The following is a 55,078-nucleotide window of genomic DNA, read 5'->3' as shown; positions in this document are numbered from 1 at the left end:
TGGTGCCGGCTTCCGGGCTCGTCAGCAGGCGCTCTTCGCCGAGCAGATGGTTGATCAGCGTCGACTTGCCGGCATTGGGACGGCCGACGATGGCCACCCGGATCGGGCGCGTTGCAGCCTCTTCCTCGGAGATCGGCTCGTCGTCCTCGGCCTCATCCTCCTCGACAGGCTCCGGCATCAGCTTGGCGAGCGCGTCGTAGAGCTCGCCCATGCCTTCGCCATGCTCGGCGGAAATCTGGATGGGATCGCCGAGGCCAAGCGCGAAGGATTCCATCGCGCCGGCATCGCCATGCTTGCCTTCGCTCTTGTTGGCGACCAGCAGCACCGGCTTGTTGGCCTTGCGGGCGAAATCGGCGAAGGCGCGGTCCGTCGGCGTGAGGCCGATGCGGGCATCGATCACGAAGAACAGGGCATCGGCCTGCGCGATCGCGGCCTCGGTCTGCTCCTGCATGCGCGCAGTCAGCGAGCCCTTGGCGCCCTCGTCGAGACCGGCGGTATCGATGATGGTGAATTCGAGATCGCCGAGCCTGGCCTCACCCTCGCGTCGGTCGCGGGTGACGCCCGGCAGGTCATCGACCAGCGCGAGCTTCTGCCCGACCAGGCGGTTGAACAGCGTCGACTTGCCGACATTGGGCCGGCCGATAATGGCGATCGTAAAGGACATTGGTCATTCGTGCGCCGCGGAGGCTGCGCCTGTCAATTCGGTGAAAAATATCAGCGCGAGAAACTGCCGCTGGGCATCGGCGCCGGGAAGGCTCCCTGCGTCTGCTGTTGCTGGGTGGTCTGCTGCGCCGGTTGCGCCGGCTGCTGAGTGGATTGCTGGTCCGGCGGCGGCGCGGTGGTGCGTTTGCGAACGATCTTGTGCTTGGGCGGCGGAGCGGCCGGTGCCGGTGCCGCCTCGGGCTGAGCCTCGCCGTCGACCTCGCCGGCCGGCGCTTCGGCCGGTGCAGCAGCGGTGGGGGCCGGTTGCCTCGTCTTCTTGCCCCTGGCCGATTTTGACGATTTGGCGGGCTCGGCGGGCGGCGGCTCAGCCGGCAGCGCCGCGACGGCCGGCGCGTCCTGCTGTTGCTGCGCGCCCTTGTACATCTCCTTCGGCACGCCCTGCTCGAGGCCCGGCACGCCCTCGGGGAAAACAGGCTTGCGCTCGCCCGGCAGCTTCTTCTTGGTGTCGAGGAAGTCCATCAGGTCGCTCGGATCGAATCCGCCGCTGGAGCAGCCGCCCAGGACGCCCGTGAAGGCGATCAGGACGGCGGCTGCAATCAAACGTGGCGTGCGGCGCATATCGATATCTCGTCTCAGCTCTCGGGACCGTCAGCTTTTGGCGACGGGCGGCAGCAGGGCCTGGAGCGCCTCGGCGCGCGAGCGCAGGCTAGGAGGCGTTTCGCCGTCCTCGGCGATCGCGTCGACCCATTTGCGGGCGGCGGTCATATCGTTGTTGCGCCAGGCCGACAGCGCCAGCAACTCGCGGGCGCTGTGGCGGAAGGTCGACTTGGGCTCGGCGGACGTTTCCAGCCTCTGCTGGATGTCGGCGTAGCTCGCGCTGTCCACCAGCAGGCTCGCCGCGCGGATCTTCGCCAAATCCTGCCACTCGCCGCCGACGCTGCGGTCGGCGACGATGTCGTCAAACATCTTTGCCGCGGCCTTGGGATCGCGAGCCGACACCTCTGCTGCGGCACGCAGCCGCGACAGGATGCGATAGCCGGACGGGGCCTTGGCAGCGAGATCGGCGAAAGCGGTTTCAGCCTCCGCGTGCTTGCCCTGCTCCGACAGCTCGACGGCCTTTTCGAAGGTGGCGCCCGCCTCGGCGGCCTTCTTGGCCTCCAGGTACTGGTAGCCGCGCCAGCCGCCCACGGCCGCCACGATCAGCACCATCAGGGCGATGAAGTAGAGCGAATATTTGTCCCACAGCTTTTTGAGCTGTTCGCGACGTACTTCCTCGTCGACTTCATCAAATAATTCAGACACTTAAGGTAATCCCATGCCCGGCCGGGAGCGCACGCCAGATCGCGTGCATCGAAAGCCCGTCCCCACTTGGCGGCGGCGATACCCTAACGATATGGCGGTGGCAAGGCAAAGCAAGGCCGATCAAGGCGTTAACGCGCGATCCGGGATAGTCCGGAGCCGTAGGAGATCCTTACCAGAGCTCCCGCAACTGTCGCTTCAGGACCTTGCCGTTGGCGTTGCGCGGCAGGGGATCGGCGGTGATCACCATTGTCTCCGGCACCTTGTAATCGGACAGCCGCTCGGCGCACCAGGCCCGCAAGTCGTCGCTGCCGACCTGCGTCCGCGTGACCACGACCGCGTGGACCCGCTCGCCCAGCACCGGGCATGGCTTTGCGATGATCGCACTCTCGACCACGGCGGGATGACCGGCCAGCACCGATTCGACCTCGGCCGAATAGATCTTGAGGCCACCGCGATTGATCATGTCCTTCTGGCGGTCGAACACGCGGACGAACCCATCGAGATCGACCGAGCCGAGATCGCCGGAATGCCAAAAGCCGCCGGTAAAGCTCTCGGCCGTCGCTTTCGGGTTGTTCCAGTAGCCCTTGATGACGGAGGCGCTCTGAATCCAGAGTTCGCCGATCTCGCCGGGTGGAAGTTCGCGGCCATCCGTCCCCATAGCAATGATCCGCGCCCCCGGACACGGCAGGCCGACGCTGTCGATATGGCTTGCCGTCAGCTCGCCCGGCATGATGGTGGACGGCGACGTCGTCTCGGTCGCGCCGTAGCAATTTGCGAGCTTCAGGCCGGGAATCGTCGCCTTCAGCTTCTCGATCGTCGCGACCGGCATCGGCGCGCCCCCGAAGCCGCCGATGCGCCAGCTCGAGAGATCGTAGCTATCGAAATCGGGCCGCAGCAGGCAGAGATTGTACATCGCCGGCACCATCACCGTATAGGTGACGCGCTCGCGCGCCGCGAGCTTGAGGTAATCGGCCGCTTTGAATTCCGGCATGATGATCAGCGCGCCGCCGCAGCAGATCATCGTGGTGATGTTGGCGACGACGCCGGTGACGTGACCAAGTGGGACGGCTGCTATCGAGCGGTCGGACGCCGTCAATTCCAGGCAGGACACGAACACCATCGAGGAATGCACGATATTGCAATGGGCCAGCATCGCGCCCTTCGGCTTGCCCGTCGTGCCCGAGGTGTAGAGGATCATCGCGGTGTCCTCCTCGTTCGTCTCGATCGGCGTTGGCGCCGGCGCGTTGTCCGCCAGCACCGAGAAGCGCGAAAGCTTCGCGTCGTCATCGACGGCAATACGGTGCATCACGTCAGGAACATCGCGCGCATCCGGCAGCCGTTCAGCGAGTGCCGCCTCGTGGATCAGGATCTTGGCGCCGCAATCGGCGAGCACATAAGCGATCTCTGGTTTCTGCTGGCGCGTGCTGAGCAACACCGTAACCAGCCCCTCATGCGCGGCGGCGAACAGCAGCAACGGAAATTCGATGCGGTTGCCGAGCAGGATCGCAACCCGGTCACCGCGCTGCAGGCCGAGCTTGCGAAAGCCCGATGCAATCCGCGCGGCTTGCTCCACCGTCTGCCGCCAGCTCAGCCGGACATTGCCGCAGACCAGCGCCTCGCCGTCGCCATTGCGCGCCGAGGTCTGCGCTATCATTGCCCACAAGCTCGAAGGCCGATCGACGAAGGCCGGCACGACCCGATCACCAAAGCGCGCCTCGGACCGCATCGGCGGAATCTGAGATCGTGACCAGTCCATCGGAGAGCCCTCGTCTTGTTGCTTTTGTCACACTCCGCGCATCAGCACGGAGGTGATATGTTGCGCTGATCGGTTAACCGCCCATCACGGGAACGCCGATCACGACAGGATGGAATGCAAACGCCAGCGCCAGATAGGCGACGATGCCGACTGCGATCGCAATCAGATCGTTGGTGACGCCGCCCACCGGGATCGGCGGGCCACCGCTGTCGGTGCGATGTTTCAGCGAAATGCGGTCATACACGCCCCAGCCGAGAAACGAGCCGAACAGGATGATGGAGCCGAGATCGCCGTTGGCGAGCAGATGCGCAAACGCCCAAAGCTTCACGCCGGCGAGCATCGGATGCTTCAGCGTCGCATAGATGCGCCCGCGCAGGTAGGAGGCGACCACGAGGATGACGGCAGGCAGCATCAGCGCGACCGTGATGTGCTTCATCGCCTTTGGCGGATACCAGACGTCGATCCAGCCGGTCGCGCGATAGTGGGCAAAGCCCCAGACGATCAGCGCCAGCCCTGCAAGCGAGACGACCGAATAGAGGATCTTGTAGGTCCCCTCACCCAGGCGCGCGATCGCCTGTGCGCGTGCGTCCCGCTTCGTTGTGAAAATATGGGCGGCGAAAAACAGCACCAGCCCCAGGATCATGACCAACAGACCCACGACATCCTCCCCTTGAACCAGCGCCCCGCCTCTGAGGTATCATCGATTGGCCGCCGGTCGCAACTGATGCGCTACTTTCCGGGCTCGCGATTGTCGACATAGCGGATCGCAATTGGTCGTCCGGCCAGAGCACCGCCGAGGCCGCTGGTGAACTTCAGCGGCAGACAGGCGTTCAGAGACGAATTGATCGCGTTGAGGTAAGTGGTTCTGATATCGGCGGGGACGCCCGCAGTCGCAAAGGTCAGCCGCGGCGGGCCGACCAGGCCGCCGGCTTTATTGAAGCTGAAGCGAACAGCCATCTGCATGCCTGCGCGCACATTGTCGGACGGCGGCGACCAGCACGTGCGCAGTTCGGCAAAGAGGTCGCCGATCGTATCGAGATCGTGATCCGGCTTTTGATACTTGGCCCGATCAGCCTCCGCCGGCACGCTCTCGATCGTGAGCTGAAGGTTCTCGCCGTAGGGATAGTCGATCTCGGGAATGCAGGGGCCGGGCTCGAGCGGACTGCAATAGGACGGCGTGCAAGGCCGACCATCGAGCACACTGCACGGCTCATGCGCAAACGGGATTGGATTGATCTGGCGACGCTGCGCGTTGGAGGCAACGGTCGAGATCGCCAACAACGTGAAAACGAGAATGCCGCGCCACATGCTTTGAGCCCGCGATGTCACGCGAACAAACGTGGCATCCTCAATGAACGCGTCAACCCTGCGGGCGTTCACATGCTCGCGTTCAGGTACGCTGTCGTCGCCCGGCTTGCCAAGCCGGGGCATGACAGCGGAGGGTGTGGCCGCAGAGCCTAAGGGCGGTAGGCAGCACGAGCCCCTAGCCCTTCTTCTTGACGTCCTTGACGTTGGTGAACTCGATGCCTTCGGCGCGCTCTTTGGTGTAGCCGAGATAGAACTCGTTCCGGGCCAGGTACACGGGATCGCCGTCGACGTCATCGGCGATGCTGGAGGTGTTGGCGGCAACGAAGGTATCGAGCTTCTTGCGATCCTCCGAGGAGATCCAGCGCGCGAGCTGGAACTCGCTCACTTCGAACTCGACCGGCAGCGAATATTCTGCTTCGAGCCGTGCCTTGAGCACGTCGAGCTGCAGTGCGCCGACCACGCCGACCAGCGCCGGGGCCCCGTCGCGCGGACGGAACACCTGCACGACGCCCTCTTCCGACATCTGCTGAAGGGCTTCCTTCAGCTTCTTCGCCTTCATCGCGTCGGTCAGACGGACGCGGCGGACGATTTCCGGCGCGAAGCTCGGCACGCCGACGAAATTGAAGTCCTCGCCTTCGGTCAGCGTGTCGCCGATGCGCAGCGTGCCGTGATTGGGAATGCCGACGACGTCGCCGGCAAAGGCCTCGTCCGCCACCGAACGGTCCTGTGCGAAGAAGAATTGAGGGCTCGACAGCGGCATGCTCTTGCCGGTGCGTACCAGCTTCGCCTTCATGCCGCGGCTGAGCTTGCCGGAGCAAAGGCGCGCGAACGCGATGCGGTCGCGGTGGTTCGGATCCATGTTCGCCTGGATCTTGAACACGAACGCGCTCATGCGCGGATCGGTGGCTTCGACCTTGCGTTGGTCGCTGTCCTGAGCGCGCGGCTCGGGAGCGAACTTGCCAAGACCTTCGAGCAGGTCGCCGACGCCGAAATTGCGCAGCGCGCTACCGAAATAGACCGGCGTCAGATGGCCCTCGCGGAATGCCTCGAGCTCGAACGGTTTTGAGGCCTCGGTGACGAGCTCGAGTTCGTCTTTCACCGCGGAGGCATCGAGATTGGCGTTGAGCTTGGCAAGCTCGGCGATCTCGATCTGCTGCGCTGCACCGGTCTTGGCGCCGCCGCCTTCGAGCAGACGCACGCCGCCGTTGATGACGTCATAGGTGCCGAGGAAGTCGCGGCCACGGCCGACCGGCCAGGTCATCGGCGTGGTGTCGAGCGCCAGCGTCTTCTCGATCTCGTCGAGCAGCTCGAACACGTCGCGGCTCTCGCGGTCCATCTTGTTGATGAAGGTGATGATCGGGATATCGCGCAGACGACACACCTCGAACAGTTTTCGCGTGCGCGCCTCGATGCCCTTGGCGGCGTCGATCACCATGACGGCGGAATCGACCGCCGTCAGCGTGCGGTAGGTGTCTTCCGAAAAGTCCTCGTGGCCCGGCGTATCCAGCAGGTTGAACACGAGGCCCTCGAACTCGAAGGTCATGACCGAGGTCACGACCGAGATGCCGCGCTCGCGCTCGATCTTCATCCAATCCGAACGGGTGTTGCGCCGCTCGCCCTTGGCCTTGACCTGACCGGCGAGATTGATGGCGCCGCCGAACAGCAGCAGCTTTTCGGTCAGCGTGGTCTTGCCGGCGTCCGGGTGCGAGATGATCGCAAAGGTGCGCCGCCGCGACACTTCTGCGGCAAGCGGGGAACGGGCCGGCGATTCGGCTGTGGTGGCTGCAATGTCGGACATGGCGGGAGCGTTTGGCAGGGAAAATGGGAGCGATCAAGCCTCATTTGGTGATTGCACAGCCCTTCGGCCAGCCCCATATCGGCTTCCGGGGAGGACGACCTCCCCGTTCACCAGCATATTAGCCTAGCGGGGACGGCCCTGCCTTGAATGGAGGGTCGTCATGGCCTGGAGCGTCCTGTTCGTCGCCGGCCTGCTCGAGATCACCTGGGCGATTGGCCTGAAATATACCGAGGGCTTTTCCAGGCTGGTTCCCTCCGTCATCACGCTCGCGGCCATGGCCGGCAGCGTGATCCTGCTCGGCATTGCTCTGAAGTCCCTGCCCGTCGGAACTGCCTATGCGGTCTGGACCGGCATCGGCGCGGTCGGCACGGCCACGCTCGGCATCTTCCTGTTCGGCGAGCCGGCCACAGCGCTTCGCCTCGCCAGCATCGGGCTGATCGTGGCAGGCATCGTCGGGCTGAAGCTCGTTACTTGAAGATCTGGACCGCCCACCAGCTCAGCGCCGCGACGATTGCCGAGGCGGGCATCGTGATGACCCAGGCATAGACGATCGAGCTCGCAACATTCCAGCGCACCGCCGAGAGCCGACGGGCAGCCCCGACGCCGACGATGGCGCCGGTGATGGTGTGGGTGGTCGAGACGGGAACCCCGAGGAAGGTTGCCATGAACAGGGTCGCCGCGCCGCCAGTCTCGGCGCAAAAGCCCTGCATCGGCGTCAGTTTTGTAATCCGCAGTCCCATCGTACGCACGATGCGCCAGCCGCCCATCAGCGTCCCCATCGCCATGGCCGCCTGGCACGACAGTACCACCCAGAACGGCACGAAGAATTCGCTCCCGAGCTGGCCCTGCGAATAGAGCAGCACGGCGATGATGCCCATGGTCTTTTGCGCATCGTTGCCGCCATGGCCGAGCGAATAGAGCGAGGCGGAGGCGAATTGCAGGATGCGGAAGGCGCGGTCGACCGCGAATGGCGTCGAGCGCACCGAAAGCCACGACACGATCGCGACCAGCATCATCGCAAGTAGGAAGCCGACGAGCGGAGACAGCACGATCGCGATCACCGTTTTGGACAATCCGCTCCAGACCGCCGCCGAGAGCCCGGCCTTTGCCACGCCAGCACCGAATAAGCCGCCAATCAAGGCGTGAGACGAGGACGATGGGATGCCGAGCGCCCAGGTCACGAGATTCCAGACGATGGCGCCGACCAGCGCCGCGAAGATCACCTGGGCGTCGACAATGGCGGGATCGATGATGCCGGTGCCGATGGTCTGGGCGACGTGCAGGCCGAATACCATGAAGGCGACGAAATTGAAGAACGCCGCCCAGAACACCGCGAATTGCGGCCGCAGCACGCGAGTCGAGACGATGGTCGCGATCGAATTGGCGGCGTCGTGCAGGCCGTTCAGGAAATCGAACAGCAGCGCGACGGCAACCAAGCCGACCAGAACGGGAAGACCCAACGCAGCATCCACGGCGTGGCCCCTACTCTAAGCCTTGCGGATGATCTCCGCGCAAACGCGTTCCGCGTTTGTCGCGAAGGAAAATCGCTGCACACTTTTCCGGATCATGCGCTACACTTGCTCGATGACGATGCTGTTGATCTCGTTCGCGACGTCGTCGAAGCGATCGGCCACCTTTTCAAGGTGATCGTAGATCTCGACGCCGACGATGAAGTCCATCGCGCTGCCGTTGCGGTGCTTGAGGAACAGCTCCTTCAGGCCGATGTCGTGGAGATCGTCGACGCGGCCCTCGAGCTTGGTCAGCTCCTCCGTGATCGCGGTCAGCATCGCCACGTTCTTGCCGATCTCCTGCATTAGCGGCAGCGCACGGCCGACCAGATTGGCGCACTCGATCAGCAGCGCACCGATCTCGCGCATCGGCGGCTCGAAGGTGCGAACCTCGAACAGCATCACGGCCTTGGCCGTCTGTTGCATCTGGTCGATGGCATCGTCCAGCGAGGTGATGAGGTTCTTGATGTCGCCCCGGTCGAACGGCGTGATGAACGTGCGGCGCACCGCTGTCAGCACCTCGCGGGTGATGTTGTCGGCGTCGTTCTCGAACTGGCTGACGCGCTGGCAATAGACCGGCGTCTCCTCGCCGCCGTTCAGCACGCCCTGGAGCGCGATTGCGCCCTGGATCACGGTCTGGGCATGACGGTCGAACAGGTCGAAAAACCGTTCTTCCTTGGGCAGGAAAGCGCGAAACCAACGCATCATGGGGATAGTCTACCTGATGGAAATGGGCAGGCCCGAACGAGCCGTCACAAAACCGTCATAGACCATTTTCGCGTCGCGCGCGTGTCATCTGGCGCTTGCGGAGCCGGATCATCCACCGAATTCGCGCGCCAACGAAACTTGTGTCACATCAATGAATTACAGCGATCGTCGGAAGTAATGCGCGATTTCACCGATGACGCCGCGGCGGAAGGTGAGCACGCAGATCACGAAGATCGAGCCCTGGATCACCGTCACCCACTGGCCGAAGCCGGCCAGATATTGCTGCATGGCGATGATCACGAAGGCGCCGACCACGGGACCAAAGATGGTGCCGAGACCGCCGACCAGCGTCATCAGCACGACTTCGCCAGACATCGACCAGTGCACGTCAGTGAGCGAGGCGTTCTGCGCCACGAACACTTTCAGTGCGCCGGCGAAACCTGCCAGCGTCCCCGACAGGACGAACGCCAGGAACTTGTACTGGTCGGTCCGGTAGCCCAGCGAGATCGCACGCGGCTCGTTCTCGCGGATCGACTTCAGGACCTCGCCGAAGGGCGAGTTGATGATGCGGTAGATCAGCAGGAAGCCGGCGAGGAAGCCGACGAGCACGACATAATAGAGCACGGTCGGCTTGGACAAATCGAGCACACCGAACATGTGCCCCTGCGGAATGCCCTGGATGCCGTCCTCGCCATGGGTGAAAGGCGCCTGCAGGTAGATGAAATACAGGAGCTGCGACAGCGCCAGCGTGATCATCGAGAAATAGATGCCCTGGCGGCGGATCGAGATATAGCCTGTGATGATCGACAGCACGAACGCCGCGGCGATGCCGACGAGGACGCCGAGCTCCGGGGGCAGCGCCCACACCTTCAGCGCATGCGCACTGCAATAGCCTGCCGTGCCCATGAACATCGCATGGCCGAACGACAGCAAGCCGCCATAGCCGATCAGAAGGTTGAAGGCGCAGGCAAGCAGCGCGAAGCACAGCGCCTGCATCACGAAGAAGGGGTAGATGCCGCTGAATGGCACGGCCGCGAGCAGCACCGCCATCACCACGAACAAGATCATCTCGTCACGCATCGCGCGCGGGGTGACCGGCAGCGTATCGTCCGTCAAGGCTGTCATATCAGGCTGCCCTTCCCGTCAATCCCGTTGGCTTCACCAGGAGCACAAGCACCATCAGCACGAACACGACGGTGTTGGAGGCCTCGGGGTAGAAATATTTGGTCAGGCCCTCGATCACACCGAGCGCAAAGCCGGTGATGATGGAGCCCATGATCGATCCCATGCCGCCGATCACCACCACCGCGAACACCACGATGATGAGGTCGGCGCCCATCAGCGGCCGCACCTGGTTGATCGGCGCCGACAGCACGCCCGCGAGCGCGGCAAGACCGACGCCGAGGCCGTAGGTGAGCGTGATCATGCGCGGCACGTTGATGCCGAAGGCGCGCACCAGCGTCGGATTTTCAGTGGCGGCGCGCAGGTAGGCGCCAAGCCGCGTCTTCTCGATCAGGAACCAGGTGGCCAGACACACCACCAGCGAGAAGATGACGACCCAGCCGCGATAGATCGGCAGGAACATGAAGCCCAGATTCACGCCGCCCTTGAGCTGGTCCGGAATGGAATAAGGCAAGCCGGACGAGCCGAAATAGTTCTGGAACACGCCCTGCACGATCAGCGCGATGCCGAAGGTGAGCAGCAGGCCGTAGAGGTGATCGAGCCCGGTCAACCATTGCAGCATGGTCCGTTCCAGGATCATGCCGAAGATGCCGACGATGACAGGCGCCAGCAGCAGCGCCCACCAGTAACTGATGCCGCCGATGTTCAGGAGGAAATAGGCTACGAAGGCGCCCATCATGTAGAGCGCGCCATGGGCGAAATTGATGATGTTGAGCATGCCGAAGATCACGGCGAGCCCGAGACTGAGCAGCGCGTAGAACGAGCCGTTGATCAGTCCCACCAGTAGCTGTGCGTAGAGAGCCTGCATCGATCCAGCACCCAGTCCCTTCGGCGTTTCCCAAAGTAGCGCCCGTCGGCACGCAGCCGGCGGGCTGTTGGTCTTATTTCTTGAGCAGCGCGCACTTGCTCTCGGAGAGCGGCGTGAACGCCTGATCGCCCGGCACGGTGCCGACGAGCTTGTAGAAGTCCCACGGTCCCTTGGACTCGGAGGGCTTCTTCACCTCGAACAGATAGGCGTTGTGGATGGTGCGGCCGTTCGGCTGGATCTCGCCCTTGCCGAACAGATCGTCTTCGGTCGGCATCGACTTCATCTTGTCGACGACCTTGACGCCGTCATGCGGATTGCCGCCGAGCGCTTCCAGCGCCTTCAGATAGTGGCGCACGCCTGCATAGACACCCGCCTGCACCATGGTCGGCATCGCGCCGTTCTTCATCTTCTCCGAGAACCGCTTGGAGAAGGCCCGGGTCTGGTCGTTCATGTCCCAGTAGAACGTCTCGGTGAAGTTGAGGCCCTGCGCGGTCTCCAATCCGATCGCCTTGACGTCGGTGAGGAACAGCAGCAGCGCGGCGAGCTTCTGGCCCCCCTTGCCGATACCGAACTCGGCAGCCTGCTTGATCGTGTTGGTGGTGTCACCACCGGCATTGGCAAGGCCGATGATCTTGGCCTTGGAGGCCTGCGCCTGGAGCAGGAACGAGGAGAAGTCCGGCGTGTTGAGCGGATGCTTGACCCCGCCGACCACCTTGCCGCCATTGGCGGTGACGACCGCAGTGGTATCGCGCTCCAGCGCCGCACCGAAGGCGTAGTCTGCTGTCAGGAAGAACCAGGTGTCGCCGCCGGCCTTCACCAGCGCCTGACCCGTGGTGTGAGCCAGCATGTAGGTGTCGTAGGTCCAGTGCACGGTGTTCGGCGAGCACTGCGCGTTGGTGAGGTCCGAGGTCGCCGCACCGGAATTGATGTAGACGCCGTTCTTTTCCTTGACGACATTGTTGACCGCGAGTGCCACGCCGGAGTTCGGCACGTCCACGATGATGTCGACCTTGTCGACGTCGAACCATTGCCGCGCGATCGCGGTGCCGATGTCAGGCTTGTTCTGGTGGTCACCCGAGATGATGTCGATCTTCCAACCCTTCGCGGCGAGGCCCGAATCTTCAACCGCCATCTGCGCCGCAAGCGTCGAGCCGGGCCCACCGAGGTCGGCATAGAGACCGGACTGATCGGACAATGCGCCGATCTTGACGGCTTTGTCCTGTGCGAAGGCGGCGCCAGCTGTGGTCACGGCCAATGCCGTGCCGAGCAACAACGATGCAATCGACTTTGTCATGCTACTTCCCTCGTAAATCCTCTCGTGACCGTTCGACCGTTGGCCGTACTAGACGCCGAGATAGGTGTGGAGCTTGTCCATGTTGGCGGCAAGCTCCGCATTGGAAAATCCGTCAATGATCTTGCCGTGCTCGACCACGTAATAGCGATCGGCGACGGTGGAGGCGAAGCGGAAGTTCTGCTCGACCAGAAGGATCGTGAAGCCCTCCTTCTTGAGCCGCGCAATGGTGTGACCGATCTGCTGGATGATGACGGGTGCCAGACCTTCGGTCGGCTCGTCCAGCATCAGAAAGCTTGCGCCGGTGCGCAGGATGCGCGCGATCGCGAGCATCTGCTGCTCGCCGCCGGACAGCTTGGTGCCCTGGCTGCTCAGCCGTTCCTTCAGGTTCGGAAACAGGTCGAAGATCTGCTCGAGCGGCAATCCGCCTGCGCGCACCACCGGTGGCAGCAGCAGGTTCTCCTTCACGTCGAGGCTGGAGAAAATTCCCCGCTCCTCCGGACAGAACGCGATACCCATGCGCGCGATCTTGTCGGAGGTCGTGCGGATGATCTCCTGGTTGTTGAACTTGACCGAACCGGTACGCTTGCCGATGATTCCCATGATCGACTTCAACGTGGTCGTCTTGCCGGCGCCGTTGCGCCCCAACAGCGTAACGACCTCGCCCGCATTCACGTCGAAATTGATCCCGTGCAGGATGTGGGACTCGCCGTACCAGGCCTCCAAGTTGCGAACCTGGAGGATATTGCCGCCGGATGCAGCCGTCACCGGGGCCTCAGCCATTGCAGTCTCAGGCATGACCGGCTCCCAGATAAGCTTCCTTGACGCGCTCGTCCTTGGTGAGCTCGGAATAATGCCCCTGCGCGAGCACCTGCCCGCGCGTCAGCACGGTGATGATGTCGGAGAGATTGGCGACGACGCTCAAATTATGCTCGACCATCAGGATGGTGTATTTCGCCGAGATCCGCTTGATCAGCGCCGCGATCTTGTCGATGTCCTCGTGACCCATGCCGGCCATCGGTTCGTCCAGAAGCATCATTTCCGGATCGAGCGCGAGCGTGGTTGCGATCTCGAGCGCGCGCTTGCGCCCATAGGCCATCTCGACCGCTGGCGTGTTGGCGAACTCGCTGAGACCCACATCGTTCAATAGCTCGCGCGCCCGGTCGTTGAACTGATTCAGCACCGACTTGGAGCGCCAGAAATCAAAGGAGCTGCCGTGCTGGCGCTGGAGCGCGACACGGACATTCTCCAGCGCTGTCATATGCGGAAATACCGCCGAGATCTGGAACGAACGCACCAGCCCCAGGCGTGCCACGTCTGCGGGCGCCATCGCGGTGATGTCCTGTCCCTTGTACAGGATTTTTCCGGCAGACGGTTTGAGGAACTTGGTCAGAAGATTGAAGCACGTCGTCTTGCCGGCACCGTTCGGGCCGATCAACGCGTGGATACTCCCACGGCGAACCTTGAGCGCAACGTCGCGGACGGCGAAGAAGCCCGCGAACTCCTTGGTCAAGCCTTCCGTTTCGAGAATGAACTCATCGGCCAAACAGATTTCCCCCTGCCCGCGCAATACGCGTGGCTATCCTTGTTAATTCGGCTTTCCGGAGGCCTTGGAGCCTGTTCCGGAACACCGCCTCCGGGCGCGGAATATGCCGGAGGTGACGGGGGTTAGGCAAGGCGGAAAGCTGAGCAGGTCAGGCCTTTGGCGGGGAGCCTCATGCTCCCTTAGTCGGAGGCCTCGTGATGTCGCCTGCCGGCTTCCCGGCTCACAAGACACCGGTCATCAAGTCGTCGTTAACGGTCTTTGCTTCCGTGCGCCAGCCTTCATCAAAAATTTTCCCGCGAGCGAGATTATCAGCGGGTTTCACTCGCCGGGACTATTGTTTTGGATTTTGCCAGCGCTGCTCCTTCCGTCGTCAAATCGATCAAGCAACGTGACCTGCTGAACACGTGGCTGCGACTTTACGCGCGTCATCAGGTTGCACCTGCGATCTGGGAATATCAGCCCGCGCGGCTCGAGGAAGAGCTGTCCGATCTCATCTACTACACAGTGGACAATTCGACGCCGACGCCGCGCCTGACCATCCAGAGCGAAGGCACGCGGATCTCCCGCGCCTACGGCCATACCGGCAAGGGAATCCTGCTGGAGGACTATGTCGGGCCGCGAATGGCGCCTTTCGTGATGCCGATCTATCACGAATGCATCGCGCGTGGACTTCCGGTCTATAGCGTCGCCGATGTCGACGACATCTACGGCCGTGTCGTCGCTTATGAACGGCTGTTGCTGCCTTTCCTGACCGACGACAAGGTCAGCCACATCATCGCGTCGGTGAAGACCTTCTGCGAGGACGGCGGCTTCGAGATCAAGGATCTGCTGCGCGGAAATGACGCGCCGCCGCGGCCGAAACTGCGCACGGTGATCGACCGCGATCTGTTTCACCGCGCCCCCGGCCGCATCGCGGCCGCCGACGTCGTGGAATTCGCCGATCAGTCCGGTCCCGCCGTCAGCGCCGAGATCATCGAGCTGAATTAGCTCTTGCGTGCCTTTGCGCCGACTTCCTTGTCGTAGATATCAGGCTTGAACCCGACCAGGAGCTTGCCGCCGATCTCGAGCACAGGCCGCTTGATCATCGATGGTTGCGCTAGCATCAGCGCCAGCGCCTTCTTTTCCGTCAGGCCCTCCTTGTCGGCGTCGGGTAACTTCTTGAAGGTCGTACCGGCACGATTGAGCAGCGTTTCCCAGCCGAGCTTGTCGCTCCATTGCTTGAGCTTGTCCTTTTCGACGCCGGCCGCCTTATAATCGTGGAATTCGTAAGCGACGCCATGAGTGTCGAGCCAAGTGCGCGCCTTCTTCATGGTGTCGCAGTTCTTGATACCGTAGATGATGTTGGGCAAGACGGTCCTCGCGCATGCGTCGTGAGTGATCTCTAGGGCGTTTCACGTCCCGTGGCGTTGTACGCAACTCCTGATCACGCGACAATATTGCGAACGACGCCTTCGACCTCTTCCGAACGGACATACCAATGCACGTCACCCACGATCCCGCCGCATCCGCCTCGCCGACCATCGACTTCAATACGTTCCTCGCAGTCGATATCCGCGTCGGCACCATCGTCGACGCAAAGCCGTTTCCTGAAGCGCGCAAGCCGGCCTGGCGGCTGTGGATCGACTTCGGCCCGGCCATCGGCGTGCGCAAGAGCTCGGCACAGATCACCGAAAACCATCCGCTCGAGACACTGGTCGGACAGCAGGTCGCCGCCGTCGTCAATTTCCCGCCGCGCCAGATCGGACCTGTCGTCTCGGAGGTGCTGACGCTCGGCTTCCCCGATGCCGACGGCAAGGTCGTGCTGATGCAGCCGAGCAAGCCGGTGCCGAACGGCGGACGGCTGTTCTAGGCGGCAGCGCCTTCGCAGCCACCCATACTTCATCCTCCCTTCCAAGGCCCAGCCGTCCAGGCTTGACCAAGGTCCTTTCCGCGAATATTAATGACTGACTGATCGTTTTTTATATGGATCGGCTATAGCTGAGCTGGTCTTGGCATTTTTCTAAAACGATCGATCTGTCAGTTATTTATGGACCGGATGGATGCCCAAGATCAGCGACAAGAAGCGGGAAGACCGGCGTCAGCAGATCCTCGAAGCGGCGCTGGCCTGCTTCTCCGAAGACGGATTTCACCAGACCGGCATGGCCGCCATCGTCAAGCGGTCGGGCCTGAGCCACGGCGCGGTCTATCTCTACTTCCAGAGCAAGGACGATCTGATCGAGGCGCTCGCCGACGATCGGCATCGCCGCGAGGCTATCCTCAACTCGGTCGCACAAGGCTCCGGCGATCCGATCGAGGGACTGCACGCGCTGGCGCGCGTCTATGCGCAGTGGCTGACCGACCCGATGGGCGAAGCACGGCGCCGTGTCGGCATCCACGGCTGGGCCGAGGCGCTGCGCAACCGCCGCGTTCGTATCAGCGTCGTCGAGGGCATCGACATGCCGCGCGCGCTGATCGTGGCGCTGGTCGAGCGCGGGCAACACGACGGCCTGATCAGGCGCGACATCGGCGCCGATGCGATCGCGCGCATGCTGATCGCGATTTTCCAGGGCTTTGTGCTGCAAAAATGCTGGGGCGAAGATTTTGACGTCGCAGCCTGCATGGCGACGGTCACCACCGTGATTGACGGCTTTCGCCCGACCACGGCCGATATGAAGCGGCGAACCAGGACGTAAGCGATGTCCTGGATTCACGAGCTTCTCGCCGGCGGCGGTGTCGGCCTCGTCGCGGGGCTGGCATCGGGCTTCAGCGGCACCAGTCCGGGTGGCGGCCTCGTCATCTTCAGCGTGCTGCTGCTCGGCGCCGAACAGCACGTCGCCCAGGGCACGTCGCTGATCACGCAGATACCGCCGACGGGCCTCGCGGGCGCGCGCCGTTACTGGCAGAGCGGCAATCGCAGCCCGTTGCCATGGATCGTCTGGATCGGCATCGGATTTCTGATCGGCGGTATGGGCGGCGGCTATGCCGCAGCCGCCGTCTCCGACGCGGTGCTGCAATGGACCTATGTCGCCTATCTCGTCGCGCTGATCGCGCTGCTGATCCTGCGGAGCGACCGCAAGGACGGGGACGGCGCCGGTGATCGCGACAAATTGCCCTGGCCTCCCCTGCTCCTCATCGGTGGGCTTGCCGGTTTCTCCTCCGGTTTCATGGGCATCGGTGGCGGCCTCGCGATCACAGTCGGCCTCGCCGCGGGCTTGCGCGTGCCACAGCATCAGGCGCAACTCGTCAGCCTGATCTTCTCGGTGATCCCGACCAACATTCCGGCAGCGTGGATCTATTGGAGCAAGGGGCTGATGGTCGGCTGGCCCGCCATCATCGGAATTGTTGCCGGCCTCTGGGTCGGGACCGATCTCGGCGCCCGCGCGGCCAACGGCGTCAGCAAGACGGTGCTGCGCCGGAGCATGATCGCCCTCGTCGCTCTGATGGCGCTCTACATGACCTACAAGGCGCTGAGCTAGATTCAAGGTCGCTTCGGAATGTTCAAGCCGCGCTGCACGGCCGGGCGCGCCAGCCCACGCTCGAGCCAGGCACCGACCGATTTGAACTGGTTGAATGCGACCAGATCGCCAGCGCCGTAGAAGCCGATGAGGTTGCGAACCCAGCCGAGCATGGAAATGTCGGCGATGGTGTACTCGTCATCCATGAACCACTGCCGCCCGGACAGATGCGTCTCCATCACGCCGAGCAGGCGCTTGGACTCACCGACGTAACGCTCCAGCGGCCGCTTGTCCTCAAAGTCCTTGCCGGCGAATTTGTGGAAGAAGCCGACCTGGCCGAACATCGGCCCGATGCCGCCCATCTGGAAATGCAGCCACTGGAGGGTCTGATAGCGCCGCCCGGCATCCTGCGGCAGCAGCTTGCCGGTCTTCTCCGCGAGATATTGCAGGATCGCACCGGACTCGAACAGTGGCAACGGCTTGCCGCCTGGACCGTTGGGATCGAGGATCGCCGGGATCTTGCCGTTCGGATTGAGGGAGAGGAACTCCGGCGTTTTCTGATCGTCCTTGCCGAAATCGACGAGATGGACCTCGTACGGCAGCCCGATCTCCTCCAACATGATCGAGACCTTCACGCCGTTCGGCGTCGGCAGCGAATAAAGCTGAAGCAATTCGGGATTCTTCGCCGGCCAACGCGTGGTGATCGGAAAGACGGATAAATCAGGCATGGGGACCCCGGCTGCTTGCGTGAGATTCTGACTAATCTAGGCGAGCCGGGACATGGCGCAAGGCCGGGCCGTCGTTACACCGATCTCTGTCGAAGAATCTCGATCACAACGGCCGCAGCAGGTGCGTAGTGGCGTAGACCGCGTCGCGTTGGGCGCGCTGCTCGATGAAGAGCTGCCCGGTGACGAGCAATGCTCCGACGAAAACGAGCGCGAGCATGGCGGTCGCGAACTGACTGGCATCATTCATCGCACGAGCTTCTCTCAAACAGGTTCGCACGGGGAACGCAGACCGGTCATCGCCAGTTCCTGCGGGGTTCAAATAATTTGCCTGTTTTTCCCGAATGTATGACCCGCCGGCCGCATCAGTAATTGATCTCCATCCGCAAACCGCGCGGATCGATTTCATCGCCGCCGACGCGCTCCGTGCTGTCGCGTGCAGCGACCGCGCAGGCACAGGCATCGATGAGATCGTCGCGGCCGATGCCGGTGCCGTGGCGGTGCGTCAGCCATTTCGGCAAACGCGTGAAGCCGCGCTGCATCAGCAGTGCAATGCGCTGCTCGCGACCATCCGCCGATGTCTTCGTCGCAAGCCGGACGCACCCCGCAAGATTCCAGAAGATCAATTCCGGATGTGCCTCGCCGATCGTCGCTTGCCGCGCCGGCGTCATGATCTCGTCGACGTCCCTGATCTTGTCCCTGATATTCCAGAGCTGCGCGGAGATGCCCCTGCCCTTGCCTTCGCGCTCCCAGTAATGCCCGTTCGCCGCGGCCATGTCCGGAAATCTCCAGAGGTCGCGGCGAGCCCCGAGAAACACGGCGGGGCCGATGAGTTCGCGCGCATGCAAATCGCACGTACGATAGCCGCTCGGCTTCAGCCCGATCGGCATGTCGATCATCGCACGCGCATGCGGCATCGCAAGCAGACGCGTCAGGCCAGGTGCATAATCGAATCCATGTTGGCCGCGCTCGTCGATCCAGGCAGCAACCCAGCCGAACCGAAATCCATCGAGACCGAGATAGTTTGGCACGTCGCGCTTTCCCGTCTCGCGAGTTTCACATTCGCGTCGCTTGACATCCGCAAGTTGCGGGCGTATGTCCCGCGCCCTCACGAACACTTCCGTTCGTAAACGCATGAACCCAGTGATGAAGCACAGCTACGAAAGATTTGCGCGACTGTCGAATGGCCTCCGGCCAATCGATTGCGCATGCCTGGCTCATGGGAGCGATCTTGCCTGACCGCAAGATCGACAGTCCGCTTCTCACGGACCCTCCCGAGCCTGCCGCTCCGGAGGGTTTTTTGTTGCCCGCCGCGCGGCTCGTTCGAACATCCCGGCCATGGCCGGAACGAGAGACCCGGATCTCGGGGCTCGCGCAAACGATGCGCGTGCCCAAGCGCGCGGGGCCTGCCGGAGGGAACGAGGCGAAGAGCCGGAAACCGATGGCAGAGCGAACCCTGAGGGTTCGCAATTGGCGGCGCGTCGACAGCGCCGCGATAGAAATTTCGTAGTTCGGTTTGTCGCGACGATCGCGGCTCAACCGACGCTGGTGGTGAAGATGTCGGATACTTCCTCCGCGGTAAAGCGGGCTCGAACCCCGCCTTTGACACACGCACCGGGATGCGGCCTCGGAAAAGGTTCGCACGCGGCCCGGCGCAGGATCCGTCCGCAAGGACGGCGCCTGTGTTGTCGTCACTGAGAGCCGATATCGCCCGTTCCCCAGCGTACCCCTCAACAGCCGATGCGAAAGCATCGGTCTGGCGGTGGTGAAGATGTCTGTTACTTCGTGGTGAAGGCGCGAGAGCGCCGAGCAGGTTCGAACCCTGCGCGCCGAAAGGCGGATCGCCCGCAAGGGCAGCAACAGCGTCGCCCGTTCCCCGCCAACCCCATCACCGTCCGTGGTGAAGATCGCTGTTACTTCGACTGATAATCGAGAGGTCGCGGGTTCGAATCCCGCCCGGTGTACTGTGCACCGGTAGCTCAGAGGATAGAGCGCTACCCGGCACGCAGGGTAAGCTGCAAGCTGGGGTCTCAGCATCGCCCGTTCCCGGATCGTGTCTTTCTCATCCCCACCGCCGGTGGTGAAGAGCGCTGTTACTTCGTGATCGCAGCGGCAGTGCCTCGATCTTCTTCGGACATCGAGCCCGCTCTGCGAAGCTCCGAGAGGAGCAGTACAGCCTCGTTTGTTCCCCGGCACCGCTTTCATTCCCCATCAACCCAGAGGAGGCCGTCATGGTCAAGCTCAACAAGATCGTTCGCGCCTTCACGCGTGAGGGTGCGCGCGCCGTGCGCTTCACGCCCGAGATGGAGCTGAAGCGGGCGCTGATGAACTGCCTCCTGTGGGAGGACCAGTTCTACGAGGACGGCGTCTCCATCGCCGACCGCATCAAGGCCCTCGTGCCCAAGGTCGCTCCTGCCCGCGTGGCGCAGCTCGCGATCGAGGCGCGCGAGGTGATGAAGCTGCGGCACGCGCCTCTGCTCGTCATCCGCGAGATGGCGCGCAGCGAAAAGCATCGCGCGCTCGTCGCCGACACGCTTGCCCAGGTGATCCAGCGCCCCGACGAGATGACGGAGCTGCTCGCGATCTACTGGGCGGATGCGCTTGGGCCGATGCAGCAGCGCAAGCGTCAGCCGGTCTCCGCGCAGGTCAAGAAAGGCCTTGCCCGCGCGTTGACCAAGTTCGACGCCTACCAGCTCGCGAAGTACGACCGCGACGGCGCGGTGCGCATCCGGGACGTGCTGTTCCTGGTGCACGCCAAGCCGAAGGACGCCGAGCAGGAAAAGGTGTGGAAGCAGCTCGTCGATGGCGAGCTTGCCTCCCCCGACACCTGGGAGGTCTCGCTCTCGGCCGGCAAGAGCAAGCGCGAGACCTTCGAGCGGCTGATCGCCGAGAAGAAGCTCGGCGGACTGGCGCTGCTGCGTAACCTGCGGCTGATGCAGAATGCGGAGGTCCCGCGCGAGACCATCGCAGGCGCGATCGAGGCGATGCGGACGGATCGTATCCTTCCCTATCGCTTCATCACAGCGGCGCGCTACGCGCCGGACTTCGAGCCTGAGCTCGAGACTGCGATGCTCAAGTCGGTCAAGGATCATGTGCGGCTTCCCGGCCGCACCCGGCTCCTGATCGACGTATCCGGCTCGATGTTCACGCCGCTCTCCGCACAGTCGGAAATGACGCGGGCGGAGGCGGCGTGCGGTCTTGCCATCCTGGCGCGCGAGATCTGCGACGAGGTCGAGATCTTCACCTTCTCCGACAAGGTGGTGAAGGTCCCTCCCCGCCGCGGCTTCGCGCTTCGGGACGCGATCATCAACTCGCAGGCCCATAGCGGGACCTGGCTTGGCAAGGCAGTGGCGGAGATCGACCGCAAGGGCGATCGACTGATCGTCTTCACCGACGAGCAGAGCCACGACCGCGTGAGCGAGCCAAAGGCGCACGGCACCATGGTGAAGGTGGCCTCGTATCAGCACGGCGTCGGCCACGGCGCCTGGACCCGCGTCAACGGCTTCTCCGAGGCCGTGGTCGCGTGGATCGCGGCGTCGGAGATGGCATTGAATTGATCCCTCCACAACAACCGCCCCGGACGCAAGACATCGCGCCCGGGGCCACTGAAACCTCTGAAATGATCCGCCCGTCCCGGCTATGGTGCGGGCGGAATGCAAAGCAGGACACACGATCATGCGACGACCTGATCCCTACATGGAACGCGCCCGAGAGCTCTGCCTCGCTGCCGGCGTCGATCCGGACTCGCGCGTTGGCGAGGGACGCGGCCGGCCGGCCTGGTGTTTATACAAGGACGCGGCGCGCAAGGAGCATCTGGCCCGCGAGGCCGATGCGACCGCGGGCGCCATCGCCGCACTGCGCCCGCAGGATGCCCGCTTCCAGAATGCGCCGCTGAAGATTTTCGGCCCGCATGAAGATGCGACCATCGCCCAGATGCGCAATTGCATGGCGGTCGGCAACGTCGTGTCCGGCGTGATCTGCGCCGACGGCCATCTCGGTTACGCCCAGCCGGTCGGCGGGGTCATCGCCTACGAGAAGCAGATCAGCATCTCCGGCGTCGGCTTCGACATCGGTTGCGGCAATATGGCGGCCCGGCTCGACACGCGCTTCGACGACATCGCGGCGGTCGCTCCGACGATCATCCGCGACGTCGCCAAGGTGATCTCGTTCGGTGTCGGCCGCGCCAACGCAGAGCGGGCCGAGCACGCGTTATTCGACGACGGCGATGCCTGGCGCGAAAGCGACATGGAGGCCTACCGCCAGAAGGCGGTGGGCCAGCTCGGCACGGTCGGATCGGGCAACCACTATGTCGACCTCATGCGCGACGAAGAGGGCTTCGTCTGGATCGGTGTCCACTTCGGAAGCCGCGGCCTCGGGCATACGTCCGCGACGCGCTACCTCAAGGCCGCCGGCGGCAAGGACGGCATGAACGTCCCGCCCGCCGTGGTCGACGAGGATTCCGAGCTCGGCCGTCGCTACATTGCGGCGATGCAGCTCGCCGGGCGTTATGCCTATGCGGGCCGCGAGTGGGTCGTCGAACGCGTCCGCCAGATCATCGGCGGCAGCGTGACCGAGAGCGTGCACAACCACCATAACTATGCCTGGCGTGAGATCCACGACGGCAAGGATCTGTGGGTGGTGCGCAAGGGGGCGACACCGGCGTTTCCCGGCCAGAAGGGATTTGTCGGCGGCTCGATGGGCGACGACGCCGTCATCCTCGAAGGCGTCGACAGTCCGGAAGCCAAGGCTTCGCTCTACTCGACCGTGCACGGCGCCGGCCGCATGTTCGGGCGAAAGGAAGCGAAGCGCCGCTTCTCGCGCGCCGAGATGGACCGCTGGCTCAACGAACGCGGCGTCACCTTGATCGGTGCCGACCTCGACGAGAGCCCGATGGCCTATCGTCGCCTGCCCGACGTGCTCGCGCAGCACGCCGGCACCGTGCGGGTGCTGCACACGCTGCGGCCGTTCGCCGTCGCCATGGCCGGCGAAGGCGAATTTGATCCGTGGAAGGACTAACGCAAATCGTGGGTGGGAGGCATGGCCTCCCACCCACAACATCTAGTTTTCTCCCTCGCCGCGATGTCCGTCAAACAGCCGCTGCGCCAGCAGCGCATGGCCAAGCGTGCCGCCGGCGCGCACAGCGGCTGCGATCAACGCGGCCTCCGCGACTTCTTCGCGCGTGGCGCCTGCCTTCGCCGCCTGCGCCGCATGCACGTCGAGACAATAGGCGCATTGCGTCGTCAGCGCGACCGCGAGCGAGATCAGCTCGCGATATTTGGGCGGGATCAATCCGTCCTTGCGCTCGACCGCATGGTTGAACGCGAGGAACGCGTTGGCCTCGACCGGCGCCAGCGCGACGAAAGCGGGAATCGATTTCAAGTCGTCAGAACTCTGATAGTCGGTCATGACTTATCTCGTCAGGTATTCGCGCATCAAGGCACGGGCGCGATGCAGCCGAGCTTTCACGGTCTGCCGCGTCGCACCGAGGGCTTCGGCGATTTCATCGATGGTCATTTCCCTGACGTCGCGCATCAGCGCGACATCGCGGTAATGCGGCGGCAGCGCTTCTAACGCCGCGGCAACATCGAGCCGCAGTTCAGCCTCGGGCCGCGCGAGCAATGCGACCTCCGTCTCGCTGTCACCGACAGGCACGGCCAAGCCCGCTTTGCGTGCGAGCCGCAGGCATTCGCGGCGAACGACGCTGAACAACCAGGCAGACAACGCGAGCAGCGAGCGGATCGTGCCGACATGCCGGAACAGGATCCACAGCGTCTCCTGCGAGGCATCTTCGGCATCCGCCGAACTGCGGCACGTCGCTCGTGCGTAGCGGCGGATGTCAGGCTGCGCCGTCTCGAGCAGGCGGGCAATCGCCTTGATGTCGCCGAGCCGCGCGGCCTCGAACAGGTTTTGCGAGATCGCCGCCGCACTCACGAGACGCCTCCCCGGTCGATACCCGCCATCGCGCACATCGGGCAATAGCCGACGAGGCCGGTCAGCGCGAAGCCAGCGCCGCCGAGCGCGACCAGCCAGGCCAACGCGCCGGTGAAATAGACAAAGGCGGCGACCGCGACCGCGATCCCGGCGGCAACCCGCACCGCCTGGTGCAGGCCGCCGATATTCTTCCTGTAGAACCCCATCGCATCCTCCCAAATGAGTTGAGGCGGATTGCCTCGACCACTAGGAGGGCGCGACGGCCGAAAAGGATTCGCGGGGATGCGCAATTTTTTGCGGTCAGGCTCCGACGGCCTGGTAGGCCAGGCGCTTGAACTCGAAGAAGAACGGATTCCAGAAACCGAGATGGCGCTGCGCCATCAGCACGCCAGCGGTATTGGCCTCAGGGCAGATCCACCAATGGGTGCCGGCGAGCCCGCCCCACTGGAATTCGCCGGTGGAATTCGGCGGATCGAACGGCGTCGGCGCGAAGGTCAATGCGCCGCCGAGGCCAAAGCCCTTGCCAGGCATCGGCCCGAGATTGGCAAAGCGGATGGTCTGACCTGCCGGCAGCTGATTGGTCATCATCTGCTGCAGCGTCTCCGGCTTCAGCAGCGCATCCGGCCCGGGGAGCAGCGCCTTCACCAGGGCCAGCATATCAGGCAGGGTCGAGACCAGTCCGCCGCCACCCGACAGGCGCGGGAACGGGTGTCGATAGGCCTGCGGAAAAGGCAGATTGTCGGCGCGCGTGAGACCGGGCTTCATCGGATCGAGCACGTCGGCACCGGTGTAATGTGCGACCAACCTGCCCTGCTTCGCTTCGGGCACGAAGAAACCCGTATCGGTCATGCCGAGCGGATCGAAGATGCGCGCCTTGAAGACGACATCCAGCGGCTTGCCCGCGACGACTTCGACCACGCGGCCGAGCACGTCGGTCGCCACTGAGTATTCCCAGCTCGTACCGGGATGATAGGACAGCGGCAGATCGGCGAGCTTGTCGATCATGTCGGTCAGTGGCGTCAGCGGATTGAGCACGCGCGCGTCGTTGTAGCCTTTGAACAGCACCGTGCCGGGATCGAAGATGCCGTAGCTGAGGCCGGACGTATGGGTCAGCAGATGCCGGATCGTGATCGAGCTTTTTGCCGGCTCGACATCGGCAAGGCTCGAGGCGCCCTGCTTGAGCACTTTGCGATTGCCGAGCTGCGGCAGGAATTTCTCGATGGGGTCATTGAGTCCGATGCGGCCTTCCTCGACCAGCAGCATGATCGCGGAGGTGACGAATATCTTGGTGTTGGAGAATGCGCGGAAAATATGGTCGGGCCGGAGCACGGTCTTCGCCTCGCGATCGGCGAAGCCGACGCATTGCTGATCGACCACCTCGCGCCCGCGCAGCACCGCCCAGGACACGCCAGGAATGATCTCCTGATCGACGTAGCGCTGCATCGCCGTCCGCGCGGCGGAAAAATCTGGCGTCCTGGCGTCCATAAATCGGTTCCTCCCCGAGATGATTGCGATGGATATAGCAACAAATCAGCCGCGGGGAAGCCCGTTCGCGGAGCAGATTGAGCAGCCGAACTCGCTGCTCGTCGACGACGCGAGCCGATGCGCCCGCTCCGGCGTACGTGCCGGGCTCTCACCCCTGCTTCATGAATGCCGTCACGTGCAGCCGGCGACGGATGCGCATGCCCTGTCGCTCGTACAACGCGATGGCGGATGCGTTGTTCGAAAACACGTGCAGGAACGGAATTTCGCCGCGCGCCTCGATCCGGCGCGCGACAGCCGCGAGGAGCGCCTGCGCGTAGCCACGCCCGCGATAATCGGGGTGGACGCAGACCGCCGTCATCTCGACGAACTTGCCCGGCTTCATCCGCTCGCCCGTCATCGCGACCAATTCGCCGCCGGCACGAATGCCGAGGAAGGTCCCGAGCTCGTGCGTCCGCGCGGCGAACGGCCCGGGCTTGGTCAGGGTGGTCAGTGCCGTCATCGCGGGCACGTCGGCCTTCCCGAGCGTGACGATCTCGGCATCACGGAGCGGGCCGTCGGCGGGTGAGCCGATCATCTGGTCACCGCTCTCGGCCAGCACCACCTTGAAGCCGGCGGGAACGTCGACCGCCTCCGGCGTGAACAGCGCGACAACCTGCGAGGGCGCCATGAGATCGCCCAGCGCGGCGAAACTCTCAGCGGACATGTCGACCATGTCGGCGAACGGCGTCATGTCCACGGGATAGCGTAGCGCGCGTGGGCCGCCCTCGGCCAGATGTTTATGGCTCGTCGTCAGCGCGCTCCAGATCGGACGATCCAATAATGCTTCATCGCTGTCGGACACCGGTCTAGTCCTTGTCGAAGCTGACGATGACGGCAGCATTGGCGATGAGGATGGGATCGTTCGCCACTTCCGTGGCCGAGGGAATCTCCAGCCCGCCCTTGACCGCGGTGACGGTCACGGTGCCGAAGGAAGCTCCTTGGCGACCGCATCCTTGTCGACGGCCTCAGGGTTGGGCACGCCGATGGTAACGTCGACGAACATGTCGTTCGCGGTCTTGCCGATCATCCGGAAGAAGCCGAGACTCGAATGTCTGATGGCATCAGACACCGCGCGTTTCGCCGCCTTGGTGGCGTCCCTGCCGTGAACGTCGACGCCCATGCCCATCTCGGTAACACAACGAACGCGAGTCATGCTCATTCCTGTCGGTGCTGGAGTTCAGAGGGGCTGACCTTCCGCGATCCGCGCCTCCGGCACAAGCGCCTTTTCGCGCAGGAAATATGCGTTGCGGTCCTCCTCCTGCGCGTTCACGACCGCGCGAATTCGCAGCAAATCCTTGCGAGCGACGAGGCCAACCACGCGATGGCTGACGCGATCGACCACCGGCAGCCGCCCGAGATCGGAGGCAACCATGAGATCGGCGACCCGCCCCAGCACATCATCGGGATGCGCCACCACGCTCGAGCTGTCCGACGCGACGTCATCGAGCGTTGCCGCCTGATGATCGCCCTCGGTGCGCCAGCGCAGTACATCGGCACGGGTCACCATGCCGGTCAGCCGTCCATCGGCTGCGACAACGGGATAGGATTTGTGACGGCGCTGGTCGGAGGTGAAAAACGCCACCGCCGTGTCGATGGTCATGTCGACCGGCAGCGTGTCGACATTAGTCACCATGACGTCGGCCGTGCGCATCAGCTCGAACGGATCAATGGCGTATTCGCGGGTGATATGCTGGCCGCGGCGCGCGATCTTCTCGGTCAGGATCGAGCGCTTGAGCAACAGCACGGTGACGGCATGCGCGGCGCCGGTCGCCGCCAGCAGCGGCAGCAGCATGTCGATATTGCCGGTCAGCTCGATCGCGAACATCACGCCTGTCAGCGGTGAGCGCATCGTGCCGCCCATCATCGCGGCCATGCCGACCAGCGCCCAGAACGACGCGCCGCCGGGCAGCACCAAGCCCTCCATCCAGCCGGCGGTGCCGCCGAGGATCAGCAGCGGCGCCAGCACGCCGCCCGACGTGCCCGAGCTCAGCGCGACCACCCAGATCACTGACTTCACCAGCAACAGCCGGATCGCTTCGTCGCGCACCATGTGGCCGGACAACAGATCGGCAATGACATCGTAGCCGACGCCGAGCGCGCGCGGATCGATCAGCCCGCCAAGGCCGACGACGAGGCCGCCAAGCATCGGCCACCACATCCAGTGCACAGGCAGATGATCGAACAAATCCTCGATCGCGTAGAGCAGCCGCGTCATCAGCCCCGATTGCAGGCCGGCAACAATGCCGACGCCGATCGCAGCCGCGAGGCCCCACCAAGGCAGGTCCGTCCGCTCCGCAAACGGAAACAGCGGTCCGGTCCCGAACAGCAGCGGACGCCACGCAGCCGAGATCACCGCCCCCGTCACCACGGGCAGGAAGCTGCGCGGCTTCCATTCGAACAGCAGCAATTCGACCGCGAGCAGCACCGCGGCGATCGGCGTGCCGAAGATGGCCGTCATGCCGGCGGCAGCGCCTGCAACCAGCAGCGTCTTGCGCTCGGCCGCGGTGAGATGGAAGCACTGGGCGAAGATCGATCCGATCGCGCCGCCTGTCATGATGATCGGTCCCTCGGCGCCGAACGGGCCGCCGCTTCCGATCGACACCGCCGATGACAGCGGCTTCAGGATCGCGACCTTCGGCTGCATCCGGCTGCCGCCGATCAGGATCGCCTCAATCGCCTCGGGTATGCCGTGGCCCCGGATCTTCTCCGAGCCGAACCGCGCCATGAGCCCGATCACCAGCCCGCCCAGCGCCGGCGCGAGCACCATCCAGATCCCTGGATGGGCGTTCGCCAGCGAGACGTTCGCGGTGCTCAGGTGACCGAACCAGACCAGATTGGTCACCAGCGCGATCAGCTTCAGCAGCACCCAGGCGGCCCCGGCACTGATGCTGCCGACCAGCAGCGCCATGCCGATCAGGACCAGAACACGGCGGTCGGCGGTAAAATCTCCGGGCTTGCCGCGAGGACGCGGGAGGCCGCCGGCGATGTCGGGGGTCTGGCGCATGAATGTCTCTTGTCGGGAGGATTCTTCGCGCCTGAAATATATCGTAGAACGATATATATCAAGGAATGGCTGGTATGATCCTCCCGGGCAATTTCCGCAGAGTTGCTGCTATCTCTGCCGCGCCCGCAGCTCGTCGATCAGCACCCGCACGTTCTCCGAATAGTCGATCGGGATCGCGACCAGGTGCACGCCCCCCTCCTTGAAGGCGGCATCCAGCGTCGGACCGAAGCTGTCGATGCTTTCGATACGATGGCCTTTGGCGCCATAGGCCCTGGCGTAAAGCGCAAAGTCGGGATTGCCGAAGGTCATGCCGTAGTCGGCGAAATGATCGACCGCCTGCTTCCAGCGGATCATGCCGTAGGCGTTGTCCTCCAGCACCAACACGACCAGGTTGAGCTTGAGGCGGACCGCGGTCTCCATCTCCTGGCTGTTCATCATGAAGCCGCCGTCGCCGGCCACTGCGAGTACGCGGCGATCGGGATAGAGCATCGCGGCCATCATCGCCGACGGCAGGCCGGCGCCCATCGTCGCCAGTGCGTTGTCGAGCAGCAGCGTGTTGGCGACACGGGTGCGATAGTTGCGCGCGAACCAGATCTTGTACATGCCGTTGTCGAGCGCGACGATACCGTTCTCCGGGATGACCTGGCGGATGTCGTGCACGATGCGCTGCGGCGTCGGCGGCCAGCGCGCTTCAGTGGCGCGGTCGGCGATGTGATTGAGGATCCCTTCGCGTAGCGGCAACAGCGCCGCCGCCTGCGGCAGCTTGCCTTCGAGCCGGTCGGCGAGCAGCTCCAGGCTCGGACCGACGTCGCCGACCACTTCGGCATCGGGAAAATAGACCAGTTCGACGCTGGCCGAGGTGTAGCTGACGTGAATGACCTTCGGCCCTGATGGCCCCATGATGAAGGGCGGCTTCTCGATCGGATCGTGGCCGATCGCAATGATAAGATCGGCGGCATCGATGGCATCGTGGACATAGTCGCGCTCGGACAGCGCCGCGGTGCCCATGTAGAGATTGGTGCCGCCGGGCACGGTGCCCTTGCCCATCTGGGTGGTGAAGAACGGAATGCCGGTCCGCCGCACGAAGCTCGCAATGCCGTGGGTCGACCGCGGCCGGCTGGTCGCGGCGCCCATCATCACCAGCGGACGCTTTGCGGCCAGAATCATCTCGGCGGCACGGTCGAGCGCGGCGCGATGCGCGACCGGGATCTCGATCGGATGGACCGGGATCACGGGAACGGCCTCGACCTCGTCGCCTGCGATGTCCTCGGGCAATTCGAGATGCACCGGTCCCGGCCGCTCCTCCATCGCCACGCGGAAGGCATCGCGCACCACTGTTGGAATCGACGAGGCGCTGACGATCTGTCGCGACAGCTTTGTCAGCGGCTTCATGGTCGCGACCACGTCCACGATCTGGAAGCGCGCCTGCCGGCTGCTCATGATCGGCTTCTGGCCGGTGATCAGGATCATCGGCATTCCGCCGAGATTCGCATAGGCCGCACCGGTGGAGAGATTCAGAGCGCCAGGGCCGAGCGTGGAGAGGCAGACGCCAGGCTTGCCGGTCAATCGCCCATGGGTCGCGGCCATGAAGGCAGCGGCCTGCTCATGACGGGTCAGCACCAGCTCGATTTTCGAGGTGCGCAGCGATTCGACGAGGTCGAGATTTTCCTCGCCAGGCACGCCAAAAATGCGGTCAACCCCTTCGTTCTCCAGCGCCGCGACGAACAGGTCCGATCCCTTAACTTTGCGTTCCTGCGCACTCATGTCGCCTCCGCTTGCTGCTGGCTCCGTGTTCCCGAAGCCATCTCATGGTAGCCAACTGAGCCGCGGGCACAATTCACAAAGCGGCGCATCACTCCATCAACAACCGATGGAGTGTGAGCAACCGCGCTGCGCTCTTTCAATTCGCCCGACCACGCAGAGACACATTTGCGTCCTCGCGGCGTGCTTTAGCCCGTCAGGCAACGCAAGGGCTTGTGCCTCACTTCACCTTCAATGACAGTTCCGTGCCGCCCTTGAGCGGCAGCGTCATCGACACAAAGCCGCTTTTGGGATCGCGGATGAAGGCGAGAAAGTCGGGCTCGGCATTGTCATTCATGACATAGCCGCCGACGAGCAGCTGCGGCGCAACGATCTCGATCACTTCGCGGGCGAGCGAGGGGCCACCCTCGCCCGGCCAGCCGTCAATCAGCACGAAGTCGACGGGGCCGCCGAGATCGCGCAGCGTCTTGCGGGCGTCGCCGTCGCGGATCTCGGCATAGTCGGCCAGTCCCGCTTCCGCCAGATTGCGCTTGGCGGCTTCGACCTTGGCCGGCACGATCTCCGAGCCGATCACCGTGCCGCCGCCATTATCGCGGAGCGCGGCGGCAAAATAGAGCGTGGACATCCCGACCGAGGTCGCGAACTCGACGACGCGGGTGGCGCGCAAACCGCGGCACAACAAATAGATCAACTCGCCCTGCTCGGGATGAATCGAAAAGCCCTGCTCGGCATAGGCGTGAGGATCGCGGCTGCCGGAGCCGCCGCGCGGGCCGCCACCGGAGGGCCGCTGCCGCGCGCCTTGCAGGCGCGCGATCACGGCGTTGACGCGCGGATCTTGAATCGGGCTGTGCGGCCGATCATTCATATCTGGCGTCCCTCACTTGCCGAGGATTTCAGCCGCCGCGCGCTCCAGGATGCCGGCGATGCGACGCGCCTCGGCGGAATCGCTGCCATGCTTGCTGCGCAGCGCGCGCTTGAGGTTGTGGCGGGCGCGATGCAATTCGTCAGAGGCATCCGCATCGAGATCGCTGACGCCGGCAAAAGCCTCGCGCACCTCGTCCATGCGCCGTCCGATCCGCGACAGCGCTTGCAGAATTGCATCAGCGGTGCCGCGCTGCTCGGCAAGAAACGCCTCGCCTTGCGGCGTGATGCTGTAGAGCTTGCGGCCGCCATCCTGCGCGACGCTCGCATGACCCACCTCTTCGAGATAGGTCAGCGCCGGATAGATCACGCCGGGGCTCGGCGTATAAAATCCCTCCGACCGCTCCTCGATGATCTTGATCAGCTCGTAACCATGCGCCGGCCTGTCGGCGAGCAGGGCCAGGATCACGAGCTGGAGGTCCTGCGAGGACAGCCGTCGTGCGCCCGGGAAATCGTCGCCGCCGCGTCCGAAAAAGCCATGGCCGCCGCGGCCGAAGCGATGCCGCCCGCCGTGCCGGCCCATGGCGAAATGGGCGAAGTGCCCGAAATGGAAGTCTCTGTGGTCTCGGTGTTTGCCGAACATATCGTACGTCTCCTTCTCAAAACATATCTTACGATATAGTTTGCGATAGCCGGGGCGCAAATCACCGATCCGTGATCATCCGCCAGCGGGAGCAGCGACCGACGGCCGCTACTCGGCTGCCTCGCTGTGGGACCCGCCCGGCTCGACCTCGAGCTGAAGAATGTCATTGAAGCGGTTGAAGGCACCGCACAGCGCGATGCGCCAGGTCAGCTCGACGATTTGGGCTTCGGAGAAATGGGTGCGCAGGTGAGCAAAGATCTCGTCGCGCGTCCGGTTCCAGTTGTTGGTCACAGCAATGGAGTATTCGACGACGAGCTTGTCGAGCTCGTCGAGTTCAGGATGATCCTTGTAATCAACGAGGCGCGCAGCGCCCTCCTCCGACACGCCCTGCACCGCGAGTTTGGGTGCGTGATGCGAAACGCAGTAATCGCAATTGTTGAGCAGTGACACCGTGACCAGCGCCAGCTCAAGATGGCGCTTCGAGATCATGCCGTCGCTGGCGAGATCGACCAGCAGCGACCACATGTGCTTGAAGATCGGCGCGCGATGCGCCATCGCACCGGCCTGGTTCTCGAACGCACCATAGGTCGTCATCTTGTCCCACAGCGGCCGCAATGCTTCCGGCAGATCGTTTCGGGTCTTGATCGACACGCGCGACATGGCATTCCATCCTCGGTTGGAACATGCATGCTGCCACAAAGGTGCGCCGATGTCCGCTAGTGCAATCGCATGACTCCCAAGAGCTTCGAAACACGCTGCCTGCGCCTGCCCGCCGCCACCAAGGTGGTGCAGTGGGAAGGCACCTCCGTGTTCAAGGTCGGCGGCAAGATGTTCGCGCTGAGCGGCGGTTATACGGCCGAGACCGGCGGCTACATGTTCAAGGTCTCGAACATGGCTTATGCCATGCTGATCGAGCACGGCCTGGCGCGGCCTGCGCCCTATCTCGCGCGGGCCAAATGGGTGCAGCTCGTCAGCAACAACGCGCTGCCCGATGCCCAGCTCACGGCCTATCTGGCGCAGGCCCACGGGCTGATCGTGGCGAAGCTGACAATCAAAAAGCGCAAGGAGCTTGGGCTTGCGTCGCCTCACACCGGACCCGCGTGACGATCTCCGCGTGCAGCGGATCGTCTGCGCGCGGCGACATTGAGCTTTCATCCTGCCCCGATATACTGCCGGTCCTGGATTCGAATTGGGAAGCCGGCGTGGCGATTGATCTGAAGGCGGTCGAGCAACTCGCTACCGATCAATCCTCGCTCAAGGCGGCCGCCGGCCTTGCCAAGCCGGCGAAATGGTCTGGCGTCGGCGGCAGCCCGGATGGCGCGCTGATCTGGGGCGAATGCGCGGGCTCCGGCGCCAATCCCTACCGGGTGATGGCGGACCTGCGTGACCTCGGCAACAAGTGCACCTGCCCGTCGCGCAAATTTCCCTGCAAACATGTGCTCGGCCTGTTGTGGCTGAATGCGGAATCGATCGTGCCGTTCGCGCCCGCCGACGCGCCGGCCTGGGTCAGCGACTGGCTCGGGCGCAGGCGCGGCACCTCAGCCGCAAAGCCGGCGAGCGCTGGCGCCCCAGCGGTCGACAAGGATCTGCGCGCCGCACGCGCCCTCGAGCCCGAAGCGCCCGAAGATCCGAAGGATGCCGCACGGCGCGAGGCGCAGGCGGCCAAGCGCAACGAAGACACCGAGCGCGCGATCCTCGATGCGCTGGATGCGCTCGAGCAATGGATCGGCGATCAGCTCCGCCTGGGATTGTCAGGCTTCATCGATGATGCCACGGCGCGATGCCGGCGCATCGCGGCGCGCCTGGTCGACGGCAAGGCCGCGGCGCTCGCCAGCCGGATCGACGAATTGCCCTCCCGCCTGCTCGCGCTCGCCGCCGGCGACCGGCCGCGCGGGGCGGTCGTTGAGCTTGGCAAGCTGGTACTGCTCGCGCGCGCCTTCCGGGCAACGCCACGTGACGCCGAGATCCGGCGCGCCGTTGCGACATCGGAGACACGCGAGACGGTGCTGGCCGATCCTCAGTCGCCGCGCGTGAACGGGCATTGGGAGGTTCTCGCCGAGCAGGTGCAGACGCGCCGCGACGGTCTGGTCTCGCAGACCACATGGCTGCTCAACCTTGCCGCGTCAGGCCCGCGCTTCGCCATGCTGCTCGATTTCTTTCCGGCCAGTGCCGGACGGCGCGGTTCGGTCTTCACCACCGGCGAGCGCTTCCGGGGCGAGCTCGTCTTCTATCCGTCGCAGCAACCGCTCCGCGCCCTGCTCGTGCGGCGCGACGCCGCGGATGAGACGCTTGTGTCCGAATGGCCCGCGCCGGGTCACACGCTCTCCGATGCCTTGACGCGGCCGCTGCTGGCCGAGCCGTGGATGATCGAGCTTCCCCTGCTTCTCCCGCAGGGGCGGATCGCACGTGACGATTCAGGGGCCACCTGGTGGCGAGCCGCCGATGGCACGGCCACGCTGCCCGTCGCAGGCAGCGCTGAGGGCTTGCTAACCGGCACGGAGCTGACGCGCACCGCCGCGATCTGGTCGGGCAACCGACTCACGATCCTTGCCGCACAGTCTCCCTGGGGTCGGATTGACGGCCATGACTGAAACAGCGGGCGCAGAAGCGATCTTCGAGGCCATGGGCGCGGTCGTGACGCGCTGGACCATGGGTTCGACCGCAGCCGCTGCGGCTTCGTTCTGGCGAACTGAACTTGGCGACGATCCCGTCGAGGCCGAGTTGCGGCTGCTCGCTCTGTCCGGCCAATTCCTCGGCGCAACCGTGACGGCCGAGCCGGCGTCTGCGCTGCGCGTGCTGCCCGACATTCCCCCGCTTGCACTGCCGACCGTGGCAGAGGCGCTGCGACCGCTGGTGCGCCGGATCCTTGCGGCGAGCAAGGACGCAGCGTCCAGAACCGAGCTCGTCCACTTCCTCGCCGCACGCGGCTGGACGACCCATCCTGCCGACTGGATGCCTGATGCAAGCGACGAGGACGCGCCCGATGTCTACGCCCCGTGGCGCGACTGGAGCGCATTCACCGCTGCCGGCGCGACGACGCAGCGACAGACGAACGACCAGATCACAGCAGAGAATTGGGAAGACTTCTGGCCCGCCGCGCGCAAGGCCGCGTTGATCGGCTTGAGGCGGCGCGATCCATCAGCGGCACGCGCGCTGCTTGAAGCAAAAGTCGGCAACGAAAATGCCGATGCGCGGCTGCGCCTGGTGTTCCTGCTTTCGGAGCGGTTGTCCGATGACGACGTTGCCTTTCTGGAAGGCCTCGTAGCGAACGATCGCGCGCTGAAGGTCAAGGCGCTTGCAACATCCATGCTCGCCCGTCTCGGCCACGGTCCCGCCGCGGGCGAGGATATCGCGGAGCTTGCCGGCTTCTTCTCGGTGAAGACGAAGGGGCTGCTGCGCCGCTCCCGCGTGATCGACTTTCAAACGCCCAAAACGCCGGCACAATGGCAACGACGGAAAGCCCTGCTCGACGGCACCGACCTGACATCGTTCGCCGGCGCGCTCGGCCTTGCCCCGCAGGACTTGATCGCTGCCTGGGACTGGAAGGTGGACCCGGCGGCCGATGCCGGGCTGATCAAGTTGATTGTAGAGACCGGCACCGATGCGCAGCTTGTACAGGCAGCCGAGATCGTCAGCGAACATGATGCGACCGGCCTCATCGTGGCGCTTGCACCGCGTCTCGCCCCCACTGAGCGAGCCAAATTCGCCGTGGCTGGTTTGCGCACGCACGGTTTCCGCTTCGAGATAGCGCAGGTGATCGCCGGCGTTGCGGCGCGCCTCGACGATCCGCTCTCGGCGCCGGCTGGCGCAAAACTGCTGGCCGAGATCAGGCGCGACGACGCCAAGCCGTCGGACCATGCTGAGGAATTTCACGCGCTGGGCGTGCTCGCCTCGCGGGCGGCGGCGCAGCAGACCTCGCAGCGCCTGACGGCTGCGGGCCTACTGCAAGGCGACCCGCGCCTCGACATGCTGCGGCTCAACGCCGCGTTGGACGATCAAGGAGAGAAGCCATGAGCGAGAAACTGCGGTTACCCGCCGAGGACAGCTTTGCGAGCGAGCTGAAGGCGCTCGCCGCCGGCGAAGGGCATCGCCCGCCGGGCTGGGCGCTCTCGCCGCGCCAGGTCGTGACCTATCTGATGGGCGGCAAGGCGGCCGACGGCACCACGATCACACCCAAATATGTCGGCGACAAGCGGCTGATCGAGACCGCCGTTGCGACGCTTGCGACCGATCGTGCGCTGCTCTTGCTCGGCGTGCCCGGCACGGCCAAGTCGTGGGTCTCCGAGCATCTGGCCGCCGGCGTCACCGGCGATTCCACGCTCGTGATCCAGTGCACCGCAGGGACCGACGAGAACCAGATCCGCTACGGCTGGAACTATGCCCAGCTGCTTGCCCACGGACCGAGCCGAGAAGCGCTGGTGCCGACCCCGCTGATGCGCGCAATGGAGGGCGGCAAGCTCTGTCGCTTCGAGGAGCTGACGCGCATGGGCAGCGACGTGCAGGACACGCTGATCACTGTACTGTCCGAAAAGATGATGCCGATCCCGGAGCTCAACACCGCCGTCTATGCGCAGCGCGGCTTCAACATCATCGCGACCGCCAACAATCGCGACAAGGGCGTGAACGAGCTGTCATCCGCGCTCAAGCGCCGCTTCAACGTCGTCGTGCTGCCGCTGCCTGACAGCGCCGAGGAAGAAGTGTCGATCGTCGTCAAGCGCGTCGGCGAGATGGCGCAGAACCTCGATCTGCCCGCACCGAAGAACGTCGCCGACGAGGTGGCGCGGGTTGTCGCGATCTTCCGCGAGTTGCGCTCGGGCTCGACCGAGGACGGCAAGGTCGCGCTGAAATCTCCCTCCGGCGGCCTTTCGACCGCCGAGGCGATCGCGGTGATGGTCGGCGGCATCAGCCAGGCAACCTTCTTCAACGACGGCAAGCTGACGCCGGAGACGCTGGCAAGCAACATGATCGGCGCGGTGGTCAAGGATCCCGTGCAGGACACCGCGGTGCTCGGCGAATATCTCGAGACCGTGCTGAAGAAAAAGCGCGGCTTCGAAGGCTATTATGCCTCGCTGACCGATCTGATCTGACATCATGGCCGGCGACGTCCATCTCTTCGGCATCCGGCACCATGGGCCGGGATCAGCGCGGCGGCTGGTCGAAGCCCTCGACGCGCTCCAGCCCGTCGCGATGCTGATCGAGGGCCCTGCGGATGCCTCCGACCTGCTGTCGATGCTCGCCTCCCCCGAAATGGTGACGCCGGTAGCGCTGCTCACTTACGCCGAAGACAATCCGGCCAACGCCAGCTTCTTTCCCTTCGCCGCCTATTCACCGGAATACCAAGCCGCCTGCTGGGCCGTGCGGCACGGCGCGGCCTTGCGCTTCATCGATCTGCCTGCCTCCGACAGGTTGGGAGCCTCAGCCGCGGACATCGCCGGGGAAATTGCCGCGCGATCGGAGGAGGATCCGGTCAGCCGTGATCCGATCGGGGCGCTCGCTACCGCTGCTGGCTATGACGACGGCGAGTCCTGGTGGTCCGACGTCATCGAGGAAAATCCAGCGACAGGTCCTGTGTTCGCGGCCGTGGCCGATGCGATGGCGGCGCTGCGCGCGGACGAAAAGCCGGTATCGACCCGGGAGGCCGCGCGCGAGGCGCATATGCGGATCGAGATCGCCAAGGCGGCGAAGGAGTGCGACGGTGCCGTCGCGGTCGTCTGCGGCGCCTGGCACGTGCCGGCGCTGGCCGAGCGTCGCGGCCTCGCGGCCGACCGCGAATTGCTCAAGGGGCGGCCGAAGACGAAGATCAAGGCGACCTGGGCGCCGTGGACCGCGCCGCGCCTGTCGCGCGCGAGCGGCTATGGCGCAGGCGTGGTCGCGCCCGGCTGGTGCGCGCATCTCTGGGAGACGCACGATGGCGACCGCGTCGCCCTTTGGCTTGCCAAGGTAACGCGTGTGCTGCGCGATCGCGGTCATTTCGTCTCGACCGCCTCCGTGATCGAGGCGCAGCGTCTCGGCGTGGCGCTGGCGGCATTGCGCGAACGGCCCTCGCCCGGCTTCGAGGAGCTGCGCCAGGCGGCGATCGCGTGCCTGTGCAACGGCGAGCGCGCCATGTGGAACGACATCGCCGCCGAGCTCCTGGTCGGCGCGGGCGTCGGCTCGATTCCGTCGGCGACGCCGCTGGCGCCGCTGCTGGAAGATCTCCAAAGACAACAGAAGGCGACGAGGCTGAAACCGGAAGCGCTCGAACGGCCGCTGACACTCGATCTGCGCAGCGAAAGCGGGCTGATGCGCTCGACGCTGCTGCACCGGCTCAATGCGCTCGACGTGCCCTGGGGACGGTTGACGGACGCCGGCCGCAGCCGCGGGACGTTCCGCGAAAACTGGCAGCTGCGCTGGGAGCCGGAATTCGCGGTGCGGCTGGTCGAGAACCTGCTCTATGGCTCGACCATCATGGAAGCCGCTGCCGGCCGCCTGATCGAAGCCATGGGCAAGGAGAGCGAGCTCGGCGCGCTGGCGGGCCTCGTGCGCAACGCCATGATCGCGGATCTGCCTGGGGCCACCGAATCCGGCATCGCGGCGCTCGAAACCAAGGCAGCCCTCACCAGCGACGGCCAGTCGCTGCTCGACGCGCTGCCGCCGATGGCCGACATTCTGCGCTATGGCGAGGCGCGTGCCGGCACCGCCGAGCATCTCGCGGCCCTGATGCCGCGGATCGTGGTACAGGCGGCGCTTGCCCTGCCCTACGCCGCGCGCAATCTGGATGTTCCTGCCGCAGCCAAGCTGCGCGGCGCCATCCTCGCGGGCGATGCGGCGATCCAGCTGGCCCAGCTCGAGACCGACGTCGTGGCCGGATGGCGCGCGGCGCTGACGGCCTTGCTGCACGATGGCCAGGCCACCCGGCTGATCGCCGGCACTGCGGCACGGCTATTGTACGAGGCGGAGTTGCTGGCGGCCGATCACACCGCCGACCTGCTGGCGCGGATGCTGTCGCCGGGCACGCCAATTGCCGACGCGGCAGGTTTCTTCGAAGGTTTCTTCGAGGGCGCAGGCCAGCGGCTGATCCACGACGCGGCGCTGCGCGGCGCGGTCGACGGCTGGCTGCTGTCTCTCGATGACGACGCCTTCACTGCCAGCCTGCCGCTGTTTCGCCGCGTCTTCTCGGCACTGGACCGCAACGAGCGCAGGCGGCTGATGGACGCGTTGTTTGCGCGGAACAGCGGCGGCGCTAAAGGATATCGGCTGATCGCAGATGCCGCCGCGATCTGGCCGCAGCACGAGGCGCGCGTGATCGCGCTGCTGAACGCCGGAGCCCCCCGATGAGCGAGACCGACGAGCGCAATCGCCGCTGGACGCTGGCCCTCGGCGTTGACGCAGAGGATGCCGAAAACACAAGCGCGCTCTCCGACAGCGACCGCCGCATGTCCGAAGCCTTGACGGCGCTCTACGGCAACGGCGACGACGCGCCGAAGAAGGGCCGCGGCGGTCTCGGCGGCTCGGCACCCCGTGTCGCGAAATGGCTTGGAGATATCAGGGAGTTCTTCCCGGCTCCTGTGGTCCAGGTGATCCAGAAGGACGCGTTCGAGCGCAAGGGGCTGCGCCAGATGCTGCTCGAGCCGGAATTCCTCGCAACCGTCGAAGCCGACGTGAACCTGATCGCCGACCTCGTCGCGCTGCGTGGTGTGATGCCCGAGAAGACCAAGGAGACCGCACGGATTATCATCGCCAAGGTGGTGGCCGAGCTGATGGAACGGCTCGAGCGACGCACGGCGGACGCGGTCCGTGGTGCGCTGAATCGCTCGCTGCGAACCAATCGCCCGCGCTTTGCCGACATCGACTGGCCGCGCACCATCAAGGCCAATCTGCGCCATTACCAGGCAGAGTATCGCACCGTGGTGCCGGAACGGCTGATCGGCTTCCTGCGCCAGCAGCGTCGCATCGTCGATCTCGAGGAAGTCATTCTGTGCGTAGACCAGTCGGGGTCGATGGCAAGCTCCGTCGTCTATGCCTCGATCTTCGCGGCGGTGATGGCCTCGCTGCCTGTTGTCGCGACCAAGCTCGTCTGTTTCGACACTGCGATCGTCGACCTGACCGAAGACCTCGCCGATCCCGTCGAGGTCCTGTTCGGCGTTCAGCTCGGCGGCGGTACCGACATCAACAGCGCGGTCGCCTATTGCGAGGAGCGCATCGAGCGCCCGTCCAAGGCGCATCTGATCCTGATCACCGATCTCTATGAAGGCGGCAATGCGGATGCGCTGGTCGACCGGCTGGCCCGGCTCGCGACGCGCGGGATCAACGTGATCGTGCTGCTGGCGCTGACCGACACCGGCCGTCCGTCCTACGACCCCGTGCTTTCGGCAAGAGTTGCCAGTCTTGGCATCCCCGTCTTTGCCTGCACGCCGGATCAGTTTCCCGACCTGATGGCAACCGCGCTGAAGCGCGAGGATGTTGCGGATTGGGCGGCCGACCAGGATATCAAGCTGATCCGGTCCGAAGGGTGACCGGTTTGGGGTCCAGAACCGCCGCAGCGGCGCAGCCGCCACGAGATCATCCGCTCGCCATTGACTGAAGGAGTTATCTGACTAAAGTCAGATAATGCTCGACCCCATCTCCCGCGTCCGCCGCTTCAACCGCGCCGTGACCTCCGCCGTCGGCGCGCTCGATACGTCCTTCCTCGGGCGCGGACGGCCGCTCGGGGCGGCACGTGTGCTCAACGCGATCGGACACGGGCGCTCCGAAATCGGCGAGATCCGCGATTATCTCGGCCTCGATTCCGGGTTGATGAGCCGACTGTTGCGCGGCCTGGAAGACGAAGGCCTGATCGAGACGCACGCGCATGAGGATGATGCGCGGCGCCGCGTGGCGAGCCTGACGCGCACAGGCAAGCGCGAGTTCGCAGCCTATGAGGACTTGTCGAACAGTCAGGCCGAAGGTTTTCTTGCCCGCAACTCGCAACGCGAGGCGCTGCTTGCGGCGATGGATTTAATCGCCTCCGCGCTGACACGCGACCGCATCGCGCTCACCGAATTGGACCCGCGCAGCGACGAGGCGCGCTACTGCCTGGCTGAGTACTACGCCGAGCTCGGCCGCCGCTTCAAACAAGGCTTTGACGTTTCACTGTCACGCGATCCTGACGCCAAGGACATGCGCCGGCCGCGCGGCAGCTTCATCGTGGCGATGTCGGACACGCTGCCGATCGGCTGTGTCGGCCTGAAGGGCACCGATCACGGCTATGCCGAGATCAAGCGTCTGTGGGTTGCCCCTTCCGCGCGCGGATTGGGGCTGGGCAAGCGCCTGATGGACAGGACTGAAGAGGCCGCGCGCTCGCTCGGCATCGCGCTGTTGCGGCTCGACACCAACAGCGCGCTGCCGGAGGCCGGTCAGCTCTATCGCACCACCGGCTGGCGCGAGATCCCGCGCTTCAACGACGACCCGTATCCGGACCTGTTCTTCGAGAAACAGATCCGGTCGTAGAGTTCGTCACGCCGCCACGGGCGCTGGAGCCGGCTCGGCTTGCGGCTTCGGGAACGGGCGGAACGTCATCGCCATCAGGAATGCGCCCAGGCCCATCGCCCAGGAGCCGATATAGAGCCAGGCGTAGCTGGAGAACGCATCGTAGATCATGCCGCCGGCGAGCGGGCCGGTCGCCATGCCGAGGCTGCCGGCCATCGCCGTGCCGCCGATCACGGTGCCCATCATCTTGAGCGGAAAGTTTTCACGGATGATCACGGCATAGAGCGGCATGGTGCCGGCATAGATGAAGCCGAACACCGTCGCGACCGCGTAGAAGGTCGTGAGCTGGTGAGCAAAGACATAAGCGAGCGCGCCGAAGGCTTGCGCGAACAGGCCCGAGACCAGCACGCGCTTGGCACCGAGGCGATCGCCCATCAGGCCGAAGGCGATGCGGCCGCCGAGGCCGGCGAGACCCTCGACACTGTAAATCGTCACCGCCGAGATCAGCGGGATGCCGCAGCTTACGGCGTAGCTGACCGTGTGGATGATCGGGCCGGAATGGGTGGCGCAGCAGAAGAAATTGGTGGCGAGCAGGATCAGGAATTGCGGGGAGCGCAACGCCTCGCCCACCGTCATGTCGGCCTGCGGGCCACCCGGGCCTGCTGCCTGACCTTGCGGATGCGCGAGCGCCGGCGGACGGCGCACCAGGAGCGCGACCGGGATCATGACGACGGCAACCACCAGCGATATGATCTGCATCGCGGTGCGCCAGTCATGATGCGACACCAGCCAGGCCGCGAGCGGCGCCATCGTCATCGGCGCCACGCCCATGCCGGCCGACACCAGCGAGACGGCGAGGCCGCGATGGGTGTCGAACCAACCGGTGACGGTCGCCATCATCGGTGCAAAGATCGCAGCGCAGGATGCGCCGACCAAGAGGCCGAACACGAACTGGAACGCGATCAGCGAGGTCGCGTGGCTGGCGGCGAACAGGCTGAGCGCCAGCACGGTCGACCCGGTCAGCACCACCGGCAGCGGCCCGAACCTGTCCGTCAGCGTGCCCCAGATCATGCTGCTGCAGGCCATCGCCAGGAAGCCGATGGTCATCGCGCTGGAGATGCCGGTCACCGACCAACCGGTGTCCTTCGCGATCGGCTGCAGGAACACCGGCAGCGAAAACATGCCGCCGATGGCGACGCATCCGAGCAAGCCGCCGGCGGCGACGATCACCCAGCGATATCTGGAAGAGGTCATCTTGGTCTCCCGTCAGGTCTGTCTGGGTGGAAGACGAATGGAAATGGCAAAAGCAGACAGGCGATCCTACTTTATTTCGCAGACCGTCGCGACCGCGCACAGCCGGACGGAGCCCGAAATCCCGTCCGGTCACCGCAAACGCGAAAACAACCCCATGCACAGTAGACGGCCGCAGCGGGAACACCGACTTTGATGCTGACAACTCCTGACTCCGGAACCTGCCGCGCCAAAGCCGCGATTTGACACGTCGGGCAAAACACCGGCATCATGGCATCATCCCGACAATTCGATTGCACCGCGCCTCTGGCGCCGAGACTTCATGGCCATTCGCCCGATCGTCCGCTATCCCGACCGCCGCCTCACAGTGCCCGCCCGCCCCGTCACCGCTTTCGACGATGGCTTGCGCGAGCTTGCGGCGGATTTGCTTGAAACGATGCGCGCCGCGCCCGGCATCGGCATCACGGCGCCCCATATCGGCGTGCCCCTGCGCGTCGTGGTGCTCGAGCTCGATGCCAAGGCGGGCCCGCAGACCTACGTCAATCCCGAGATCGCATGGGCCTCGCCCGAGATGATCATGCACAAGGAAGGCAGCGTTTCGATGCCCGGCGTCAATGACGAGGTGCAGCGCCACGCCCGCGTGCGGATCAATTATTGGGATCTCGACGGCAACGCACAGATCGAGGAATCCGAGGCTTTGCGCGCCGTCTGCCACCAGCACGAGATCGATCAGCTTGACGGGATGTTCTGGCTCCAGCGGCTGTCACGGCTGAAGCGGGAGCGGCTGGTGAAGCGGTTTGAGAAGATGTCGCGCGATTGACGTGCCGTCCATCGAGCTTGTTTGAGCCGGCGCCGGCTGTTCGATGTGGAGAAACGTGTCTGGGCTGATATGATGGCAATCCGTCGACTTCTTCGCGGGAGAGTGACGAATGAATTTTTCCGGCCGCTGCGCCTGCGGCGCGGTTTGCTACACCATCGCTGCCGCACCGATCCGCGGCTTTCAATGCCAGTGCACGGACTGCCAGCGTGATACCGGAAGCGGCCACAGCTCGGTCCTGGTGTTCGCGCGCCAGGCGGTCTCCGTGACCGGCGAGGTGCGCGAGATCGCAAGCGCCGCGGACAGCGGCGCCGTCAAGCGCAAAGGCTTTTGTCCGAACTGCGGTTCGCCCATCTACAACAAGCCGGAGGAGAAGCCGGACTACATCGGCATCTATGTCGGCACATTGGACGATGCCAGCACATTCAGGCCGTCCGTCGTGTTGTTCTGCTCGCGCGGCTATGCCTGGGACTATCTCGATCCCGAACTCCCAAAGCTGCCGGAATGGCATCCGGCATCGAGATAGCGCCTTCGGGGCTCTCCACTCCACGAAGCGGTCAGGCTCTCTTCCCGCCCCGCTTCGTCAATGGCGCGTGCCGACGCGCCCGCTTGCCGCGCGCGATCTCCGTCGCCAGCGCGTCGAGCTTCGGCTCCCAGAAAGTCCTGAACTGGCCGACCCAGGCATCGACCGCGCGAAGCCCCGCGCCATCAACCTGATAGAGCCGTCTCTGCGCCTCCGCGCGAACTGTGGCAAAGCCGCTTTCGCGCAGCACTTTGAGGTGTTGCGATACGGCCGCCTGCGTGATGCCGAACTCAGCTCCAATCACTTCGACAACCTCACCGGATGCCATTTCGCCCGGCGCCAGCAACTCGAGGATGCGGCGGCGCACGGGATCGGCGAGGACCTCAAAGACGTGCATCAGCTTCCCGTGCCCGGATGTGCGACGTCGGGCGGCATCTCGCCGCGATAAAACGCGATGGTGCGGTCCGACCGCTGCTTCGCCGTGTCGGGATCGACGCCGCTTGCGACATGAGCCGCGCGCCAATATTCGCCCGAATTTGCCATGAAGTCCTTGCCCGCGGGAGAGCCCATCCATGCCTCAGCCGTTGCATGGTCGACTGCCGCTCCCGTCGCAACATATCGCTCGAGGCCGGCAATGGCGAGATCCCAGCCGATCCCGACTGCGCCCGGGCCAAACTGATTCCAGTGATCCTCGATGATCGCGGTGTGCTCCAGCGTCAACCGCGCCTGACTGCGTTCCGCCGCAAGCCTGACGTCGATCCAGCTGACGGCGCCGCCGAATTCCCATGTGGCCGCAAAATGCGTCGGCGGCGTACAGGCCGTGATGGTGCCGCCTGCGTTGCCCTTCAGCTGGTACTTTCCACCGGTCTGAAGGTTGCCCTCGACCGGCAAGAACCAGCGCGGAATGCGTTCCTTGCTGGTCACGGCGTCCCAGAGGTCCTCGACATCAGTGTCGTAGAGCCTGGTCAGCGTCACCGCGCTGGCCGGCTTCCCGTCTTTCTCGAAATTGCGCACCGAGCGCGTCACGAGCCCCAATGCCCTGGCGACGTCGATCTCCATTGCTGTCCTCCCCGTCGTTGAGCGCGAGGACGAATATCGATCTACACTAATATAAGTCAAATCTTATATTCATGCGATAGCGCCAGAGAGTGGAACATCCGGCGCGCCATCGGCGATGGCCCTAGAGGCTCCGAAGGAAATCGATCATGGCGGCGCTGACTTCGCCCGCGCGTTCCTGCTGGGTCCAGTGGCCGCAATCCCGCAGCACAATCGGCGGCCGGAGCTTCGGCACGAACGCTGCTTGCCTCTTGATATCCTGCCCAAATGCGGCAGCAACGAAATCGCGGTCGCCAACGAGATAGAGCGCGGGCACGGTGACCATCGCCCCGTTGAAGGCGGACATCAGCTCCCAGCCACGATCGACATTGCGCCACCAGGCAAGCGGGCCATGGAATCCACTTCGCGCATAGGCCTCGACATAGACGTCGAGATCGGCCTCCGTGAGCCATGGCGGCAAGGCCGGCGGCTCGGCCAGGACATTGCCCTTGCGCGGCACCATTCCGGCGGCAAATCCGCCTGAAGCCGACGGCGGCCGATCGCCCGATTGCAGATAGAACTGGGAGCGGAAAGTGCGGCGCAGATCGCGGCCCAGCCCGGCTTCGGCTTCAGGCGTCTGCAGGAAGAGCTGATAGAACACCGCATCCTCGTTGCGCGGCATCAGCGTGGTCGGCGGCGCCACGCTGTCGCCGAACGCGCGCGGCCGGAACGGCGGGCTCATGGCGATCACGGCCGGGAAGCGGTCCGGGCGCAACAACGCCGCCTGCCACGCGATCGCAGCGCCGATGTCGTGCCCGGCGATGACAGCCTGCCTTGCGCCCAAGGCATCGAGGAGACCCACGACATCGCCGATATCGTGGAGGATCGTGTATTTCTCGACCTCTCCCGGACGGTCGCTGTGCCCATAGCCGCGCAGGTCCGGCGCCACCGCATGGAAGCCGGCCTTCGCCAGCGCGCCGAGCTGATGCCGCCAGGAGTACCAGCACTCGGGAAAGCCGTGACAGAGAATGACGAGCGGACCTTCGCCCTGTTCGGCGATGTGAAGGCGGATGCCATTGGCCTCGATCATGCGATGCTTCACCTCCGGCATCGCGGGATCCACCCAGGAGGACGGCTCAGCATTTTCGGCAGCGAGCCCGGTCGCAGCAGCGCGCGACGGCCGCGCCAATGCGACACCGGTGGTGAGCGCGCCCGCGGCCCAGAGCATGTCGCGGCGAGACAGCGTCGGCTCCCTCGACATCACTGTGCTCCCTTCGTCGCAGCGGGATTGGCCACGAGCAGGCCAAGCGGCTGCAGCGGACCGACCGGGATGTAGTCGTGATCCATCAGATGCGCCTGGCCGAGCGGCAGCCCGTCCATGATCGCCTGCGCCTCGGCGACGTCCCTGGTGTCCAGCAGCAAGACGACGCCGCGACCATCGCCACGCGAATACCATTCGCGGATTTTCCCGCCGAGATAGAGCTGCACCGTCGCCCGGATTTCAGCCGGCAGCACCGCCATCACCTGCTCGCGGGCAACGCCCTGCTTCACGGTCAGGATGACGAATACGCCAGTTACGGCGGGCGCAGCGGCTTGGGTTTGGGATTGGGTTTGGGTTTGGGTTTGGGCGGCGGCCGGGGTGGTCATCAATGATCCTCCTGTCAAAGCGAGCACGAATGCGACGACGACGCTGCGCAGCGCGCCCATCGGTCTCTTGAGTGCGGTCATGGCGGGCCTCCTTGTTCTGAAACGGCGGCGTCGGCCGCGCCTGATCACATAGACGCGCGGGGCGCGGCTTGTATGGTCGATTTGTTCACATATGTTGTTCGGAAATGAACAGGGAGCGCACATGACCTGGCAGTGGGACGACATCCGCTTCTTCCTCGCCGTATCGCGTGCCGGCAGCCTTTCGGCGGCGGCGCGCACGCTTGGCGTCGGTCATGTCACGGTGGGGCGGCGGATTGCGCTGCTGGAGAAGCAGCTCGGCGTGACGCTGCTGAACCGCAATCCCGACGGATTCGTCACGACGCCGGCCGGCGAAGCGATCCTGCGCCAATGCGCGGCGATGGAGAGCGCCGCTGCTGATCTCGAGCGCATCGTCGCCGGACATGACGCGCTGCTGAAGGGCTCGGTTCGCGTCGCCACGACCGAGGCCCTCGGCTACCAGCTGGTCGCGCCGGCGATTGCAGCGCTGCGCAAGACCCATCCGGAGCTGCGCGTCGACCTGATCACCGGCGTTCGCACACTCGACATCGCGCGGCGCGAAGCCGACCTCGCCGTCAGGTTCGCGCGGCCCTTGGCCTCGGACCTGATCTGCCGGAAGCTCGGCGACGTCGCCTTCTCGCTGTACGCCTCAAAACGCTATCTGGCGAGCAAGGGCGCGCCGAAGCCGGGCCAGGGGCTGGCGGGTTTCGACCTGATCACCTACAGCGGCACGCCAACCGCAATGGGCCCTTTCTTCATGGGGGAGTCGATCGAGGGCGCGCAGGTCGCGCTTCGCTCCGACAGCCCCTTCATCCAGCTTCGCGCCGCGGCGAACCATACCGGCATCGCCGAGGTCACCTGCTTTCTCGGCGATCGCGCGCCTGACGTCGTCCGCGTCTGGCCCGACCGGCCGCCGGCGCGGCGCGCGCTGTGGATGATCATGCATCAGGACATGAAGCGCGCCGCGCGCATCAAGGCCGTCTCGAACGCCATCACCGAGACGTACCGCCGCGAGAAGCGAACCCTGGAACAAGGCCTCGCGGCGGCATAGGCAGGCAACATACAGGATCGGCACAGCGCGCTATTTCAGCGGCAGAAACACGTCGGCTTCAGTCTCGTGCTCCGGCACCTCAGGGAAGAAGCTCAGCCGCTGGCAATAGAGCGGGAAGTCGCGCGCCTCCTCGCCGCTGGCCGGAAGCCAGTCGCGATAGAGATAGAGCGCGGCGGGCTCCAGATTGTCGGTGTAGCCGACGACCCGCAGCACCGCGCAGCGCCCACCGGGGATCTCGCCGGCCTTGATCTCCTCGCCATTCGCTTCGATCGGCTGGTCGGTCCCGACACAGAGGTCCGTGCTGTAAGCGGCCGGCGAGGACGGGCGCCGTTCGGAGCGCCAGACATTGAAGGTCGGGCTTGTCCGGGGATGCAGTCCGGCAGCCTTGCGCCAGGCGATGAACCGCCTGACGGTGTCGCCGAGCCTTGCCGGGTCGCCCCGATGCTCCATGATCGCCACCCGCGTGGGGGGCACATCGCGGATCGTCACGTCGTCGGTGGTAAAGATCTTCATGAGCTTGTTCCTTGCGATATCGAGAGGCCCGAAGGCCACAAGCCACGGCTCCCATTCGGGGGCGTTGCGGAACGACGACGGCGACTGCCCGAACCGCTGCCGAAAGGCACGGGCGAAGGCATCAGGCGCATCGTAACCGGCATCCATCGCGATGTCGGTGACGCTGTCGGCGTCACTGTAGGCCAGCAGGTAGGAAGCGCGCTTCATACGGGCGAGCTGGACATAGCGATGCACTGACAATCCGAAGGTCGCCGTGAACTGCCGATGGAAATGAAACCGCGAGAAGGCGGCAACGCCGCTCAGCGTTTCCAGGTCCAGATCAGCGTCGAGATGCCGGTCGATATAGTCCAGCACCCGCCGCATCCGGTCCCGATAGTTTTGCAGCGCTGCCGTCATCGTCCTTCCTTTCGTGGCGGCATGAGTTAGGCCGGAATGGCCACGACGCGCTCGACCGATCTTGCGGTTTGGCAAGATATCGCGAAATGGCGATCCGCTTCCTTATTTCCAAATACGTCATTATCTTTTGTCAAAACACCGCCTGGTCAACCGAGGTCCCTCGAAATGAACAGCTTGAACAATCTGGAGTGCGTGACGCTCTTCGTTGACGACCTCGCGCGCACGCGGGCATTCTACGAGGCGGTGTTCGACGCGAGGCCGATCTATTCCGACGCCGTATGCAGCGTGATCGGGCTCGGGGGCGTCATGGTCAATCTGCTGCAGGCGACGGAGGCACCGCAGCTCGTGGAGCCGATGGTGCCGGCGGCTTCAAGCGCCGGGCCTCGCATGCTCATGACCATTCGCGTCGCCGATGTCGATGAAGCCTGCGCGAAGCTCCGGCAAAATGGCGTAGACCTGGTGAACGGTCCCATCGATCGCCCCTGGGGCCGCCGCACCGCCGCCTTTGCCGATCCGTCAGGTCATATGTGGGAGATCGCGCAGGAGATACGTTCGTAGTAGACGCCCGATGCAGCGACAGCTGCGCCAGGCTCGGATACTGGCTTTCTCAGGGTTACATCACTTCTGAGAGACTATGAGGCGAGCCCAGCCTTTGCTCGCGCAACGAGCACGTCCCAATTCGTCTTCTCGCCGGTGGCCAGCTCGATCTTGAAATAGCTATCGTGGTGGCCGATATATGGCGGAAGCGCCTTAGGCCCATGGGCACGCCACGCTTGGGCGAACCATTGCTCCAGAAACTCTGAAGCCACTTCCCCCCGGTTCAATCTCCTCGTATTTCTCATCATCGTAAATTTCGGAGGGAACGTCTTCTTGTCGTCCTCACCCATGCAACCCCTCCGCTACTATCGATATTGCCCGCTTGCCAGAGTTCGAAGGACGGGTGGAGCAAAGCGATACCCATCCAACCGACTCATTGCTTGAAGCAGTTCTCGCGATGCCATTTCAAGAAGTGCGGATGAGGCCGATCAGACGGTCTTCTCGGCTCAAGAGCACGACCGGTCCTATTGATGATCGACCGGACTCCTTCCTGGTCATTTGTCTGACGCGAGATAAGTATTTCTAGATCGTCGGCTAAGGTGATCAGACCACGGTCGAACATCCAATGAGCCGTACCTGAGAGGGCGATCCCATTGCTAACGATATCCGGCCCATTTGCCTCGACAGGCCGAATGTGCGCCGCCGCAACTTCTGCGCGCCCCATTCCGTTGATGAGCTTCAATCCGGTAATGGCGCAGCGTTCATCATAGGCGCGCAGCACGATCCGACGAAATACGCGATCGCGCAGAGCTCGCGATACGGAAAGGCTGACGCGATCTCTTTGCTGCTCGAATATGAACGGCGCCTGTTCCCCTTCATCGAGCTCGGCCAACCGAACATCGGCATCAACGCGGGGCAGCAGCGGTGCACCTTCCGCGAAACCAAGTTCGAATATTCTATTGAAATCTTCGGGTGAGATGGGACGGACTGCCGATTGAGCACGTCCGGAAATTCGTCCCTGCTCATTCAGGACACCGCGCTCTACTGGACCAGTCGGCCCGTTGAAAGAAACCGGATTGGCAAAATCGAGATAGCTTCCAGGCTCGATCAGAGCGAGATACATCCCTGGAGTGCCCGGGTCAGGAATAATCTGCTGAACCCGAGAAATCGCAAAATAGCCGCGCGTCTCGGCCACTTTGCTCGGCTCGTAATAGATGATCCAATCGCCTATGCAGGCTTCAACGCGGCGGAGATACTGACTGGGAAACTGATATCGTTCAGCGGGACTGTCATCGTAGATCGAGTCCGATCGATGGATGAATACCCCAAATCCCATGATTCAAACGGCGTCGCCTCTCCGGAGAGCTAGGGATTGAACAATCATGCCCCCTACTCCCACTCAATCGTCCCCGGCGGCTTGCTGGTCACGTCGTACACCACCCTATTCACGCCCTTCACCTCGTTGATGATGCGCGTGGCGGTCTCGCCCAGGAACTTCATGTCGAACTGGTAGAAGTCCGCGGTCATGCCGTCGGTGGAGGTGACGGCGCGCAGGCCGACCACATAATCATAGGTGCGACCGTCGCCCATGACGCCGACGGTCTTGACGGGGAGCAGCACGGCGAAGGCCTGCCAGATCTCGTCGTAGAGGCCGTGCTTGCGGATCTGGTCGATGTAGACGGCATCGGCCTTGCGCAGGATGTCGAGCTTGTCTCTCGTGATGTCGCCGGGGCAGCGGATGGCGAGGCCCGGGCCCGGGAACGGGTGGCGGCCGACGAAGATTTCGGGAAGGCCGAGCTCGCGCCCTAACTTGCGGACCTCGTCCTTGAACAGCTCGCGCAAGGGCTCGACGAGCTTCATGTTCATGCGCTCAGGGAGACCGCCGACATTGTGGTGCGACTTGATCGTCACCGACGGGCCGCCGGTGAAGGAGACGCTCTCGATCACATCAGGATAGAGCGTGCCTTGCGCGAGGAAGTCGGCGCCGCCGATCTTCTTGGCCTCAGCCTCGAACACCTCGATGAAGAGGCGGCCGATGGTCTTGCGCTTGGTTTCCGGATCGGTGACGCCTTCGAGCTCGCCGATGAATTGCTTGGACGCATCCACGTGCACGAGCGGGATGTTGTAGTGGTGGCGGAACAGGTCGACGACGGTCTTGGCCTCGTCGAGACGCAGCAAGCCATGATCGACGAACACGCAGGTGAGCTGATCGCCGATGGCCTCGTGGATCAGCACGGCGGCAACGGCGGAATCGACGCCGCCGGAGAGGCCGCAGATCACCTTGCCCTTGCCGACCTGCTGGCGGATCTTTGCGATCTCCTCCTCGCGGAAGGCGCGCATGGTCCAGTCGCCGGTGAGGCCGGCGATCTTGCGCACGAAATTGCGGATCAGCTTGGCGCCGTCGGGCGTGTGCACCACTTCGGGGTGGAACATCAGGCCGTAATATTTGCGCTTCTCGTCCTGGATGATCGCGAACGGCGCGTTCGGCGAGGTGCCGGCGACGGAGAAACCCGGCGGCATCCTGGTGATGCGGTCGCCATGGCTCATCCAGACCTGGTTCTTGCTGCCTGACGACCAGACATCCTCGAACAGCTTGCTGTCGGCCTTGACCTCGACGTCGGCGCGGCCGAATTCGCGGTGATGGCCGCCCTCGACCTCACCGCCGAGCTGGGCGGCCATGGTCATCTGGCCGTAGCAGATGCCCATTACGGGCACGCCGGAGGCGAAGATCAGCTGCGGCGCGCGGGGCGAGCCGGCCTCATGCACCGACTCAGGCCCGCCGGAGAGAATCACCGCTTTCGGCTTCATCTCCTTGAAGGCTTCTTCGGCCTTGTTGAACGGGACGATCTCGCAATAGACGCCGTCCTCGCGCACGCGACGCGCAATCAGCTGCGTCACCTGGCTGCCGAAGTCGACGATGAGAATCTTGTCGTGCGCCGAGGCCACCGAGGGCGTCGACGCGGAGCGGTCGTTCTGTGCTGCTGTCATGGCAAGCCAATACGCGATGAGCCCCCGGCCCGCAACCGCGCCTCTGCGCGCGCCCACATGCTTCTTTGGGCATGGACAAATGGATATAGGTAAGTATTATTGACCTAATTGCCTCGCCGCGAACCAGGGGCCGATCAGGGAGAACGCCATGTCGAAATTCCATCAGCCTTCAACGCTCGCCGCACTCGGCCGCACCTGGGTCGAGGCCTGGAATGCGCGCGATCTCGAGCGCGTGCTCACGCTCTATGACGATGCCACCGTGATGACCTCGGACCGCATCCCCGCGATGGGGTTCGATGCCAGCGGCACCGTGCGCGGCAAGGATGCTCTGCGTGCCTATTGGAGCAAGGCGCTGGGGTTGTTGCCGAAGCTGCACTTCTCGCTGATCGACGTGTTCGTCAGCCCCGACAGTTTGGTGGTGTTTTACCAGAACGAGCGCGGAAAAAGGATCTGCGAGTATCTGCGAGTGAATGATGCGGGGCTGATCGTGCAGGGATCGGCGAACCATCTGGTGGGGTGAGTGCCAACCACCGCTGTCATTCCCCGCGAAGGCGGGGAATCCAGTACGCCGCGGCTTTTCGATGAACCACGGACGTCTCGGAATACTGGATCGCCCGATCAAGTCGGGCGATGACAGCGAGAGCGAGGGACGCATGTGCCCCAAGCTTGCAACAACGGAGACTGGGGCGCGCGCGTGCGCTAACAACGGCCTCGCCGGCTCTGAAACAGGACCCACCCATGAAACTCCCCGCCTCGCCGTTCACCGTCACCGACTGGAGCAAGGTCGAAGCCACCAGGCATCCCGGCGAGACCGGGCACGCGCTGTGGCGCACGCTTGATATCGGCGAGCTCCGCGTGCGGATGGTCGAGTATTCGCCGGGCTATCTGGCCGATCATTGGTGCGATCGTGGGCACGTGCTCTACGTGCTCAAGGGCGAGCTCGACAGCGAGCTGCGCGACGGGCGCAAGTTCAAGCTGACGCCGGGGATGAGCTACCAGGTGTCGGATTTCGGGGATGCCGCGCATCGCTCCTCGACATCAGTGGGCGCGACGCTCTTCATCGTGGATTGACGGAACTGTCTTTCAGGGCCCGGTGTGCAGCGCAAAATAGCAAATGTCGCGCGACTCGCTGTCTGGGCGTGCCGCCTTGAAGTTGCCCCAAAAAATCGCTAGATTGTGATGATCGATCCTTGGCCGAACGACTGGGCCGCTCCGTCTCATTTCCAATGGGCGAGCACGTTTCAGGTATTTCTCCAAAATCGACCAATCGGGACGTGGGCGCAAAATGCGCATTTGTCCCCCTGAGTGCATCGTCAATTGAAAGGAAATGACTATGGCAATGGGCACCGTGAAGTGGTTCAACAACCAAAAGGGCTTTGGCTTCATCCAGCCGGATGACGGCGCAAAGGACGTCTTCGTTCACATCAGCGCCGTCGAGCGCGCTGGTCTGTCGACCCTCAACGAGGGCCAGAAGGTCTCCTTCGACATCGTCGCGGACCGCCGCAGCGGCAAGTCCTCGGCCGACAACCTCCGCGCCGGCTAGTGGCCGCGCAGACGCTCTGACCACGGACGTACCGGCAGAGTGTTGAGACAAGAAACCCCGCGACCGGGATCCGGTTCGCGGGGTTTTTGTTTGGGGATTAGCTCGCCTTCTTCAGGACCGACACGAAGAAGCCATCCGTCCCCGTGCGCCTTGTCGTCATCAGCCAGCCCTCAGGCGATTGCAGCGCGGCTTGTGCGAAGTCCTCGGCCTTGTCCCAGAGCACGCTCGCGGTCTGCTCCGGCGGCACCACCGCAAACTCCGGGTGCCGGGCGATGAAGGCCCTCACCTGCTCGCCGTTCTCCTCCGACAGTACCGAGCAGGTGATGTAGGCGATGCGGCCGCCCTGCTTCACCAGCGGAACCGCGCGCTCCAGCGCCTCGGCCTGGTCTTTCAGGCGGATCTCGAGCGCGCCCGGCCGCATGCGCCATTTGGCATCGGGGTTGCGGCGCCAGGTTCCGGTTCCCGTGCAGGGCGCGTCGATGACGACGAGGTCGGCGGTGGCGCGGATATCTTCAAGCGGATCGGCCTCGCCCTTGGGGGTGCGGACATCGGCATTGTGGACGCCGGCGCGCGACAGGCGTTCGTGGATCGGCGCAAGCTGGCGCTTGTCGCGATCGGTGGCAATGAGGCGACCCTTGCCCTGCATCAGGGCGGCGAGCGCCAGCGTCTTGCCGCCGGCACCGGCGCAGAGATCGATCACCTGCTCGCCCGGCTTTGCTGCGGTGAACAGGGCCGCAAGCTGCGATCCTTCATCCTGCACTTCAATGCCGCCCTTGATGAAATCCTCTTCCGCCTGGATGCCGGGGTTGCGCGCATCGGCTGAAAGCTCGATGCGCAGGCCGTTTGGCGACCACGGCGTCGGTTTCGCATGAAGATGAGCAAGCGCCTTCAGCACCTTGTCGCGATTGGATTTTAGCGTGTTGACGCGCAAGTCGAGCGGCGCCCGGCTCGCCATCGCCACCGCCTCGGCGGCGCGGTCCTCGCCGAACACTTTTGCAAGATGGGAATCGAGCCATTCCGGATAGTCGCCGGCGATCGCGGCGGGCGCGTCTTTCAGCGAGCGATGGCTGAGCGCGGCCTGCTCGGCGTCCGTAAGTGGTTCAGGTGCAAACCGGCTGCCGTCGAACATCGCGGCCATGGTCGCGGTGTCCATGTTGCGCTCGAGGCGGAGCATGCCGATCAGCCGCGCGCGGGCGGTATCGGAATCCATCAGGTAGGCGCTGGAGGAAAAGCGGCGCAGCACGTCCCAGACGAGACCGGCAATGGCGGCGCGGTCGCCGGAGCCGGCAAAGCGGTGCGCGGTGCCCCACTCCTTCAGCGCTTTCGCCGCCGGCACGCGGTCCTTCTCGATGGTGTTGATCACTTCGATGGCTGCGGACAGCCGGGCAGCGGGAGTCATTTGAATCTTTCAGATCAGGATCGGCGAGCAAACGCCTAGATCAGCAACAGAATTTTGAGTGCGAAGTAGATCCACATCGCCAGCAGCACGAGCACGCCGGCAAGCCAGACCGTAGAGCGCC

General features: G+C 64.4%; 60 protein-coding genes and 1 pseudogene (2 of these 61 cut by a window edge). 21 read left to right on the top strand and 40 right to left on the bottom strand.

Annotated elements, in window-relative coordinates:
• The 7 genes from der to XI06_RS11495 all read right to left on the bottom strand — a co-directional run.
• Positions 1-664 carry the 5' portion of a ribosome biogenesis GTPase Der gene (gene der / locus XI06_RS11525; RefSeq protein WP_271605342.1) on the bottom strand. 719 nt of this gene lie to the left of the window's left edge, so 664 of the gene's 1,383 nt are visible here — the first part of the coding sequence; its start codon is at positions 662-664; the stop codon falls past the left edge of the window.
• 50 nt (positions 665-714) lie between these two features.
• Positions 715-1,281 carry a hypothetical protein gene (locus tag XI06_RS11520; protein WP_237858396.1) on the bottom strand — a complete coding sequence of 189 codons (567 nt, stop codon included), beginning with the start codon at positions 1,279-1,281 and terminating at the stop codon, positions 715-717.
• A 30-nt stretch (positions 1,282-1,311) separates the two neighbouring features.
• Positions 1,312-1,965 carry a tetratricopeptide repeat protein gene (locus XI06_RS11515; RefSeq protein ID WP_271605341.1) on the bottom strand — a complete coding sequence of 218 codons (654 nt, stop codon included), beginning with the start codon at positions 1,963-1,965 and terminating at the stop codon, positions 1,312-1,314.
• A gap of 169 nt (positions 1,966-2,134) precedes the next feature.
• Positions 2,135-3,721, bottom strand: a complete 1,587-nt coding sequence (locus XI06_RS11510) for a class I adenylate-forming enzyme family protein (protein ID WP_271605340.1) — start codon at positions 3,719-3,721, stop codon at positions 2,135-2,137.
• 73 nt (positions 3,722-3,794) lie between these two features.
• Complete coding sequence (locus XI06_RS11505) at positions 3,795-4,379, bottom strand: NnrU family protein (RefSeq protein WP_237858400.1); 585 nt, start codon at positions 4,377-4,379, stop codon at positions 3,795-3,797.
• A gap of 71 nt (positions 4,380-4,450) precedes the next feature.
• Entirely contained in the window at positions 4,451-5,029 is a 579-nt protein-coding gene (locus XI06_RS11500) for a hypothetical protein (protein ID WP_237858401.1), read from the bottom strand.
• Between the two features lie 175 nt (positions 5,030-5,204).
• On the bottom strand, positions 5,205-6,827 hold the full coding sequence (locus XI06_RS11495) for a peptide chain release factor 3 (protein WP_237858402.1): 1,623 nt from the start codon (positions 6,825-6,827) through the stop codon (positions 5,205-5,207).
• Positions 6,828-6,987: 160 nt separating this feature from the next.
• Between XI06_RS11495 and sugE the strand changes: the two genes are divergently transcribed.
• The gene (gene sugE, locus XI06_RS11490) at positions 6,988-7,302 is read left to right on the top strand and encodes a quaternary ammonium compound efflux SMR transporter SugE (RefSeq protein ID WP_237858403.1); all 315 of its coding nucleotides are present in this window, start codon (positions 6,988-6,990) and stop codon (positions 7,300-7,302) included.
• Here the strand turns inward: sugE and XI06_RS11485 are convergent.
• From XI06_RS11485 to XI06_RS11455, 7 genes are all read right to left on the bottom strand, one after another.
• Complete coding sequence (locus tag XI06_RS11485; RefSeq protein ID WP_237858405.1) at positions 7,295-8,299, bottom strand: inorganic phosphate transporter; 1,005 nt, start codon at positions 8,297-8,299, stop codon at positions 7,295-7,297. The two genes, sugE and XI06_RS11485, sit on opposite strands and share 8 nt — an antisense overlap.
• Before the next feature lie 99 nt (positions 8,300-8,398).
• Positions 8,399-9,043: a DUF47 domain-containing protein gene (locus XI06_RS11480; protein ID WP_128952241.1), complete on the bottom strand. Its 645-nt coding sequence runs from the start codon at positions 9,041-9,043 to the stop codon at positions 8,399-8,401.
• A gap of 156 nt (positions 9,044-9,199) precedes the next feature.
• A complete protein-coding gene (locus tag XI06_RS11475; RefSeq protein ID WP_237858407.1) occupies positions 9,200-10,168 on the bottom strand; it encodes a branched-chain amino acid ABC transporter permease in 969 nt (322 codons plus the stop codon).
• Between the two features lies 1 nt (position 10,169).
• Positions 10,170-11,033, bottom strand: a complete 864-nt coding sequence (locus XI06_RS11470) for a branched-chain amino acid ABC transporter permease (RefSeq protein ID WP_237858409.1) — start codon at positions 11,031-11,033, stop codon at positions 10,170-10,172.
• 73 nt (positions 11,034-11,106) lie between these two features.
• A complete protein-coding gene (locus XI06_RS11465) occupies positions 11,107-12,327 on the bottom strand; it encodes an ABC transporter substrate-binding protein (RefSeq protein ID WP_237858411.1) in 1,221 nt (406 codons plus the stop codon).
• A 48-nt stretch (positions 12,328-12,375) separates the two neighbouring features.
• On the bottom strand, positions 12,376-13,122 hold the full coding sequence (locus tag XI06_RS11460) for an ABC transporter ATP-binding protein (protein WP_237858412.1): 747 nt from the start codon (positions 13,120-13,122) through the stop codon (positions 12,376-12,378).
• Complete coding sequence (locus tag XI06_RS11455; protein WP_027535192.1) at positions 13,115-13,870, bottom strand: ABC transporter ATP-binding protein; 756 nt, start codon at positions 13,868-13,870, stop codon at positions 13,115-13,117. The genes XI06_RS11460 and XI06_RS11455 overlap by 8 nt, the downstream gene beginning before the upstream one ends.
• Before the next feature lie 339 nt (positions 13,871-14,209).
• Here XI06_RS11455 and XI06_RS11450 point away from each other — a divergent pair, with 339 nt between their 5' ends.
• On the top strand, positions 14,210-14,857 hold the full coding sequence (locus XI06_RS11450) for a PAS domain-containing protein (protein WP_237858415.1): 648 nt from the start codon (positions 14,210-14,212) through the stop codon (positions 14,855-14,857).
• Here the strand turns inward: XI06_RS11450 and XI06_RS11445 are convergent.
• Entirely contained in the window at positions 14,854-15,219 is a 366-nt protein-coding gene (locus XI06_RS11445) for an ArsC family reductase (RefSeq protein WP_237890192.1), read from the bottom strand. The two genes, XI06_RS11450 and XI06_RS11445, sit on opposite strands and share 4 nt — an antisense overlap.
• A 128-nt stretch (positions 15,220-15,347) precedes the next feature.
• On the opposite strand from XI06_RS11445, the gene XI06_RS11440 reads away from it, so the two are divergent.
• The 3 genes from XI06_RS11440 (at position 15,348) to XI06_RS11430 (ending at position 17,325) form a co-directional block, all read left to right on the top strand.
• Positions 15,348-15,719, top strand: a complete 372-nt coding sequence (locus XI06_RS11440; RefSeq protein ID WP_128961888.1) for a tRNA-binding protein — start codon at positions 15,348-15,350, stop codon at positions 15,717-15,719.
• A gap of 190 nt (positions 15,720-15,909) precedes the next feature.
• Positions 15,910-16,542, top strand: a complete 633-nt coding sequence (locus XI06_RS11435) for a TetR/AcrR family transcriptional regulator (RefSeq protein ID WP_237858427.1) — start codon at positions 15,910-15,912, stop codon at positions 16,540-16,542.
• A 3-nt stretch (positions 16,543-16,545) separates the two neighbouring features.
• Positions 16,546-17,325 carry a sulfite exporter TauE/SafE family protein gene (locus XI06_RS11430; RefSeq protein WP_271605339.1) on the top strand — a complete coding sequence of 260 codons (780 nt, stop codon included), beginning with the start codon at positions 16,546-16,548 and terminating at the stop codon, positions 17,323-17,325.
• Between the two features lie 2 nt (positions 17,326-17,327).
• Here XI06_RS11430 and XI06_RS11425 read toward each other — a convergent pair whose 3' ends face one another.
• The 3 genes from XI06_RS11425 to XI06_RS11415 form a co-directional block, all read right to left on the bottom strand.
• Positions 17,328-18,032 carry a glutathione S-transferase family protein gene (locus XI06_RS11425; RefSeq protein WP_237858429.1) on the bottom strand — a complete coding sequence of 235 codons (705 nt, stop codon included), beginning with the start codon at positions 18,030-18,032 and terminating at the stop codon, positions 17,328-17,330.
• 103 nt (positions 18,033-18,135) lie between these two features.
• Positions 18,136-18,279, bottom strand: a complete 144-nt coding sequence (locus XI06_RS11420; RefSeq protein WP_237858431.1) for a hypothetical protein — start codon at positions 18,277-18,279, stop codon at positions 18,136-18,138.
• A gap of 115 nt (positions 18,280-18,394) precedes the next feature.
• The gene (locus tag XI06_RS11415) at positions 18,395-19,060 is read right to left on the bottom strand and encodes a DUF429 domain-containing protein (RefSeq protein ID WP_237858434.1); all 666 of its coding nucleotides are present in this window, start codon (positions 19,058-19,060) and stop codon (positions 18,395-18,397) included.
• 1,200 nt (positions 19,061-20,260) lie between these two features.
• On the opposite strand from XI06_RS11415, the gene XI06_RS11410 reads away from it, so the two are divergent.
• Both XI06_RS11410 and XI06_RS11405 read left to right on the top strand, forming a co-directional pair.
• On the top strand, positions 20,261-21,586 hold the full coding sequence (locus XI06_RS11410; RefSeq protein ID WP_271605338.1) for a TROVE domain-containing protein: 1,326 nt from the start codon (positions 20,261-20,263) through the stop codon (positions 21,584-21,586).
• A 118-nt stretch (positions 21,587-21,704) separates the two neighbouring features.
• Positions 21,705-23,045 carry an RtcB family protein gene (locus XI06_RS11405; RefSeq protein WP_271605337.1) on the top strand — a complete coding sequence of 447 codons (1,341 nt, stop codon included), beginning with the start codon at positions 21,705-21,707 and terminating at the stop codon, positions 23,043-23,045.
• A 42-nt stretch (positions 23,046-23,087) separates the two neighbouring features.
• Here XI06_RS11405 and XI06_RS11400 read toward each other — a convergent pair whose 3' ends face one another.
• The 11 genes and pseudogenes from XI06_RS11400 to XI06_RS11350 form a co-directional block, all read right to left on the bottom strand.
• Positions 23,088-23,435 carry a carboxymuconolactone decarboxylase family protein gene (locus tag XI06_RS11400; protein WP_271605336.1) on the bottom strand — a complete coding sequence of 116 codons (348 nt, stop codon included), beginning with the start codon at positions 23,433-23,435 and terminating at the stop codon, positions 23,088-23,090.
• Between the two features lie 3 nt (positions 23,436-23,438).
• Positions 23,439-23,960 carry an RNA polymerase sigma factor gene (locus tag XI06_RS11395; protein WP_271605335.1) on the bottom strand — a complete coding sequence of 174 codons (522 nt, stop codon included), beginning with the start codon at positions 23,958-23,960 and terminating at the stop codon, positions 23,439-23,441.
• A complete protein-coding gene (locus tag XI06_RS11390; RefSeq protein WP_237858443.1) occupies positions 23,957-24,166 on the bottom strand; it encodes a YgaP family membrane protein in 210 nt (69 codons plus the stop codon). Before XI06_RS11390 ends, XI06_RS11395 begins: the two co-directional genes overlap by 4 nt.
• A gap of 94 nt (positions 24,167-24,260) precedes the next feature.
• The gene (locus XI06_RS11385) at positions 24,261-25,445 is read right to left on the bottom strand and encodes a serine hydrolase domain-containing protein (protein ID WP_271605334.1); all 1,185 of its coding nucleotides are present in this window, start codon (positions 25,443-25,445) and stop codon (positions 24,261-24,263) included.
• 148 nt (positions 25,446-25,593) lie between these two features.
• A complete protein-coding gene (locus tag XI06_RS11380) occupies positions 25,594-26,286 on the bottom strand; it encodes a GNAT family N-acetyltransferase (protein WP_271605333.1) in 693 nt (230 codons plus the stop codon).
• Between the two features lie 4 nt (positions 26,287-26,290).
• Positions 26,291-26,637 (bottom strand): annotated as a pseudogene (locus XI06_RS11375) (Lin0512 family protein).
• Between the two features lie 24 nt (positions 26,638-26,661).
• On the bottom strand, positions 26,662-28,488 hold the full coding sequence (locus XI06_RS11370) for a chloride channel protein (RefSeq protein ID WP_271605332.1): 1,827 nt from the start codon (positions 28,486-28,488) through the stop codon (positions 26,662-26,664).
• A gap of 108 nt (positions 28,489-28,596) precedes the next feature.
• Complete coding sequence (locus XI06_RS11365; RefSeq protein WP_271605331.1) at positions 28,597-30,252, bottom strand: acetolactate synthase large subunit; 1,656 nt, start codon at positions 30,250-30,252, stop codon at positions 28,597-28,599.
• Between the two features lie 217 nt (positions 30,253-30,469).
• Positions 30,470-31,114 carry an O-methyltransferase gene (locus XI06_RS11360; protein ID WP_271605330.1) on the bottom strand — a complete coding sequence of 215 codons (645 nt, stop codon included), beginning with the start codon at positions 31,112-31,114 and terminating at the stop codon, positions 30,470-30,472.
• A 12-nt stretch (positions 31,115-31,126) separates the two neighbouring features.
• A complete protein-coding gene (locus tag XI06_RS11355; RefSeq protein ID WP_271605329.1) occupies positions 31,127-31,753 on the bottom strand; it encodes a PadR family transcriptional regulator in 627 nt (208 codons plus the stop codon).
• Positions 31,754-31,861: 108 nt separating this feature from the next.
• Positions 31,862-32,413 (bottom strand): carboxymuconolactone decarboxylase family protein, encoded by a 552-nt coding sequence (locus XI06_RS11350; RefSeq protein WP_237890180.1) that lies wholly within the window; start codon positions 32,411-32,413, stop codon positions 31,862-31,864.
• 69 nt (positions 32,414-32,482) lie between these two features.
• Here XI06_RS11350 and XI06_RS11345 point away from each other — a divergent pair, with 69 nt between their 5' ends.
• The 7 genes from XI06_RS11345 (at position 32,483) to XI06_RS11315 (ending at position 41,221) form a co-directional block, all read left to right on the top strand.
• Entirely contained in the window at positions 32,483-32,857 is a 375-nt protein-coding gene (locus XI06_RS11345; RefSeq protein WP_237890179.1) for an MmcQ/YjbR family DNA-binding protein, read from the top strand.
• 98 nt (positions 32,858-32,955) lie between these two features.
• On the top strand, positions 32,956-34,344 hold the full coding sequence (locus XI06_RS11340) for an SWIM zinc finger family protein (protein WP_237890178.1): 1,389 nt from the start codon (positions 32,956-32,958) through the stop codon (positions 34,342-34,344).
• Positions 34,337-35,767 carry a DUF5691 domain-containing protein gene (locus XI06_RS11335; RefSeq protein ID WP_271605328.1) on the top strand — a complete coding sequence of 477 codons (1,431 nt, stop codon included), beginning with the start codon at positions 34,337-34,339 and terminating at the stop codon, positions 35,765-35,767. The genes XI06_RS11340 and XI06_RS11335 overlap by 8 nt, the downstream gene beginning before the upstream one ends.
• Entirely contained in the window at positions 35,764-36,840 is a 1,077-nt protein-coding gene (locus XI06_RS11330; protein ID WP_237890176.1) for an ATP-binding protein, read from the top strand. Before XI06_RS11335 ends, XI06_RS11330 begins: the two co-directional genes overlap by 4 nt.
• Before the next feature lie 4 nt (positions 36,841-36,844).
• Positions 36,845-39,070, top strand: coding sequence for a DUF5682 family protein (locus XI06_RS11325; protein WP_271605327.1), 2,226 nt, complete (start codon positions 36,845-36,847; stop codon positions 39,068-39,070).
• A complete protein-coding gene (locus XI06_RS11320) occupies positions 39,067-40,248 on the top strand; it encodes a VWA domain-containing protein (RefSeq protein ID WP_271605326.1) in 1,182 nt (393 codons plus the stop codon). The genes XI06_RS11325 and XI06_RS11320 overlap by 4 nt, the downstream gene beginning before the upstream one ends.
• Positions 40,249-40,342: 94 nt before the next feature.
• Positions 40,343-41,221: a bifunctional helix-turn-helix transcriptional regulator/GNAT family N-acetyltransferase gene (locus tag XI06_RS11315; protein ID WP_271605325.1), complete on the top strand. Its 879-nt coding sequence runs from the start codon at positions 40,343-40,345 to the stop codon at positions 41,219-41,221.
• Between the two features lie 6 nt (positions 41,222-41,227).
• Here XI06_RS11315 and XI06_RS11310 read toward each other — a convergent pair whose 3' ends face one another.
• Entirely contained in the window at positions 41,228-42,454 is a 1,227-nt protein-coding gene (locus tag XI06_RS11310) for an MFS transporter (protein WP_237890172.1), read from the bottom strand.
• A gap of 319 nt (positions 42,455-42,773) precedes the next feature.
• Between XI06_RS11310 and XI06_RS11305 the strand changes: the two genes are divergently transcribed.
• Positions 42,774-43,271, top strand: a complete 498-nt coding sequence (locus XI06_RS11305; RefSeq protein WP_237869443.1) for a peptide deformylase — start codon at positions 42,774-42,776, stop codon at positions 43,269-43,271.
• Between the two features lie 109 nt (positions 43,272-43,380).
• Positions 43,381-43,794: a GFA family protein gene (locus XI06_RS11300; RefSeq protein ID WP_237890171.1), complete on the top strand. Its 414-nt coding sequence runs from the start codon at positions 43,381-43,383 to the stop codon at positions 43,792-43,794.
• Between the two features lie 31 nt (positions 43,795-43,825).
• Here the strand turns inward: XI06_RS11300 and XI06_RS11295 are convergent, their stop codons facing one another.
• The 4 genes from XI06_RS11295 to XI06_RS11280 form a co-directional block, all read right to left on the bottom strand.
• Positions 43,826-44,188 carry an ArsR/SmtB family transcription factor gene (locus tag XI06_RS11295; protein ID WP_237858467.1) on the bottom strand — a complete coding sequence of 121 codons (363 nt, stop codon included), beginning with the start codon at positions 44,186-44,188 and terminating at the stop codon, positions 43,826-43,828.
• Positions 44,188-44,850: an SRPBCC family protein gene (locus XI06_RS11290; protein ID WP_237869445.1), complete on the bottom strand. Its 663-nt coding sequence runs from the start codon at positions 44,848-44,850 to the stop codon at positions 44,188-44,190. Before XI06_RS11290 ends, XI06_RS11295 begins: the two co-directional genes overlap by 1 nt.
• 121 nt (positions 44,851-44,971) lie before the next feature.
• Positions 44,972-46,087 carry an alpha/beta fold hydrolase gene (locus XI06_RS11285; protein ID WP_237890170.1) on the bottom strand — a complete coding sequence of 372 codons (1,116 nt, stop codon included), beginning with the start codon at positions 46,085-46,087 and terminating at the stop codon, positions 44,972-44,974.
• Positions 46,087-46,554, bottom strand: a complete 468-nt coding sequence (locus tag XI06_RS11280; RefSeq protein ID WP_271605324.1) for a hypothetical protein — start codon at positions 46,552-46,554, stop codon at positions 46,087-46,089. Before XI06_RS11280 ends, XI06_RS11285 begins: the two co-directional genes overlap by 1 nt.
• 121 nt (positions 46,555-46,675) lie before the next feature.
• On the opposite strand from XI06_RS11280, the gene XI06_RS11275 reads away from it, so the two are divergent.
• Positions 46,676-47,581 carry a LysR family transcriptional regulator gene (locus XI06_RS11275; protein WP_271605323.1) on the top strand — a complete coding sequence of 302 codons (906 nt, stop codon included), beginning with the start codon at positions 46,676-46,678 and terminating at the stop codon, positions 47,579-47,581.
• Positions 47,582-47,611: 30 nt separating this feature from the next.
• Here the strand turns inward: XI06_RS11275 and XI06_RS11270 are convergent, their stop codons facing one another.
• Positions 47,612-48,490 (bottom strand): AraC family transcriptional regulator, encoded by an 879-nt coding sequence (locus XI06_RS11270; protein ID WP_271605322.1) that lies wholly within the window; start codon positions 48,488-48,490, stop codon positions 47,612-47,614.
• A gap of 165 nt (positions 48,491-48,655) precedes the next feature.
• Between XI06_RS11270 and XI06_RS11265 the strand changes: the two genes are divergently transcribed.
• Positions 48,656-49,048 (top strand): VOC family protein, encoded by a 393-nt coding sequence (locus tag XI06_RS11265; RefSeq protein ID WP_271605460.1) that lies wholly within the window; start codon positions 48,656-48,658, stop codon positions 49,046-49,048.
• Between the two features lie 74 nt (positions 49,049-49,122).
• On the opposite strand, the gene XI06_RS11260 is transcribed toward XI06_RS11265, so the two are convergent.
• The 3 genes from XI06_RS11260 to guaA form a co-directional block, all read right to left on the bottom strand.
• Positions 49,123-49,377: a hypothetical protein gene (locus XI06_RS11260; protein ID WP_271605321.1), complete on the bottom strand. Its 255-nt coding sequence runs from the start codon at positions 49,375-49,377 to the stop codon at positions 49,123-49,125.
• 83 nt (positions 49,378-49,460) lie between these two features.
• Entirely contained in the window at positions 49,461-50,363 is a 903-nt protein-coding gene (locus XI06_RS11255) for an HNH endonuclease (protein WP_237869457.1), read from the bottom strand.
• 53 nt (positions 50,364-50,416) lie between these two features.
• Complete coding sequence (gene guaA, locus XI06_RS11250; protein WP_271605320.1) at positions 50,417-52,015, bottom strand: glutamine-hydrolyzing GMP synthase; 1,599 nt, start codon at positions 52,013-52,015, stop codon at positions 50,417-50,419.
• Positions 52,016-52,163: 148 nt separating this feature from the next.
• On the opposite strand from guaA, the gene XI06_RS11245 reads away from it, so the two are divergent.
• The 3 genes from XI06_RS11245 (at position 52,164) to XI06_RS11235 (ending at position 53,558) form a co-directional block, all read left to right on the top strand.
• On the top strand, positions 52,164-52,535 hold the full coding sequence (locus XI06_RS11245) for a nuclear transport factor 2 family protein (protein WP_237869460.1): 372 nt from the start codon (positions 52,164-52,166) through the stop codon (positions 52,533-52,535).
• A 218-nt stretch (positions 52,536-52,753) separates the two neighbouring features.
• Entirely contained in the window at positions 52,754-53,086 is a 333-nt protein-coding gene (locus XI06_RS11240) for a DHCW motif cupin fold protein (protein ID WP_237858484.1), read from the top strand.
• 262 nt (positions 53,087-53,348) lie between these two features.
• Positions 53,349-53,558: a cold-shock protein gene (locus XI06_RS11235; protein ID WP_027532363.1), complete on the top strand. Its 210-nt coding sequence runs from the start codon at positions 53,349-53,351 to the stop codon at positions 53,556-53,558.
• A 97-nt stretch (positions 53,559-53,655) separates the two neighbouring features.
• Here the strand turns inward: XI06_RS11235 and XI06_RS11230 are convergent, their stop codons facing one another.
• Together XI06_RS11230 and XI06_RS11225 are read right to left on the bottom strand one after the other, a co-directional pair.
• Positions 53,656-54,957: an RsmB/NOP family class I SAM-dependent RNA methyltransferase gene (locus XI06_RS11230; protein WP_271605319.1), complete on the bottom strand. Its 1,302-nt coding sequence runs from the start codon at positions 54,955-54,957 to the stop codon at positions 53,656-53,658.
• Positions 54,958-54,992: 35 nt separating this feature from the next.
• Positions 54,993-55,078, bottom strand: partial view of an MAPEG family protein gene (locus XI06_RS11225; RefSeq protein ID WP_271605318.1) — the final stretch only. It continues 337 nt past the right edge of the window; only the last 86 of its 423 coding nucleotides appear in the window; its start codon lies beyond the right edge, outside the window; it ends in the stop codon at positions 54,993-54,995.

Source organism: Bradyrhizobium sp. CCBAU 11434 (assembly GCF_028128895.1).
Lineage (GTDB): Bacteria > Pseudomonadota > Alphaproteobacteria > Rhizobiales > Xanthobacteraceae > Bradyrhizobium > Bradyrhizobium zhengyangense.
Note: the sequence above shows the minus strand (reverse complement) of the source record. Positions and strands in the feature narration are given on the sequence as shown.

What these genes read in the sequence shown, in the direction of transcription:
- XI06_RS11355 (WP_271605329.1), bottom strand. Translation starts at nt 31,753, where the DNA reads ATGTTCGGCAAACACCGAGACCACAGAGACTTCCATTTCGGGCACTTC.
- XI06_RS11400 (WP_271605336.1), bottom strand. Translation starts at nt 23,435, where the DNA reads ATGACCGACTATCAGAGTTCTGACGACTTGAAATCGATTCCCGCTTTC.
- XI06_RS11520 (WP_237858396.1), bottom strand. Translation starts at nt 1,281, where the DNA reads ATGCGCCGCACGCCACGTTTGATTGCAGCCGCCGTCCTGATCGCCTTC.
- XI06_RS11370 (WP_271605332.1), bottom strand. Translation starts at nt 28,488, where the DNA reads ATGCGCCAGACCCCCGACATCGCCGGCGGCCTCCCGCGTCCTCGCGGC.
- XI06_RS11500 (WP_237858401.1), bottom strand. Translation starts at nt 5,029, where the DNA reads ATGTGGCGCGGCATTCTCGTTTTCACGTTGTTGGCGATCTCGACCGTT.
- XI06_RS11240 (WP_237858484.1), top strand. Translation starts at nt 52,754, where the DNA reads ATGAAACTCCCCGCCTCGCCGTTCACCGTCACCGACTGGAGCAAGGTC.
- XI06_RS11345 (WP_237890179.1), top strand. Translation starts at nt 32,483, where the DNA reads ATGACTCCCAAGAGCTTCGAAACACGCTGCCTGCGCCTGCCCGCCGCC.
- XI06_RS11270 (WP_271605322.1), bottom strand. Translation starts at nt 48,490, where the DNA reads ATGACGGCAGCGCTGCAAAACTATCGGGACCGGATGCGGCGGGTGCTG.
- XI06_RS11470 (WP_237858409.1), bottom strand. Translation starts at nt 11,033, where the DNA reads ATGCAGGCTCTCTACGCACAGCTACTGGTGGGACTGATCAACGGCTCG.
- XI06_RS11290 (WP_237869445.1), bottom strand. Translation starts at nt 44,850, where the DNA reads ATGGAGATCGACGTCGCCAGGGCATTGGGGCTCGTGACGCGCTCGGTG.
- XI06_RS11480 (WP_128952241.1), bottom strand. Translation starts at nt 9,043, where the DNA reads ATGATGCGTTGGTTTCGCGCTTTCCTGCCCAAGGAAGAACGGTTTTTC.
- XI06_RS11315 (WP_271605325.1), top strand. Translation starts at nt 40,343, where the DNA reads ATGCTCGACCCCATCTCCCGCGTCCGCCGCTTCAACCGCGCCGTGACC.
- XI06_RS11430 (WP_271605339.1), top strand. Translation starts at nt 16,546, where the DNA reads ATGTCCTGGATTCACGAGCTTCTCGCCGGCGGCGGTGTCGGCCTCGTC.
- XI06_RS11365 (WP_271605331.1), bottom strand. Translation starts at nt 30,252, where the DNA reads ATGAGTGCGCAGGAACGCAAAGTTAAGGGATCGGACCTGTTCGTCGCG.
- XI06_RS11255 (WP_237869457.1), bottom strand. Translation starts at nt 50,363, where the DNA reads ATGGGATTTGGGGTATTCATCCATCGATCGGACTCGATCTACGATGAC.
- XI06_RS11335 (WP_271605328.1), top strand. Translation starts at nt 34,337, where the DNA reads ATGACTGAAACAGCGGGCGCAGAAGCGATCTTCGAGGCCATGGGCGCG.
- XI06_RS11495 (WP_237858402.1), bottom strand. Translation starts at nt 6,827, where the DNA reads ATGTCCGACATTGCAGCCACCACAGCCGAATCGCCGGCCCGTTCCCCG.
- XI06_RS11230 (WP_271605319.1), bottom strand. Translation starts at nt 54,957, where the DNA reads ATGACTCCCGCTGCCCGGCTGTCCGCAGCCATCGAAGTGATCAACACC.
- XI06_RS11360 (WP_271605330.1), bottom strand. Translation starts at nt 31,114, where the DNA reads ATGAATGATCGGCCGCACAGCCCGATTCAAGATCCGCGCGTCAACGCC.
- XI06_RS11305 (WP_237869443.1), top strand. Translation starts at nt 42,774, where the DNA reads ATGGCCATTCGCCCGATCGTCCGCTATCCCGACCGCCGCCTCACAGTG.
- XI06_RS11475 (WP_237858407.1), bottom strand. Translation starts at nt 10,168, where the DNA reads ATGACAGCCTTGACGGACGATACGCTGCCGGTCACCCCGCGCGCGATG.
- XI06_RS11325 (WP_271605327.1), top strand. Translation starts at nt 36,845, where the DNA reads ATGGCCGGCGACGTCCATCTCTTCGGCATCCGGCACCATGGGCCGGGA.
- XI06_RS11280 (WP_271605324.1), bottom strand. Translation starts at nt 46,554, where the DNA reads ATGACCGCACTCAAGAGACCGATGGGCGCGCTGCGCAGCGTCGTCGTC.
- XI06_RS11320 (WP_271605326.1), top strand. Translation starts at nt 39,067, where the DNA reads ATGAGCGAGACCGACGAGCGCAATCGCCGCTGGACGCTGGCCCTCGGC.
- XI06_RS11330 (WP_237890176.1), top strand. Translation starts at nt 35,764, where the DNA reads ATGAGCGAGAAACTGCGGTTACCCGCCGAGGACAGCTTTGCGAGCGAG.
- XI06_RS11460 (WP_237858412.1), bottom strand. Translation starts at nt 13,122, where the DNA reads ATGCCTGAGACTGCAATGGCTGAGGCCCCGGTGACGGCTGCATCCGGC.
- XI06_RS11440 (WP_128961888.1), top strand. Translation starts at nt 15,348, where the DNA reads ATGCACGTCACCCACGATCCCGCCGCATCCGCCTCGCCGACCATCGAC.
- XI06_RS11405 (WP_271605337.1), top strand. Translation starts at nt 21,705, where the DNA reads ATGCGACGACCTGATCCCTACATGGAACGCGCCCGAGAGCTCTGCCTC.
- XI06_RS11390 (WP_237858443.1), bottom strand. Translation starts at nt 24,166, where the DNA reads ATGGGGTTCTACAGGAAGAATATCGGCGGCCTGCACCAGGCGGTGCGG.
- XI06_RS11300 (WP_237890171.1), top strand. Translation starts at nt 43,381, where the DNA reads ATGAATTTTTCCGGCCGCTGCGCCTGCGGCGCGGTTTGCTACACCATC.
- guaA (WP_271605320.1), bottom strand. Translation starts at nt 52,015, where the DNA reads ATGACAGCAGCACAGAACGACCGCTCCGCGTCGACGCCCTCGGTGGCC.
- XI06_RS11295 (WP_237858467.1), bottom strand. Translation starts at nt 44,188, where the DNA reads ATGCACGTCTTTGAGGTCCTCGCCGATCCCGTGCGCCGCCGCATCCTC.
- sugE (WP_237858403.1), top strand. Translation starts at nt 6,988, where the DNA reads ATGGCCTGGAGCGTCCTGTTCGTCGCCGGCCTGCTCGAGATCACCTGG.
- XI06_RS11410 (WP_271605338.1), top strand. Translation starts at nt 20,261, where the DNA reads ATGGTCAAGCTCAACAAGATCGTTCGCGCCTTCACGCGTGAGGGTGCG.
- XI06_RS11245 (WP_237869460.1), top strand. Translation starts at nt 52,164, where the DNA reads ATGTCGAAATTCCATCAGCCTTCAACGCTCGCCGCACTCGGCCGCACC.
- XI06_RS11275 (WP_271605323.1), top strand. Translation starts at nt 46,676, where the DNA reads ATGACCTGGCAGTGGGACGACATCCGCTTCTTCCTCGCCGTATCGCGT.
- XI06_RS11425 (WP_237858429.1), bottom strand. Translation starts at nt 18,032, where the DNA reads ATGCCTGATTTATCCGTCTTTCCGATCACCACGCGTTGGCCGGCGAAG.
- XI06_RS11420 (WP_237858431.1), bottom strand. Translation starts at nt 18,279, where the DNA reads ATGAATGATGCCAGTCAGTTCGCGACCGCCATGCTCGCGCTCGTTTTC.
- XI06_RS11235 (WP_027532363.1), top strand. Translation starts at nt 53,349, where the DNA reads ATGGCAATGGGCACCGTGAAGTGGTTCAACAACCAAAAGGGCTTTGGC.
- XI06_RS11465 (WP_237858411.1), bottom strand. Translation starts at nt 12,327, where the DNA reads ATGACAAAGTCGATTGCATCGTTGTTGCTCGGCACGGCATTGGCCGTG.
- XI06_RS11385 (WP_271605334.1), bottom strand. Translation starts at nt 25,445, where the DNA reads ATGGACGCCAGGACGCCAGATTTTTCCGCCGCGCGGACGGCGATGCAG.
- XI06_RS11435 (WP_237858427.1), top strand. Translation starts at nt 15,910, where the DNA reads ATGCCCAAGATCAGCGACAAGAAGCGGGAAGACCGGCGTCAGCAGATC.
- XI06_RS11310 (WP_237890172.1), bottom strand. Translation starts at nt 42,454, where the DNA reads ATGACCTCTTCCAGATATCGCTGGGTGATCGTCGCCGCCGGCGGCTTG.
- XI06_RS11285 (WP_237890170.1), bottom strand. Translation starts at nt 46,087, where the DNA reads ATGTCGAGGGAGCCGACGCTGTCTCGCCGCGACATGCTCTGGGCCGCG.
- XI06_RS11350 (WP_237890180.1), bottom strand. Translation starts at nt 32,413, where the DNA reads ATGTCGCGCGTGTCGATCAAGACCCGAAACGATCTGCCGGAAGCATTG.
- XI06_RS11260 (WP_271605321.1), bottom strand. Translation starts at nt 49,377, where the DNA reads ATGGGTGAGGACGACAAGAAGACGTTCCCTCCGAAATTTACGATGATG.
- XI06_RS11265 (WP_271605460.1), top strand. Translation starts at nt 48,656, where the DNA reads ATGAACAGCTTGAACAATCTGGAGTGCGTGACGCTCTTCGTTGACGAC.
- XI06_RS11510 (WP_271605340.1), bottom strand. Translation starts at nt 3,721, where the DNA reads ATGGACTGGTCACGATCTCAGATTCCGCCGATGCGGTCCGAGGCGCGC.